The organism is Paracoccus sp. NIOT.M2S5SZ12 (genome assembly GCF_057748165.1).
In genome coordinates this window covers 221,208-276,480 of the sequence record NZ_JBYLFR010000002.1, presented here as the reverse complement: position 1 = coordinate 276,480, position 55,273 = coordinate 221,208, and the positions used below count along the sequence as shown (strand labels likewise).

Sequence of the window (55,273 nt, the reverse complement as noted above, 5' to 3'; positions counted from 1 at the left end):
GTGCCCGACATCGCCTCGAACCCCGCGCGCGAGTTCATCGTGGGCATGATCACGCTGGAGGACGGGCGCATCCTGCGCAAGATCGACCTGGCGCAGCTTCTGCCCGCAGCCCACGGGGTCGACGCGTGAGAGCCGCCGCAGCCACCCCCATGGCCGCCGCGACGGGCCCCGTCCTGACGGACGCGCAGTTCCGCAAGATCGCCGCGATCGTCCATGAGGACAGTGGCATCATCCTGTCGGAATCCAAGCGCAGCCTGCTGATGGCACGGCTGAACCGGCGGCTGCGCGCCCTGTCCCTGGGCGATTACGGCGCCTATTGCGACCGGCTGGAGGGTCCCGACGGGCCGCACGAACGCCGGCACCTGCTGTCGGCGATCACGACGAACGTCACGGCCTTCTTTCGCGAGGGCCACCACTTCGACAACCTCGCGCGCGAGGTCCTGCCGCCCCTGGCGCCGCTGGCACGCGCGGGTCGGCGGCTGCGGCTGTGGTCGGCGGCCTCCTCCTCCGGAGAGGAGCCCTATTCCATGGCGGTGACGCTGCTGGACGCGATCCCGGATGCCGCACGCCACGACGTGCTGATCCTGGCGACCGACATCGACCCCGAGATGGTCGCACGCTCGCGCCAGGGCCGCTTCAGCGCCGAGGCGCTGTCGCCCGTGCCCGCCGCGCAGGCGCGGAAATACTTCCAGCCCTGCGCGACGGGCTTCGAGGCCCGCCCCGAGGTCCGCCAGATCATGCGCTTCGACGAGCTGAACCTGCATGGCGACTGGCCCTTCTCGGGCAAGTTCGACGTGATCTTCTGCCGCAACACGGCGATCTACTTCGACGCGGCCGCCCGCCAGCGCCTGTGGCTGCGCTTCGCGCAGGTCATGGTCGAGGGGGGAACGCTGTTCATCGGCCATTCCGAGCGTCTGGACGGACCCGCCGCGGCCCTGTTCCAGCCGACGGGGACCACCCAATACCGGCGCAACGCAACGCCGGCGCCTGCCAGAACGTGAAAGGGACATCATGGCACTCAAATCGCACCTTCATGTGATGGTCGTCGACGATATGACCATCAGCCGCTCGCTGATCGAGCAGGCGCTGGACTGGGCCGGACTGGTCAACGTCCAGTACGAGGCCGATGGCGCGGCCGCGTTCCGGCGCCTGGCGGCGGCACCGGTGCATCTGGTGATCTCGGATTACAACATGCCCGGCATGGACGGTCTTAGCCTGCTGGAGGCGCTGCGCCAGAACCCCAGCACGCAGCGCATCGGCTTCATCCTGATCACCGGCACCGCGACCCGCGAGATGATCGAGCGCGGGCAGCGGGCGGGCATGAACAATTTCATCGCCAAGCCCTTCACCAAGGAGGCCCTGCTGCGCTGCATCGAATCGGTGACGGGCAAGCTGCAATGACGGTGGACCCCGACACGCTGCGCGCGGCCCTGGACCGCGCGGCCGCCGAGGCGCAGCGGATCGCCGAGGGGCTGACCCGGATCGACGCGGCCCTTGGCGCGCTGGTGCAGGAGAGCGACGCGGCGGCCCGGTCGCTGCAGGCGGCCGACCTGCTGCGCCAGGAGGTCGAGGGCCTGTCCCGCTTTCTGGCGGCGCTGGCCGCGCAGGCCGATCCGGGCGTGCGCTGCGACACGGCGGGGGTGTTGTCAGAGCTTGCGCTTAATGCCCAGGCCGGCCGGCTCGGCGCGGTGGCATGGATGCCAGAGGCGGAGATGTCCGATGATCTCTGGGGTCTGCCTCAGGCGGCGGTGGCGGTTCGATGACCGCCGCCAGACATATGTTGACTTAAACAGTAAACAATAATAGGCCGGACGCGCCAGCATCTGCCAGCCCCGAGACGACCCGGCCCACGTGGCCGCCGATCCCCGAGGCTGCGATGATGTCGACCGATCCGATCCTGACCTTCCGGCCCAAGGCCGCCGCGCTGCCATGGTCCGACCCCGCTGCACCCGGCGACCCGCAGGCCGCGGCCGATCTTGCCAGCCTGCGTGCGCTGCTGATCTGCCGGATGCGGGAAATGGGCGGCGGGCGCGATCTGGTCCCGGTCGGCGGCGGCTGGATCCAGATCATCGCGCAAGGGCCGCTGGCCAGCGGGCTTCCGCGGCTGTCGCGCCTGATCCGCCATGGTCCCGACGGTGCCGAGGACATCGACCCCGCCACCGCCCTGTCGCTGATCACAGAACGGCTGGAGCGGGATCACGGCCCCACCGGCGCGGCGGTGGCCCGGCGCGTCCGCGCCAGCCGCCAGCGGATCGCGACGATCCTCGCACAGCGCGTGGCCCAGCCCGCCGCGGACCCGGATTTCCTGACCGCCGAACAGGCGCTGCTGACCGGGCACTGGATGCATCCCTGCCCCAAGGCCCTGTCCGGCATGACCCTGCCCGAGGAACGCGCGATGACGCCCGACTGGTGCGGCGCGCTCCGCTTGGTCGCGCTGTCGGTCGAAGAGCGGCTGCTTCGCGCCACGGATGCCGTGCGGGTGGCCGATCTGCCCGGCATGGGCATCGACCCCGGACCGGGACGCGCGCTGCTGCCCGCGCATCCGCTGACCTGGGACCGCGCGCGCCACGATCCCCGCATCGCCGCGCTGATCGAACGGGGGGCCATCCGGTCGCTTGGTCCGGTCGGGCCGGGCTGGTGGGCGACCTCCTCGGTGCGCACGCTCTGGCGCGGCGACAGCCCGTGGCAGGTCAAGGTGTCGCTGCCGGTCACCATCACGAACTCGCAGCGCGTGAACAAGCGTCACGAACTGCTGGCCGGGGCGGCCATGGCGGCGCGCATCGGGGCGCTGAACGGCCGGCACGGTCCCATGCGGCTGATCGACGATCCGCATTGGCTGTCGCTGGATCTGCCCGGCGCGGAATCCGGGCTGGAGGTGATCCTGCGCCGCAATCCGTGGCGGGGCGCCCGCGGCGGCCGAGTCATGCAGGTCGCGGGTCTGGTGACCGAGCCGCTGCCCGGACGGGCGTCGCTTCTGGCGCAGGTGATGGCGGGCCTCGACCCCGCCGCATGGTTCGACGCCTATCTGGACTGCGCGGTGGCGCCGGTCCTCAGGCTCTATGACGCGACGGGCATCGCGGTCGAGGCGCATCAGCAGAACGCGCTGCTGGACCTGTCGCGGGGCCTGCCGACGCGCTGCGACATCCGCGACAATCAAGGCTTCTACGTGGCCGAGGACATGGCCGACGACACGCTGCGCGCCATTCCCCAGCTGGTCTATCCGCGCCCCGAGGCCGAGGACGCGCTGAGCTATGCGCTGATTGTGAACCAGGTGTTCTCGGTCATCCACCGCATGGCGCTGGACGGGTTGATGCCCGAGGATCGGGCGATGGCCCGGCTCGCCGCGCATCTGGCGGCCCTCACGCGCCTGCCCGGCCATGGCGGCGCGCTGGCGCGGCGCTGGCTGACGGAGCCGCATCTGGCGGCCAAGGGCAACCTGCTGACGCAGCTGGGCGGCGTGGACGAGCTGCTGATCCCCGGCGAGCGCGCGCCGATGATCCGCGTGCCGAACCCGCTGCCCGCCGCCCGTCACGCCGGGAGCCTGTCGCATGTCGCCTGAGGATCGCGCCCTGCGCCAGACGGTCGAGGCGCTGGCCTTCGAGCGCATCCTGACCCCCGCTCCCGGCGGCTGGACCCTGGGCGGTCTGACGATCCGCGCGCCCCACCGCCTGCAGGCCACGGGCCGACCGCGGCTGCTGGGCCGGCCCTGCGACGCGGCAGGCCGCCCGCTGCGCATCGCGACCTTGGCCCGGGCGCTGGCCGAAACCGGGCACGACCCCACGCCGCTGGTCGCGGCCGTCCAGCGCAGCGCGCATTTCCTGCGCGCGGCGGGTCCGGTGCGCCCCGACCGCCTGTCCCTGACCGGGCTGGCGCTGGAGGCCGCGCTGATCGAGGGGCACCCCTATCACCCCGGCTTCAAGGCGCGCATCGGTTTCGACGATGCCGACAACCGCGCCTTCGGACCGGAGGCCGGGCAGCCGATCCGCCCCGTCTGGCTGCGCGTCGATCCGGCGCTGCTGCGGCGCGCAGGCATCGACGTGGCGCAGGGCTGGGCGCCCGCGGGGGCGGTCCCGGTCCATCCTTGGCAATGGCGCGACCTGTGCCGCGACGCGCGGATGCAGGCACTGATCGGGGCGGGGCGCATCGCGCCGCTGGCCGTGGACGGCCCGGCGATGCAGGCCACCGCGTCGCTGCGCACGCTGGCCGCACGGGACGGGGGCGATCACCTGAAGCTGTCCCTGGGCGTGGGCGTCACCTCATCGGTCCGCGATCTGGTGCCGTGGTCGGTGGCGGTGGCGCCCGCGATCTCGGACTGGCTGGCCGGCGTGGTGGCGGGCGATCCGGCGCTGGCGGGCTTGCGCATCCTGCGCGAACATGGCGCGGTCATCGTGGCCGAGGAGCTGCTGGCGGGCCGCCTTGCCGCGATCCGGCGCAGCCCGCCGCCCGACGCGGCCGTGCCGCTGTCGGCACTGTCGCTGTCGGACCCCGACGGCCAGGCGCTGATCGCGCCCTGGCTGGCCCGGCACGGCACGCGGGCCTGGGTCGCGCAGCTTATGGCGATGCTGCGGCCGGTCTGGCGGCTGATGACCCATCACGGCATCGCGCTGGAGGCGCACGGCCAGAACCTGCTGATCACTCATGATGACGGCTGGCCCACCGGCCTGATCGCGCGGGATTTCAGCGAAAGCCTGGAATATATCGATGCCTGCTTGTCAGGTCCGCCGCCCGACCTGACGGCGGTCGATCCGCGCCTGGCGGATGCGCCCCTGGGCAGCCGTCACGCCATGCCGCATCCGACCGACCTGCGCGATCTGGTGACCGACTGCCTGGTCATCCATGTCCTGTCGGATCTGGCCCATCTGCTGCACGACCGCGGCCACCTGCCCGAGCCCGCCTTCTGGCAGCTGTGCCGCGCCGCCTGGCCCGCTGCGCCGCATCTGGCGACCGATGCCGCGACCCTGCCCGCCGAAAGCCTGGCGCTGCGCCTTCTGGGCGGGTCGGGCAGTCACAACGTTCCCAATCCGCTGAAAGACCCCGAAATGACGCATCATTTCCGCCTGAACGACCGGCTGGTCGATCCCATGTCCGACGCCTGGCCCGACCTGCTGGCGGGCCGCGACCCGGAGCGGACGCGCATTGCCCTGCTGCTGGGCGACCGCGCCGCCTGTCTGGCGCAGATCCTGCGGCTGCGTGCGGCGGGCGCCTCCTGCCACCCGATCCACCCCGAGACCCCGCCGGACCAGGCCCGCGCGCTGGCGCTCAGGGCGGGCTGCGATCTGTGGCTGACCGATGCGGGGCTGGAGGATCTGGGCCAGACCGCGCCCCATGCGCCAGGCGGTGTGCTGATCCAGACCAGCTCCGGCACGACCGGCGCGCCCAAGATCATCGCCCGCAGCTGGGCCGCCATCCAGACCGAGATCGACGCCTACATCCGCGCCTTCCCCCAGGCCGACGGGATGGTGCCGGTGATCGCCGCGCCGGTCACCCATTCCTACGGCCTGATCGCCGGGGTGCTGGTCGGACAGGCGCGGGGCCGGGTGCCGGTGGTGCTGGACCATGCCAATCCGCGCGCGATCCTGCGGCAGCTGGAGGGCGTGGCGGAACCGCTGCTTTATGCCGCGCCGCCGCTGCTGCATGTGCTGGCGCGGCTGGCCGGGCCGGGCGGGCTGAAGGCCGCGGTGATGTCCTCGGGCACCGTCCTGCCGCAGCCGTGGTTCGATGCGATCCGGGGTGCGGCGCGGCACATGTTCCAGCAATACGGCTGTTCCGAGGCCGGGTGCCTGGCCATCGCGCCCGACCCCTCCTGCCCGGAGGACATGGGCGCGCCGCTGCCCCATGTCCGGCTGCGCGCGGGCCGGGACGCCCCTGCGCCGGTCACGGTCGACGGCAGCCCGCCCGTCGCCACCGGCGATCTGGGCGTGATCGACGACCGCGGCCACCTGATCTTCGCGGGCCGCGCGGCGGAGGTGATCGATGTCGCGGGACTGAACGTCTATCCCGCCCAGATCGAGGCCGCGGCCCTGTCCCTGCCCGGCATCACCGATGCCGTGGCCTTCGCCATCCCCGACCCCGCCGCGCATCAGCGCCCGGCGCTGGCCTATGCGGGCGACGTCCCGGAGGCCGTGCTGGACGCGCATCTGACAGCGAGCCTCTCCGCGCGCCAGCGCCCGCTGCGCCTGATCCGCCTGCCCGCCCTGCCGCGCGGCGCCAACGGCAAGATCGCCCGCCGCGACCTGGCCGCCACCCTGCTGAGCGAGACCGCATCATGACCGAACCCCGCCCCATCCCCGATCCCGACGCCCTGCAGGACCGCATCCGCGCCATCCTGGCCGGACCCATGGCCTGCCCGCGCATGGCGGCCTTTCACGCGGGCGCGCGCCTTGGTCCCGACCTGGGGCTGGATTCGGTCGGCCTGATGACGCTGATGCTGCATCTGGAGGAGGCGGGCGTGCCCATGACCGAGGACACGTTCGACCGCGCCCCCGGCATGACCGTGCGCGACCTGGCGCTGGCCCTGGCCGGCGCCACCCCCGCGCCGGAGGAGCCCGTGGACATCAAGGTCCATTGCGTCGTCAGCTGCCTGTGCCAGGCGCTGAAGGATCACGGCGGCATCGATCACCGGCCGATGTATCTGGGCCTCTGGGACGGGCAGGTGGTCGTGGACGACCGCATGCGCCTGTCCTATCACGCGGCGGGGATCGACCACGGCTTCTATCTGGACTGGGCCGAACGCCTGTTCGGGCTGCGCGTCGCGCGCTGGTACGACCCCGCGGCGCCGAAATCCGCGAACCTAGACCGGCTGCACGCGCTGCTGGCCGACTGGCGGCCCGGCCGCTACGTCATGCCGATGATCGACATGGCGCTGTTGCCGCAGCGCGACAACAAGTTTGCCCAGGACGTCTTTCCCCATTACGCGCTGCTGGAGCCGACCGCCGATCCGGCGCAATGGCTGATGCGCGACCCGGATTTCCGTTGGGAGGGCGTGCTGCCTGCCGCCGACCTGCGCCGGGCCTTCCTGCGCGACACGGTGGCGGGCGGCTTCGCCTTCGCCGCCGAAGGCCTGCATCCGGCGACGGACCAGGCGATCGCCGCGATGCATCGCGCCACCTTCGACGCGCAGGCCGTCCCGCTGATCGACGCGCTGCGCCGCATCCTGCAAGCCCATGCCGGCCCCCTGCCCCGCGCCGATCTGGAACCCGCGCTGCGGGAACTGCCGGTCATCGCGATCCGGAAATACGCCTATGAGCATGCTCTGGCCATCTTCGGAGAGATCGAGGGCCGCGACCACGACGCCTTTGAGGAATGCTGCGACCGGATCGCGGCCCTGCATGCCGGGCTGAACGGCGTCCACCGCCGCGCCGTGGCCTTCGCACGCGAGGGCGACGCGGGCGACCTGCTGACCGCGCTGGCCGATCTGGACCGGCTGACCGCGCTGGAGCGGGGCATCAAGGCCACGCTGGCGCATTGGTTCGACCGCTGGCAGGAGGACCGCGCATGAGGATCAACGCCTGTTCCGTGGCCTTCCGGCACCTGTCGGTGACCGCCGCCGATCTGGCCCGCTATGTCGCGCGCGAGGGGTTCGACGGGCTGGAGATCTGGGCGCCCCATGCCCGCGCGCTGGCCGACAACTGGTGCGCCCTGCCCATGCGGGCGCCGGTGCCGATGCTGGCGGGCTATCTGCCCCTGGGCCTGCCCGGTTTCGACCCCGACGAGGCCCGCGCGCTGCTGGACCTGACGCGGCGATGGGGGGCCGCGCGGCTGCGGCTGTTCGCGGGCGGCACGGCCAGTGCGGCGACCCCGCCCGCCGCGCAGCGCGCGATCCGCGACGATCTGGCGCGCGTGGCCGACATGGCGGCGGCGTGCGGCCTGTCGGTCGCGATCGAGACCCATCCCGGCACCCTGGCCGATGGGGTCGAGGCGACGCTGGACCTGCTCCGCGCGCTGGACCATCCGGCCGTCGTCGTGAATTTCGACGCGCTGCATGTCTGGGAATCGGGCGCCGATCCCGTGGAGGCCTTCGCGCGGCTGGCGCCCTGGGTGCGGCACCTGCACCTAAAATCGGTGACCGGGCGGGACCGGCTGTCGGTCTTTGCGCCCGACAACATCCACGATCCGCAGGGCGACCGGCGGGGCATCTGTCCGCTGCTGGAGGGGGCGCCGGACTGGCGGCCGCTGCTGGCAGCGCTGCCCGCCGACATGCCCGCGTCGCTGGAATGGTTCGGGCCAAAGCCCGCCGCAACCATGGCCGCCGACCTGCGCGCGCTATGCGCCTTGGGGGCCGGCGCCCGGGCGGCCTGAGCGGGTCGCGTGAGGGGGGCCGCGCAATGGCCCCCTTTTCATCGGCACTCATATCCCTATGCTGACGCCCCAAGGACAGGACAAGGTGGGACCATGGCGCGCTCGGGACTCGATTACGGCGGGATGATGCATCGGGCGATGCAGGGGCTGATCGCCGAGGTGCTGCGCCAGGTGGCCCGCGAGGGGCTGCCGGGCGATCATCATATCTTCATCACCTTCGACACCCGCGACGACGGCGTCGAGATGGCCCAGTGGCTGCGCGACCGCTATCCCGAGGAGATGACCATCGTCATCCAGCACTGGTTCGACAACCTGACCATCGCGGACGACCATTTCACCATCACGCTGAACTTCGGCAACCAGCCCGAGCCGCTGAAGATCCCCTTCGACGCGCTGCGCACCTTCGTGGACCCCTCGGTCGAGTTCGGCCTGCGCTTCGAGACGCAGGAGGGCGACGACGAGGAGGACGAGGACGAGGAGGACGAGGACGAGGAGGCCGACGCCGAGTATCAGCTGGACGCCGAGGATGACGGCGACGACACGCCCCCCTCGGGCGGCGGAGAGGTCGTGCGCCTGGACCGCTGGCGCAAGTGACGATGCAGGCGCTGCGCGGGCTGTGCGCCTTTCCGATCACCCCCGCCGATGCGGAGGGCCGCATCGTCGAGGCCGACCTGCGCCGCATCCTGTCGCGCATCGTCCGCGCCCAGGTCGATTCGATCGGCCTTCTGGGCAGCACCGGCAACTATGCCTATCTGCCCCTGGACGAACGCCGCCGCGCGCTGGAGATCACGCTGGACGCGGTCGGGGGCCGGGTGCCGGTCATCGTCGGAGTGGGCGCGCTGCGCACAGGTGACGCCGAGGCGCTTGCGCGTCATGCGCGCGAGGCCGGAGCGCAGGGGCTGCTTCTGGCGCCGATGACGTATCAGCCGCTAACCCCCGACGAGATCGTGATCCATTTCGCCCGCGTGGCCGAGGCGGGCGGCCTGCCGCTGGTGATCTATAACAACCCGACGACGACGCGGGTGACGATGGACGTGGCGCTGCTGGCGCGGCTGGCGGCGCTGCCGCATGTGGCGGGGGTCAAGATGCCCCTGCCCGCCGCCGACGCCTTCGAGGCCGAGATCGCGACCCTGCGCGACGCCCTGCCGCCGGGCTTCGTGATCGGATACAGCGGTGACTGGGTCTGCAGCCGCGCGCTGATGGCGCGGGCCGACACCTGGTTCAGCGTGGCGGCGGGCCTCTGGCCCGACACGACGCTGACCCTGTCCTGCGCCGCAAGCGCGGGCGACGCCGCCAGCACCCGCCAGGCCGAGGAGCGGTTCCAGCCCCTGTGGGACCTGTTCCGCCGCCACGGCAGCCTGCGCGTCATCCACACGGCCGCGCGTCTGATGGACCTGACCGAGACCGACCCCCAGCCCCCCGTCCTGCCCCTGCCCGACAGCGAATTGCCGGCCCTGCGCGCGGCGATCCGGGCGATGGAGCGCTGATGTTAGCGACGGTATGCCGTCGCATGCGAATTGCGCCCGGGGCGCCGACCCGCTAAACCCGCCACGAAACCGTGAGGGAGCGACCCGATGACCAAGACCCGCACCGAAACCGACAGCTTCGGCCCGCTGGAGGTTGACGCCTCGAAATACTGGGGCGCGCAGACGCAGCGTTCGATCATCAACTTCCCCATCGGGTGGGAGCGTCAGCCGGTCCCGATCATCCGGGCGCTTGGCGCGATCAAGCTGGCCGCCGCGCGGGTGAACCGCGCCAATGGCGACCTGCCCGCCGACCTGGCAGACGCGATGGAGCAGGCCGCGACCGAGGTGTTCCAAGGCAAGTTCGACGACAACTTCCCGCTGGTCGTCTGGCAGACCGGCTCGGGCACGCAGTCGAACATGAACGCCAACGAGGTCATCTCGAACCGCGCGATCGAGATCATGGGCGGCGAGATGGGCTCGAAGAAGCCCGTCCACCCGAACGATCACTGCAACATGGGCCAGTCGTCGAACGACACCTTCCCGACCGCCATGCATGTGGCCATCGGCATGCTGGCCCGCGACGTGCTGCTGCCGGGTCTGGAGAAGCTGGCCGGGGCGCTGGAGGCCAAGTCGGACGAGTTCAAGGACATCATCAAGATCGGCCGCACCCATACCCAGGATGCGACGCCCCTGACGCTCGGCCAGGAATTCGGCGGCTATGCCCATCAGGTCCGCAAGGGGATCGAGCGCGTCCGCGCCTGCCTGCCCGACATCTACGAGCTGGCGCAGGGCGGCACGGCCGTCGGCACCGGTCTGAACACCAAGGTGGGCTGGGACACGGCGATTGCCGCCGAGATCGCCCGCATCACCGACCTGCCCTTCGTCACCGCGCCCAACAAGTTCGAGGCTCTGGCCGCCCATGACGCGATGGTCATGTTCTCGGGTGCGCTGAAGACGGTCGCGGGCAGCCTGTTCAAGATCGCCAACGACATGCGTCTGCTGGGTTCCGGCCCGCGTTCGGGTCTGGGCGAGCTGATCCTGCCCGAGAACGAGCCGGGATCGTCGATCATGCCGGGCAAGGTGAACCCGACCCAGGCCGAGGCGCTGACCATGGTCTGTGCGCATGTCATGGGCAATGACGCGGCCGTCGGTTTCGCCGGAAGCCAGGGCCATTTCGAGCTGAACGTCTACAACCCGATGATGTCCTACAACGTGCTGCAGTCGATGCAGCTGCTGGGCGACGCGGCCTCCAGCTTCACCGACAACATGGTTGTGGGCACCCAGGCCAACGTGAAGCGCATCGACCAGCTGATGCGCGAATCGCTGATGCTGGTGACGGCGCTGGCGCCCACCATCGGCTATGACAACGCCACCAAGGTCGCCAAGACCGCGCACAGGAACGGCACCACGCTGCGCGAGGAGGCCATCGCGCTCGGCTTCGTCGACGGAGAGACCTTCGACCGCGTCGTGCGCCCCGAGGACATGATCAGCCCCAAGGGCTGACGCCCCCTTGACCCGACCCTGCCGGGGCGCGCTATGATCGGCGCGCCCCGTTCTCGTGCCGGACCCATGACCCGCATCATCAACCTGCGCCAGGCGCGCAAATCCCGCGCCCGCGACGCCAAGCGCGCCCAGGGCGACGCCAATGCCGCCCTGCATGGCGAGGCCAAGCCCCTGCGCGAAGCGCGACAGGCCGAACGCGACCGCGCCGAACGCGTGCTGGACGCGCATCGCCGCGACGACGACCCTAAGGCATGATCGACCTGCCGCCCATGACGCCGCCGGTGAAGCGGTCGGTGTCGATCGACGGGCACCGCACATCGGTCTCGCTGGAGGAGGCGTTCTGGAAGGCGCTCGGCGCGCAGGCGGCCGCGCGCGGCCTGACCCGCGCGGCATTGATCGGCCAGATCGACCATGCCCGCCCGCCCGGCATCGGTTTGGCCACGGCGCTGCGGCTCTTCGTGCTGGCCCATGCCTGAGACGCGCCCCCGCGACGCCTATCCGGTCTTTCAGACCCTGCCGACGCGCTGGCGCGACAACGACCAGTACGGCCATGTCTACAACGCCACCTATCTGGAGCTGTTCGACGAGGCGATGACCATGACCCTGGCGCCGCAGGGATTCCTGGCCCCCGACGCCCCGCCGCTGGTGGTGGTCGAGAACGGCTGCCGCTATCTCTCCGAGGTCTCCTGGCCCGCGATCCTGCGGATCGGCGTCGCGGTGACCCATCTGGGGCGCAGTTCGGTGCGCTTCGACATGGGCATGTTCGACGGCGAGGCCGACAGCCCCTCGGCCACGGCGCATTTCGTCACCGTCACCATCGACCGCGTCACGCGCCGCCCCGTCCCCATCGCGGAAGCGCGCCGCGCATTCCTGGAGACGCTGCGCTAGCGCAGGTCGGGCAGGACGTAATCCGCGAACCGCTCGCGCAGGGTCAGCTTGCTGATCTTGCCGGTGGCGGTCAGCGGCATCTCCTCGACATAGACGATGTCGTCGGGCAGCTGCCACGAGGCCAGATGCGGGCGCAGCACGGTGCAGACCTCCTCCAGCGTGGGCCGCGTCGCGCCGCGCGGCCTGACGACCAGCAGCGGGCGTTCGTCCCATTTCGGATGCGGCAGCGCGATCACCGCGCATTGCGCGACCTCCGGATGGGTCAGGGCCAGGTTCTCGACGTCGATGGAGCTGATCCACTCGCCGCCCGACTTGATCAGGTCCTTGGCGCGGTCGCGCAGCGTCAGCAGCCCGTCGGGCCGGATCGAGGCGATGTCGCCGGTGCCGAACCACCCCTCGGCGTCGATGGCCTTGGCGGTGGCGGCGGCATTGTCGTGATAGCCGGCCGCGACGGTGTTGCCGCGCACATACAACTCGCCCATGGCCTGCCCGTCATGGGGCTGACGCCGGCCGGCATCGTCAACGATCTTCATCTCGACGCCGAAGACCGGACGGCCCTGCCCCTGCTTCAGATCCATGCGCGCGTCAAAGGGCAGCGCGCGCTGGTCCGGGGTCAGCGATCCCTGGCTGCCCAGGGGCGAGGTCTCGGTCATGCCCCAGGCATGGTTCACGTCCACGCCCATCCGCTCGAAAGCCTCGGTCAGGCTGCGCGGCATCGCGCTGCCGCCGACGACGATGTGGCGCAGGGCCTCGGGCTTGGCGCCGCGGGCCTGGATTTCGGTCATCAGCCCCTGCCAGATCGTCGGCACGCCCCAGGCGCTCTCGACCCTCTCGGCCTGGCACAGGTCCCACAGGCTGGCCCCGTCCAGCGACGGGCCGGGCATGATCAGGCTGGCCCCCATCACCGGCGCGCTGAAGGGCAGGCCCCAGGCATTCACGTGAAACAGCGGGACGACCGGCATGATGCGCGGTTGCGCGCCCAGGTCGGGACCCAGCACCGCCGCCGTGGCCAGCGCGTGCAGCATGTTCGAGCGGTGCGAGTAGAGCACCCCCTTGGGATCGCCCGTGGTCCCGGAGGTGTAGCACAGGCCCGACGCGGTGGTTTCGGGAAACTCGGGCCACGGCCGGTCCGCAGCCCGCCCGGCCAGCAGGTCCTCATAGCACAGCGCATCCAGCGCGGTGTCGGGCATGTGCGCCGCGTCGGTCATCACGACATAGCGCATGGCAGGCAGCCGGTCGCGCAGCCTCTCCAGCAGCGGGACGAAGGTCAGGTCGGTGAACAGCAGCCGGTCGGCGGCGTGATGGGCGATGAAGACCATCTGTTCGGCCGACAGGCGCGGGTTGATCGTGTGGCAGACCGCGCCGATGGCCGGGACCGCGTGATAAATCTCCAGATGGCGGTGCCCGTTCCAGGCCAGCGTCGCCACGCGGTCGCCGGCACCGACGCCCATCTCCTCCAGCGCCAGGGACAGCTGGACCGCGCGGGCGCGGGTCTGGGCCCAGCCCTGGCGGTGCAGGTCGCCCTCGACCCGGCGCGACACGATCTCGGCCGCCGGAAAGTTCTGGGCCGCGTAGTCCAGAAGCCCGCTCTGCAGCAGCGGGCGGTTCATCATCATGCCGTCCATCGGGTGTCCTCCATCCTCGGCGGACATGATGGCCGGATCGGCGCGGGTTTCAAGCGCGCCCGCGCCTTCCGCCGCGTCAGCGCGCCGTCACATGGGTGGAGGTCAGGTCCAGAAGCACCGCGCCCTGCGCATCGGTCACCTCGGTCCGCACGATCGAGATGCGCCGCCCCCGCCGGACCCAGCACGAGGTCGCGGTCAGCACCCCGTCGCGCCGGTTGGTCAGCAGCTGCGCATTCAGCGTCACCGCGACGGGAAAGCTGTCCATGCCCTCCTGCGGCTGCTCTCCGCCCAGGACCAGATTGGTGGCGATGACATCGGCGAACCAGATCAGTGCGCCGGCATGGATCGTGCCGAAAGGATTGAGGATGCCTGAGGCGACGACCATCTCGCCGGTCGCCTCTTGGTCATTGACACCGGTGATCTCGAATTCGATCTGACCGGCCAGAGTGCGATACGACATGGCATGTCCTTGTCCTGTCTTGGCGGGACGCGCGATGCCCCCCGCCGGTTACGCGACCTGCCGCAGCGCGGGCCGCCTTGTCTGCCTCAACGGGGCAGCCGCGCGATCAGCGAGGACGTGTCCCACCGGCCGCCCCCCATCGCCTGCACGTCCTTGTAGAACTGGTCCACAAGGGCCGTGACCGGCAGCGCCGCGCCCAGCTCGTCCGCCGCGCGCAGGCAGATCGCCAGATCCTTGCGCATCCAGTCGACCGCGAAGCCGTAGTCGAAGGCGTCGCGATCCATCGTCTCGTGGCGATTCACCATCTGCCAGCTGCCTGCGGCACCTTGGCTGATGACCTCGACGACATCCGATACGTCCAGCCCCGCCTTGCGCGCGAAGGCCAGCGATTCGGACAATGCCTGAACCAACCCCGCGATGGCGATCTGGTTGCACATCTTGGTCATCTGTCCCGCGCCGGTCTCTCCCATCCGGCGGCAGATCTTGGCATAGGCGGCCATGACGGGCTCGGCGCGGTCGTAATCGGCCGGGCTGCCGCCGCACATGATCGACAGCTTGCCGCCCTCGGCACCCGCCTGCCCGCCGGACACGGGCGCGTCCACGAAGCCCAGGGACGCCTCCTGCGCCACCGCGGCCAGCTCGCGCGTGACTTGGGCCGAAACGGTCGTGTGATCGACCAGCACCGACCCCGCCGCCATGCCTGCGAAGGCGCCGTCCGGCCCGGTCAGCACCTGCCGCAGGTCGTCGTCATTGCCCACGCAGCACAGCACGATCTCGGCCCCCTGGGCGGCCTCGCGCGGGGTGGGGGCGTGACGGCCGCCATGTCGCGCGACCCAAGCCTCGGCCTTGGCCGGGCTGCGGTTGAAGACCGTGACCTCATGCTCGGCCGCGACCAGATGGCCCGCCATCGGAAAGCCCATCACGCCCAGACCCAGAAACGCCACCTTCGCCATTCAACTCTCCTCGGGATGTTCGCGGGGCGCGCGGGGGGTGCGTTGAACTGTCCGCGCGCCTGTCCTATGCAGCACACCACCATCCATGCGCAGCCGGGTCAACCCGTGCCGCGCCCCCGGCCAAGGACCTGCCCGACCATGCTGACCTTGTTTCGCTGGCTCTTGCGGCTGACCATCGGGCTGATCGTGCTGGCGGTGCTGTCGGTGGTGCTGGTCTGGTACTTCGCCGTGCGCTCGCTGCCCGACTATGCCGCAAGCCATGTGGTCAGCGGCATCGACGCCCCGGTCGAGATCGTCCGCTCGACCGAGAACGTGCCCCATATCTTCGGGCAGTCGGACCATGACGTGTTCTTCGCCCTGGGCCTCGCGCATGCGCAGGACCGGCTATTCCAGATGACCATGCTGCGCCGTGCGGCCCAGGGCCGTCTGGCCGAGGTGCAGGGTCCGGCCGCCCTGCCCTCGGACGCGCTGGCGCGCAGGCTGGGCCTTCAACGCGCGGCCCAGGCCTCGCTGGAGGTGCAGGACGCCGCCACGCGCGATGCTCTTCAGGCCTATGCCGACGGCGTGAACCAGTGGATCGAGATCGTCAATGACGGCGCGATGGGACGCGGGGCGCCGGAATTCTTCCTGTTCCCCGATGTCATCACATTCTGGCAGCCCGCCGATTCGCTGGCCATCCTGAAGCTGCTGGCCGCCGCCAGCACCGATTCCGCCACCGATGAGATCCTGCGCGCGCGGTTGGCGTTGGCCTGGCCCCCGGCGGGGATGCAGGTCGCCCGGCATGCGGGGGTGCCCGCCACGCTGCCGGCCTATCCGGACCTCTTTCCCGGCGCGCGCCTCGGGACGCCCGAACGCCGGCTTGACGGTGCGCCGCCGGCCGATGCGGGGCTGTTCCTGGCGCCGGGCCAGGCCATCGGCGGCAATGCCTTCGGCGCCGAACCGGACCGCACGGCGGCGGGCGCGGCGCTGTTGGCCAACGACCTGCATGTGGGGCTGACGGTGCCGTCGCTGTTCTATCTGGCCCGGCTGGAGCTGGCCAGCGGGGGCGTCATCGGCGCGACCGTGCCGGGCATGCCGCTGGTCCTGTCGGGGCGCAACCAGTCGCTGTCCTGGGCGGTGACGCCGCTGGATCTGGACGTGGCCGACATCGCGATCGAGGAGGTCCAGCCCGGCAATCCCGACCGCTATCGCGGACCCCAGGGCTGGACCGCCTTCCAGACCCGGACCGAGGTGATCCGCGTGCTGGACGCCCCTGCCCGCACCATCACCCTGCGCGAGACGCTGAACGGACCTGTCGTGCCGGGCCTGGACCCCGGCCTTCAGGACGTGACGCCCATCGGCCATGTCCCGGCGCTGCGCTGGACGGGCCTGTCGCGGCAGGACGGCACCATGTCGGCGCTGATGGGGCTGATGCGCGCGCGCGATCCAGCGCAGGCGGGGCGTGCCCTGCGCGGCGTAGTGGCGCCTGCCCTGGACGTCACGCTGGCCGAAGGCGGGCGCGTCACGCATATGGCCGCAGGGGCCGCGCCGCAGCGCCGGCCCGACCATCCGACCGGCGGCGCCCTGCCCGCGCCGGGCTGGCTGGAGACGACCGCCTGGCAGGGCGCGACCGCCCTGGCCGATGGCGGGCAGCCGCCCGAGGACGGGCTGTCCTTCTCGACCGACGAACAGGGGGCCGACGGGCTGCGCCGCAGCCGCCTCGCGCGGCTCTTGGGCGACCGCGAGGTCCATTCGCGCGACAGCTTCGTCGCCGCACAGCTGGACGTGGTCAGCCCGGCCGCGCGTGCGCTGCTGCCGCTGGTGGGGGCCGATCTGTGGTTCACCGGCGATCCGGCCGCACCCGGCACGCCGGAGCGTCAGCGTCAAGATGCGCTAACGCTTCTGGCCGAATGGGACGGCGCCATGAACGAGCATCTGCCCGAGCCGCTGATCTATGCCGCCTGGATGGCCGCGCTGCAGGACCGGCTGATCCGGGACGAGTTGGGCCCGCTGGCCGACGACATTCGCCAGCTGCGCCCGCTGTTCATCGACGCGGTGTTCCGCAACCGCGACGGCGCCGCCGCCTGGTGCGACATCGTCCAGAGCGCCGCGACCGAGGATTGCGCCACCATCGCCCGGCAGGCGCTGGACCGCGCGATCCTGGACCTGACCGCGCGCTTTGGCCCCGACGTGACCAGCTGGCGGTGGGGCGACGCGCATGAGGCCGAACACCGCCATCCCGGCCTGGGCGGCCTGCCCGCCCTGGGCTGGATCATGAACATCACGCAGTCGATCTCGGGCGGGGACTTCACCGTCGCGCGCAGCGGCCTGCTGGGCAGCACGGACGAGCCGTTCCAGGCCGTGACCGGCGCGGGCTTCCGCAGCGTGATCGACCTGGCCGATCCGGACAGCTCGGTCTTCATCATCTCGACCGGGCAGTCTGGCCACCCGCTGTCGCGGCATTACGACGATCTGGCGGGGCTGTGGCGGCGGGGCGAGTATGTCGGCATGTCGCTGGACCCCGGCCTCGCGCGCGCGGCGGCGACCGGCGTCACCCGCCTGACCCCGGCGAACTGACCCCCGGACATGCGAACGGGGGGCGCGATGCCCCCCGTCGGTCCGGCCCCCGGCCCCGATCAGAAGTGGATGGCGCGCCCATAGGCGTCCAGGACCGCCTCGTGCATCATCTCCGACAGGGTCGGATGTGGGAAGACCGTCTCCATCAGATCGGCTTCCGTCGTCTCCAACTGGCGGCCGATGACATAGCCCTGGATCAGCTCGGTCACCTCGGCGCCGACCATGTGCGCGCCGAGCAACTCGCCGGTCTTGGCGTCGAAGACGGTCTTGATCATGCCCTCGGGCTCGCCCAGGGCAATCGCCTTGCCGTTGCCGACGAAGGGAAAGCGGCCGACCTTGATGTCCAGCCCCTGCTCCTTGGCCTTGGCCTCGGTCAGGCCCACCGACGCCACCTGCGGGTGGCAATAGGTGCAGCCCGCGATGCTGCCCGGCTTGATGGGATGGGGATGCTTGCCGGCGATCAGCTCGGCCACCATCACGCCCTCATGGCTGGCCTTGTGCGCGAGCCAGGGCGCGCCCGCCAGATCGCCGATGGCATAGACGCCCTCGACCCCGGTGCGGCAATATTCGTCGGTGATGACATGGGTGCGGTCGATCTTGATCCCCGCCTCCTCCAGGCCCAGCCCCTCGGTATTGCCGACGATGCCCACGGCCGAGATCACCGTGTCGAACTCCTGCGTCTCGACCTTGCCGCCGACCTCGATATGGGCGGTGACGGTGTCGCCCTTGCGGTCGAGTTTCTTGACTGCGGCCTTTTCCATGATCGTCATGCCCTGCTTGACGAACTGCTTCTTGGCGAAGGCGCTGATCTCGGCATCCTCGACCGGCAGGACGCGGTCCATGACCTCGACCACGGTGGTCTTGGCGCCAAGCGTGTTGAAGAAGCTGGCGAATTCGATGCCGATGGCGCCCGACCCGATGACCAGCAGACGCTTGGGCATGTGCGGCGGCACCAGCGCGTGCTTGTAGTTCCAGACCAGCTTGCCGTCCGGCTCCAGCCCCGGCAGCTCGCGCGCCCGCGCGCCGGTGGCCAGGATGATCGACTTGGCGGTGACCTCCTCGGAGCCCTTGTCGGTCTTGACCGTGACGCGGCCTTTCCCGGCCAGCTTCGCCTCGCCCATGATGACGGTGACCTTGTTCTTCTTGAACAGATGGCCGATGCCGCCCGACAGCTGCTTGGCCACCCCGCGCGAGCGTTTCACCACCGCGTCCAGGTCATAGCCGATGCCGTCCGCTTTCAGCCCGAAATCCTTGGCGCGGTGCATCAGGTGATAGACCTCGGCCGAGCGCAGCATGGCCTTGGTCGGGATGCAGCCCCAGTTCAGGCAGATGCCGCCCAGATGCTCGCGCTCGATGCAGGCCACCTTGAGGCCCAGCTGCGCCGCCCGGATCGCGGCGACATAGCCGCCAGGTCCCGCACCGATCACCACCACGTCGAAATTCTGGGCCATCCGGTCCCCCGCTGATGAATTATAGTTCAGCGTTAAACCATTTGCCCCAAGGCGGCAAGCGGGCGGTCAGGCCGCGGGCTGGGGCTGCGGGTCGTCGGACTGCGCCTCCTCCAGCACCGCGTCCACGGCCAGGGGCGTCGCGTTCGGGGTGATGACGGCAAAGCTGCCCTGCTCGTCGGGCGTCAGCGCGCGGCGCTGCGTGGTGCGCCAGCCCGCATAGCCGGTCAACAGCGCCAGCAGCACGCCCATGTAGATCCAGTAGCCGTCCGGCCCGATTACGCCCATCATCCAGCCGGTGATGATCGGCCCGCCCATGCTGCCGATGCCGTAAATGAACAGCAGCCCCGCCGAGGCCGAGGCCATGTCGGACTGGTCCAGATAGTCGTTCGTGTAGGCCAGGAGCAGCGCATAGACCGGGTTCGCGACCCCGCCCATGATCGCCCCCGCCACGACCAGACCGAGGGTCCCCGGCTGCGCCGCGACCACCACCAGCCCGCAGAGGCCGCCGATGGCCGACATGCCCAGCACCAGCTTGCGCCGGTCATAGCGGTCCGAGATCCAGCCGATCGGGTATTGCAGCACCAGCCCGCCCGCATAGATCGCGGCCACGAACAGGCTGATCTGCGCCACCGACAGCCCGATCTGCGCCCCCCAGACCGACGACATGCCCGACAGGACCGAGAACACCCCCCCGATCAGGAAGATGCCCACGCAGCCCAGGGGCGAGGCGCGATAGAGCTTGGCGAAGGACATGCGCTGGATCGTCTGGAACTGCGGCGCGGGCTGCGCCGAGAGCAGGATCGGCGTGAAGGCCAGCGACACCAGCACCGAGGGGATGATGAACAGCATGTAGCCCGCCGGATCGCCCACGTTCAGCAGCGCCTGCGCCACCACGATGCCCAGAAGCTGCACGATCATGTACATCGACAGCGCCTGGCCGCGATTCTCGTTGGTGGAGCCGGCGTTCAGCCAGCTTTCGGCGGTGACATAGACCCCGCAGAAGCAGAACCCGATCAGAAAGCGCAGCACGGTCCAGCTGATCCAGTGCGGCTCGACCGCGAAGAGGATCAGCACCGCCGAGATCATCGATCCCAGGGCCGCGAAGACCCGCACATGGCCCACGTTCTTGATGAGGTCCGGCACCGTCAGGCTGCCCAGCAGGAACCCGCCGTAATAGCTTGCCATGACCACGGACATCTGGAAGGTCGGGATGCCCTCGATGCCGCCACGGATGCCCAGCAGCGTCCCCTGCATGCCGTTGCCGACCATCAGCAGCAGGATGCCCAGCAGCAGGGGCCATGTGGTGCGCAACACCGAAATCATCGCGGCTCTCGTCTTCTTTCAGGGGCGTGGGGACAGAACGCCCGACCTATGCCCGAAGCCCCCCCGATGCCAGCCGGAATCCGACCTCAGGGGATCAGCAGCGACGCGTCGCCATAGCTGAAGAAACGATAGCCGTCGCGGACCGCATGTCCATAGATCTGCCGGATCTTTTCCGCCCCCATCAGCGCCGAGACCAGCATCAGCAGCGTCGATTTCGGCAGGTGGAAGTTGGTCATCAGCCCGTCGGTCACGCGGAAATGATGGCCCGGATAGATGAAGATGTCGGTCGTGCCGCGGAAGGGCGCGATGCGTCCCGGCTCGGGGGCGGCCGATTCGATCAGGCGCAGCGCGGTCGTGCCCACCGGGATCACCCGGCGGCCCTCGGCCTTGGCGCGGTTGATCGCATCGGCCGCCTCGGCCGAGACCTCGCCCCATTCGGCATGCATGCGGTGGGTGGTCACGTCCTCGACCTTGACCGGCAGGAATGTGCCCGCGCCGACATGCAGGGTGACATGCACGAACTCGACCCCGCGCGCGGCCAGCGCCTCCAGCAGGGGCGCGTCGAAATGCAGGCTGGCCGTGGGGGCCGCCACCGCGCCCTGACGCGCGGCCCAGACCGTCTGGTAATCGTCGCGGTCCTGCTCGTCCGGCGCGCGCAGCGCCGCGATGTAGGGCGGCAGCGGCATGGCGCCGACCCGGTTCAGCGCCGCGTCGAAGGCCTCTCCGGTCGCGTCGAAGACCAGGCGCAGGCCGGTCTCGGACATCTCGGCCACCTTGGCAGACAGACTGTCGCCGAAACGGATCACCTCGCCCACGCGCAGCTTGCGCAGGGGCTTGGCCAGCGCCTGCCAGCCCTCGGCGGCGGGCTCCAGGAGCGTGATCTCGACCCGCGCGGTGGCCGGTCCCTGGGGGGTCTGGCGGGTGCGCGTGCCGGTCAGGCGGGCGGGAATGACCTTGGTGTCGTTCAGCACCAGCACGTCGCCCGGCCGCAGGATCTGCGGCAGATCGCCCACATGGCGGTCCGCGATGGTGCCGCCTTCGGCCAAGAGCAGCCTCGCGGCGCTGCGCGGACGCGCCGGGCGCGTGGCGATCAGCCCTTCGGGCAGGTCGAAATCGAAATCGGACAGCTTCATGGCGGCGTTTTGCGGCGCGTCCGGCGCCGCGTCAAGCATGCTGACGCCCAAGTGAAACAGTCGGGCTTTACATGCCTGACAGTTTTGCTAAGTCTGTGCCCGACAGGAGCCCGCCATGATCGTCTGCCACTGCACTCAGATCTCGGATCACGACATCCGTGCCGCCATCGACTGGATGCGCGCGGCCGATCCCGAGACGATCATCACGCCCGGCAAGATCTATCACGCTTTGGGAAAGCGCGCCGATTGCGGAGGCTGCATGCCGCTGTTTCTGGACACGATGCGCGCCTGCGATAAGCTGGGCGTCGCACCGCCGATTTTGCGGTCCGGAACAACCAGCTGGAAGGAGCCATCCCATGAAGGGCGACGCGAAGGTCATCGAGTATCTCAACGCCGCGCTGCGGTCTGAGCTGACGGCGGTCAGCCAGTACTGGCTGCATTACCGCCTGCAGGAGGATTGGGGCTTCGGCAAGATCGCCGCCAAGTCGCGCGAGGAATCCATCGAGGAGATGCACCACGCCGACCGCCTGATCGAGCGGATCATCTTCCTGGAGGGCCATCCGAACCTGCAGAGGCTGGACCCGCTGCGAATCGGCCAGACGCTGAAGGAGACGCTGGAAAGCGATCTGGCGGCCGAGCACGATGCCCGAACCCTCTACATCGAGGCGCGCGACTATTGCGACAAGGTCGGCGACTATGTCAGCAAGAACCTGTTCGAGCATCTGATCCAGGACGAGGAAGGCCATATCGACTTCCTGGAGACGCAACTGGACCTCTATGGCACGATCGGCGAGCAGAACTACGGCATGCTGAACGCCAACCCCGCCGACAAGGCCGAAAAGGACCAGGCGCTCTAGGCGCCCAGCCAGTCGTCCGCCAGGGCGGGCAGATCGTCGAAATGCTCCATCAGCCGGTCGGGCGCCAGCCGCCCGATCGCCCGGCCCTCGGGGCCGAAGGCCACCAGCGCCACGCGCACCCCGGCGGCGGCGGCCGTCTTGCGGTCGGTCTCGGTATCGCCCACCAGAAAGGACCGCGCGACCGTGCCGCCCGCGCCTTCGACGGCCGCCTGATAGGGCCGCGGATCGGGCTTGCGCACCGGCAGCGTGTCCGCCCCGATCATCGCGGCAAAGCGGTCGCGGATGCCCAGCTCGCGCAGCAGCGTCTCGGCCAGGGCCTCGGGCTTGTTGGTGCAGACCGCCAGGCGGTGCCCGGCCCCGGCCAGGCGGTCCAGCGCCGCCTCGACGCCGGGATAGAGCCGCGTATGCACCGCGATGGCCGCGCCGTAATGGTCCAGAAGGCGGTCGAAATCCTCATCCTCCGCGCCCGGCGGCAGCAGCCGGTCCGCGGGCATCCGCGCATAGCCCGCGCGCAGCATCGCCCGCCCGCCATGGAACGCGATCAGCGCGTCGTCCTGCGGGTGCAGCAGGTCGCCCAGGCCCCGCGCGCGGAAGCAGGCATTGGCCGCTGCCACCAGATCGCCCGACGTGTCCGCCAGCGTGCCGTCCAGATCGAAGACCACCGTCCCAGCCATGTGCCATCCCCCACGGAAATGTTCGGAAAACAAAGGTGACCGCGCGGGGCCTTTCCAGCACGTCCCACCCCGATTAGAACGCCGCAGAGAAAAAGCAAACAGGCGATGGGGATGGCGATGGCGGAAACGGGCGTGGCGGTCGTGGTGCTGGCGGCGGGACAGGGCAGCCGGATGCAGTCGGACCTGCCCAAGGTTCTGCACCGGCTTGGCGGGGTGCCGCTGGTCGGGCACGCGCTGCGCGCCGCGCGCGCGTTGGAGCCCGAACAGATCGTCGTCGTCACCGGCCACGGCGCCGATGCCGTCAGCCGCGCCGTCGCCCGGCTGGACCCGGAGGCCGCGACCGTCCTGCAGGCCGAGCAGCTGGGCACGGGCCACGCGGTCCGTCAGGCCATGCCCAGCCTGGAGGGCTTCGAGGGGCGGGTGATCGTGCTCTACGGCGACACGCCCTTCATCGGTCAGGACACGCTGGAGGCGCTGGTCGCGCATCCCGCCGATCTGGTCGTGCTGGGCTTCGAGGCCGAGGAGCCGGGCCGCTATGGCCGGCTGGTCGTCACCGATCGCGGGCTGGAGCGCATCGTCGAGTTCAAGGATGCCGACGCCGCCACGCGCCAGATCGCGCTGTGCAATTCGGGAGTCATGGCCCTGCAGGCCGACCTGCTGCGTCGCCTGATCGTGGATCTGGGCAACGACAATGCCTCGGGCGAGTACTACCTGACCGACCTGGTGGCCCTGGCCCGCGCCGAGGGGCGCCGCGCCGACGTGGTCCTCTGCGACGAGGCCGAGACGCTCGGCATCAACACCCGCACCGAACTGGCCGCGGCCGAGGCCGCCTTCCAGGCCCGCGCCCGCGCCGCGCTGATGGCGGACGGGGTGACCCTGACCGATCCGGGCAGCGCCTTCCTGGCGCTGGACACGGTGATCGGCCGCGATGCGGTGATCGGGCCGAACGTGGTCTTCGGTCCCGGCGTCACGGTGGAGTCGGGCGCCGAGATCCTGCCCTTCTGCCACTTGGAGGGCTGCCATGTCAGCGCCGGCGCGACCGTCGGCCCCTTCGCGCGCCTGCGCCCCGGCGCCGAGCTGGGCGGCGACGTGCATGTCGGCAACTTCGTCGAGATCAAGAACGCCGTCCTGGACGAGGGTGTGAAGGTCGGCCACCTGACCTATCTGGGCGACGCCCATGTGGGCGAGCACACGAATATCGGCGCGGGCACCATCACCTGCAACTATGACGGCGTGATGAAGCATCGCACCGTCATCGGCGCGCGCGCCTTCATCGGCAGCGACACCATGCTGGTGGCCCCGGTCACGGTGGGCGACGACGCGATGACCGGGTCGGGCAGCACCATCACCGAGAACGTGCCCGACGGCGCCCTGGCCATCGGTCGGGCCCGTCAGGTCACCAAACCCGGCCTGGCCGTCCGCCTGATGGCGGCGCTGCGCCTGAAGAAGAAGGCACGCTGATGTGCGGCATCATCGGGATTTTGGGTCGTCACGAGGTCTCTCCTCAGCTTGTGGATGCGCTGCGGCGGCTGGAATACCGGGGCTATGACAGCGCGGGGGTGGCGACGGTGGACGGATCGGGGCGGCTGAAGCGGCGGCGGGCGGTGGGCAAGCTGGTCAACCTGTCGGACCTCTTGGTCCATCAGCCGCTGACCGGCCATGCGGGCATCGGGCACACCCGGTGGGCCACGCATGGCGCCGCGACCGAGGTCAATGCCCATCCGCACCGCTCGGGGCCCGTCGCGGTCGTCCATAACGGCATCATCGAGAACTTCCGCGAGCTGCGCGCCGAGCTGGCAGGCTTGGGCATCACGCCCGAATCGCAGACCGACACCGAGACCGTCGCGCTGTTCACCGCCCATCACCTGGCCCAAGGTCTGACGCCGCTGGAGGCCGCGCGCGCGACCCTGGCCCGGCTGGAGGGCGCCTTCGCGCTGGCCTTCCTGTTCCAGGACCAGCCCGACCTGCTGATCGCCGCCCGCAAGGGCAGCCCGCTGGCCATCGGCCATGGCGACGGAGAGATGTTCATCGGCTCGGACGCGGTGGCGCTGGCGCCCTTCACCGACCGCATCACCTATCTGGAGGATGGCGATCACGCCGTGCTGACCCGCGCGGGCGTGCAAATCTGGGACGCGGACGGGCGGCAGGCCAGCCGCGCGACCGCCCGCATCGACGTGGGCGCGACCGTGATCGACCGCGCCGGCCACCGCCATTTCATGGCCAAGGAGATCGCCGAGCAGCCCGCCGTCATCGGCGACGTGCTGTCGCGCTACCTCAAGGACGACCGGATCGTGCTGCCCGACGGGCTGGACTTCGCGGACCTGGACCGGATCGTTCTGGTCGGCTGCGGCACCGCGCATCTGGCGGGCCATGTCGCGAAGTACTGGTTCGAGCAGCTGGCGGGCCTGCCCTGCGACATCGACGTGGCCTCCGAGTTCCGCTATCGCGAGCCGCCCTTGTCGGATCGCAGCCTGTTCGTGGCCGTCAGCCAGTCCGGAGAGACCGCCGACACGCTGGCCGCGCTGCATTACGCGCGGGGCCGCGTGGCGCGGACCGTGGGGCTGGTGAACGTGGGTACCTCGGCCATCGCGCGCGACGCGGACATGGCCCTGCCGACGCTGGCCGGGATCGAGGTCAGCGTGGCCTCCTCCAAGGCCTTCACCTGTCAGCTGGCGGTGCTGGCGGTGCTGGCGCTGAAGGCGGCGCAGGACCGGGGCCGGATCGACGCGGCGGGGCTGGCCGCGCATCTGCGCGACCTGCGCGCGATCCCGGCGCTGCTGTCTCAGGCGCTGGCGCTGTCGGATGCCTGCCGCGAGCAGGCCGACTGGCTGGCCCAGGCCCGCGACGTGCTGTATCTGGGCCGCGGCGCACTCTACCCCGTCGCGCTGGAGGGGGCGCTGAAGCTCAAGGAACTCAGCTACATCCACGCCGAGGGCTATGCCTCGGGAGAGCTGAAGCACGGCCCCATCGCGCTGATCGACGGCGACGTGCCGGTGGTGGTGCTGGCGCCGCATGACGCGCTGTTCGACAAGACGATCTCGAACATGCAGGAGGTGATGGCGCGCCACGGCCAGGTGCTGCTGATCTCGGATGCGGCGGGCATCGCCGCGGCAGGCGAGGGCATCACCGCCAGCCTCGCGCTGCCCTCCGGCGGGGGCGTGTTCCAGCCCATCCTCTACGCCATCCCCATGCAGTACCTCGCCTACCACACGGCCGTCGCGAAGGGCACAGACGTCGATCAGCCCAGAAATCTGGCAAAATCCGTCACCGTGGAGTGACGCGCCTCAATCGGCGGGGCTTTCGTCATGCAGGGCCCCGTCCACCGGCGGGGTCAGGCGGAACTCCGTGACCCGAACGGACAGACCGCCGCGTTCGGGGGAACAGGCCATCGGCCCCACCCCGATCGGACCTGCGGGACAGGGACAGACCCGCAGCAGCTGCCAGCGGTTCCGCGCATCCCGGGCCTGCAGAACCACCGCCGCGCCGATCCGCGTCACGCGCAGCCGCTGCGGCCCCGCCCTGCCCGGCAGCGGCATGGTGGACCAGTCCGACAGGCGCCGCGTCACCACCACCGACAGGTTCGCCACCCCGTCCGACTGCTCGATCCCCGCCTTGATCCAAGTGGCCGCATCCCGCCGCAGCAGGATGCCCGCCTGATCGTACAGCGCCTGGTACTCGGCATCAAAGGACAAATAGGCGGTGAAATCCCCCACCACGCGCCGCAGCAGCGCATGGCCGCTGTCCCGCCGGAACCCGTAGAGCGTGTCGCGCCAGAAATCGGTCCGCAACCCGGTCGCGAAGGCCAGACCCGCGCCATCCTGCGTCCAAGCCTCCGGAGGGTTCAGCCAGCGCGCGCCCTCAAGGCCGGTCATATCGCTCATGATGCCTCCATCGCCGTCGCGCAATGTCACCACGGGCCGCGACGCCGCGCAAGATCACAGCCGGCGGAAGGTCACGTAATGCGGCGGGCGCCCCTCGCGCAGGGCCTTCTGCTCATAGCGGGTGCTGATCCAGTCGTCCCAGGCCCGGTCCGTGTCGTCCACCACCGCAAACCCCGCGGGCGGGACCTCCTCGCGGCTCTGGCGGATATAGTCGGGGATGTCGCTGGCCACGCGGAAGATGCCGCCCGGCTGCATCACCCGCGCCAGGGGCAGCAGATGCTCGGGCGTGACGAAGCGGCGGCGGTGATGGCGCGCCTTGGGCCAGGGGTCGGGATACATCAGGAAGGCGCGCGCGATGCTGGCATCGGGCAGCACGTCCATCAGGTCGCGCGCATCGCCCGGATGCACGCTGACATTGGTGACGCCCGCGGCCCGGATCTTGCCCAGAAGCATGGCGACGCCGTTGATGAAGGGCTCGCAGCCGATGATGTTGATGTCGGGATAGGTGGCGGCCATGTGGACCATGTGCTCGCCCCCGCCGAAACCGACTTCCAGCCAGATCGGGCGGTCATTGCCGAAGATCGCCTGCGGGTCGATGGGCGTCCGGTCGGGATTGTCCTGAAGCGTGATCCCGCGCGGACGCAGCTCGCCCAGATCCTCGGAGAGATAGCCCTTCTGGCTCTGGCGCAGCGTCTTTCCGTGACGGCGGCCATAGAAGTTGCGGCGGGGCGGGTTCGGGTCGAAGCCGGATTCGGATGTATCGCTCATGATCCCGGCCATAGCCTCATGCGCGCCGTGGTGACAAGCCCCCGCGTCGCCATTGCGTCCCGCGATGGCCGGGGGGCTTCGCACCCCCCGGACCCCCTGCGATCAGGCTGTGCGCCCCACACGGTCCCGCGCGACATCGGGGGGTCCGGGGGGCTGGCCCCCCGGCCCGTCGCGGGACGCAGAACGGGCGCCGGTCAGTCGGCCATCAGGCGACTGATGCTGACGGTGACCTCGGGCTTCTTGCCGATCTCCTCCATCGCCATCTGGCGGGTGATCTTGCGGATCGCCTCGTCCATCTTTCCGTCGTCGCGCACGGTGCGGGCATCGGCGCGCTCCAGGAACTCGGACAGCTCGGCCTCGATCTGGCGGACCAGATCGCCGCCTGAGCGGGTCCGCGTCGACAGGCCCATCAGCTCGACCCAGGCATCGGGCAGGACGTTGTCATCCTCGTCCACGATCACGCTGACCATGGCATGGCCGTTCAGCGCCATGCGGATGCGGTCGCGCACGACCCCGTCCATCGCGCCGATCAGCTGGTTGCCGTCCAGGTACAGGCGCCCCGTCTCGACCTGATCGCAGACCTTGGGACGGTCGCCCGTCAGGTCCAGCATCGTGCCGTTGGTCACGATCTCGGCGATCATGCCCTTGGCGCGGGCCAGCATCACATGCTCGCGCAGATGCAGGTGCTCACCATGCATGGGGATCACGACCTTGGGCTTCAGCAGGTCATGCATCGCCTCGATGTCGGGCCGGTTCGCGTGACCCGAAACGTGGTAGAGCCCGTCATCGGCGTCCCAGACCTCGACCCCGGCCTCGCTCAGCGCGTTCATGATGCGGCCGACCGACTTCTCGTTGCCGGGGATGGTCTTGGAGCTGAAGAGGAAGCTGTCCCCCTCCTTCAGCGACAGGCCTAGATAGCGGCCGCGCGACAACTGCGCGCTGGCAGCGCGACGCTCTCCCTGGCTGCCGGTGACCAGCAGCAGGACCTTGTTGCGGGGCAGCTTGGCGGCCTCCTCGGGCCCGATCGTCTCGGGGAAATCCTTGAAGATGCCGCTGTCGAAGCCGACGCTGACCATGCGCCGCATCGCGCGGCCCAGCAGGCAGACCTTGCGCCCCGAAGCGCGGGCCGCGTCCGCCAGCGTCTTCAGGCGAGCGATATTGCTGGCGAAGGTGGTGGCCACGACCAGGTTCGGCTGCGCCATGACCCATTCCAGGATCGGGGTCGCCAGAACCGCCTCGGACCGGCCGGGATGTGTCGAGAAGATGTTCGTGCTGTCACAGGCCAGGACCTTGACGCCCTTGCCCTCTGCCGCGATCTGCGACAGGCCGACCGGGTCGAAGGCATCGCCCACGACCGGGGTCACGTCCATCTTGAAGTCGCCCGTATGCACGACGCGACCCGCAGGCGTGTCAATGATCAACGCGCTGCTTTCCGGGATCGAGTGGCTGATCGGCACGAACTGCACGCCGAAGGGGCCGACATTGGTCACGGCCGGGCGCGCCTCGGTGATGTTGACCACCTCGGTCGGCAGGCCGTGCTCCTCCATCTTCAGGCGCACCAGCGTCCCGGTGAAGCGGCGCGCATAGATCGGCACGTCCAGCCGCTTCCACAGATGCGCGATGGCACCGATATGGTCCTCGTGGCCGTGGGTGACGAAGATCGCCTCCAGCCGGTGGCGGTTCTTCTCCAGCCAGGTCAGGTCGGGCATGATCAGGTCGATCCCCGGGCTGCCCTCCATGTCGCCGAAGGTCACGCCCAGGTCCACCAGGATCAGCCGCTCCTTGCCGGGCAGGCCGTATCCATAGACATAGGCGTTCATGCCAATTTCGCCCGCTCCGCCGAGCGGCAGATAGATCAGGCGTTCAGCCATTTCCCATCTCCTTGTTAAAGTCGTGAATGAGCCGAAGCCCGTGCATCGTCAGATCGTCTTCAATTGCGTCGAACAGGTCGAACCCCTGGTCGAACAATGGCGCAAGCCCGCCAGTGGCTATCACTTTCATGGGTCGGTCGCGCTCGGCGCGGATCTTGTCCACGATACCGTCGACCAGCCCCACATATCCCCAGAACACGCCTGACTGGATACATGCAACCGTATTCGTGCCGATGACCGTCGCAGGCATGGTCACATCCACATGCGGCAGCGACGCCGCCCCCATGTGCAGCGCCTCCAGCGACAGGTTCACACCGGGCGAGATGACGCCCCCGATATAGGCGCCGTCCACATCCACCACGTCGAAGGTGGTGGCCGTGCCGAAATCAACCACGATCAGGTCAGGCCCGTGCCGTTCATAGGCGCCGACCGTATTGACCAGCCGGTCGGGTCCCACGGTTGTCCCCGCATCGACCCGCGGCGGCACCGGCAGCAGGCAGTCAGGCTTGCCCACCACCAGCGGCCGCGTGTCGAAATAGCGGTTGCACAGCACCCGCAGGTTGAAGACCACCCGCGGCGCCGTGGCGCTGATGATGCAGGCGTCGATCTGCAGCTCGAACTTCTGGACGGCGATCAGCGTGGACAGCCAGACGTAATATTCGTCCGCCGTGCGGCGATGATCGGTGCGGATGCGCCAATGCGAGAGGAACCGCGTGCCGTCCCAGATCGAGAAGACCGTGTTCGTGTTGCCGGTGTCGATGCAGAGCAGCATGGATGCTATCCCCCGAAGAAGATGTCGGCCGCCGGGATGGCCTGACGGCCCCGCGGCCCGGTCAGGATCAGGGCGCCGGTCTCGTCGATGCCGTCGAAGCGGCCGATGGTCTCGGTCGTGCCGGTGCGGGCGGTGATCGTCTCGCCCAGCCTCGCGGCCCGCGCCAGCCAGGCCGCGCGGATCGGCGCGAAGCCATAGGCCGCCATCTGCCGGATGCCCTCGTCCATGCGGCGCGTCAGCGCGTCCAGCATGTCGTCCTGACCGACAATCAGGCCTGTCTCTCCGGCCAGGCTGACCGGACGCAGCGCGCCTGCCTCCACCTGAGACACGTCGGGCGCCGCCATCAGGTTGATGCCGATGCCGATGGCCAGGACCGCCACCTGCCCGCCCGCGCCGCTGCTCTCCAGCAGGATGCCCGACAGCTTCCCGCCGTTCAGCAGCACGTCATTGGGCCATTTCAGCGACAGGTTCAGCGTCGGCCCGCAGAGATCATGCAGCGCCTGATGAACGGCCAGCGCCGCCACGAAGGACAGCCGCGCCGCATCGGACGCCGCCCCCTGCGGGCGCAGCACCAGCGTGGCTGCGAAGTTGCCCTGCGGATCGGTCCAGGCGCGCCCGCGCCTGCCGCGCCCGGCCTGCTGCTGGCGCGCCATGATCCAGGCTGGCCCCGTCAGCGACGGGGCCAGCCGGAAGGCTTCAAGATTGGTGCTGTCCACGCGGTCCAGGACGTGGCGCGCCACGCCCTGCGGCCATGAGACGGGCGCGTCAGTCACCCGCGACCGTGGCTTCGCCGACCAGGGACTGCGCGGCGACAGCTGCGGCATCGTCCATGCCCAGCAGGGTGATCGAGCCCAGCAGAAGCGCGAAGGCCGGCACCAGCAGCGAGGCATACTGCACCCCGCCCATGCGGCTGGTCACGCCCTCGGTCTCGGCGCCGAAATACATGTAGAACACGATGCGCAGATAGTAGAACGCGCCGATCACCGAGGCGATGACGCCCGCAACCGCCAGCCAGGCCATGCCGCCATCGACTGCGGCGGTCAGCACGCCGTATTTCGCCCAGAAACCGACCAGCGGCGGGACGCCCGCCAGGCTGAACATCAGCAGCAGGACCGCCATGGCCTTCAGCGGCTCGGCGCTGGCGAAGCGGTTCAGGCTCTCCAGGTCGGTGACCGGGCGGCCGTCGCGCTCCAGCGACATGATGAAGGCGAAGCTGCCCACGTTCATCACCGCATAGATCGCCATGTAGATCAGCATGGCCTGCACGCCGTATGCGGTGCCGGCCGCCAGACCCACCAGGGCAAAGCCCATATGCGCGATGGAGGAATAGGCCATCAGGCGCTTGATGTTGCGCTGACCGATGCCCGCGATCGAGCCGAGGAACATCGACATGACCGCCAGCGCCGCGATGATCTGGCCCCAATCGGCGGGGACGTTGCCGAAGGCATCGAACATCAGACGCGCGATCAGCGCCATGGCGGCGACCTTGGGCGCGGTGGCGAGGAAGGCCGTCACGGGAGAGGGCGAGCCTTCGTAGACATCGGGCGTCCACATGTGGAAGGGCACGGCAGAGACCTTGAAGGCCAGGCCGACCAGCAGGAAGACCAGACCGAAGAGGAGGCCCATGGGCAGGCTGCCCGCCTGCACCGCCTGCATCACGCCCGCGAAGCTGGTGGTGCCCGAGAAGCCGTAGACCAGCGAGGTGCCGTAGAGCAGCAGGCCCGAGCTGAGCGCACCCAGCACGAAATACTTCAGGCCGGCCTCGGAGGACTTCACGCTCTCGCGGCGCATCGCGGCCACGACGTAGAGCGCCAGCGACTGCAGCTCCAGCCCCATGTAGAGGGTCAGCAGATCGCCCGAGGAGACCATCATCGACATGCCGACCGAGGCCAGCACGATCAGGATCGGGTATTCGAACCGCATCAGGTTGTGGCGGTTCATGTATTCCGCGCTCATCGCGAGGACGGCGGCGGCGGAGAGCAGGATCGTCACCTTGGCAAAGCGGCCGAAGGCGTCGTCGGTGAACATGCCGAAGAAGGCGCTCTGCTGCGGGCGGTCCGACAGGCCGGTATAGGCCGCGACCGCCAGCAGCACCGCGACCGTCGTCCACAGGATCGGCACCGCGATGCGGTCCTTGCCCAGATAGGCCCCCGCCATCAGCGCGGCCAGCGCATAGACCGCCAGAAGCAGCTCGGGCAGAATCGTGGAGATATCCAAACCGGTCATCGTGCGTTCCTCAGTGGCTGACGGCGGGGCTGACGGCGGCCGAGGCCATGTCGTCCGCCGCTGCCTCGGCGGGCAGCGCGTCGTTGTAATTCACCAGAAGCGCCTCGACGGCAGGTCCGGTGATGTCGGTCACCAGGCGCGGATAGACGCCCAGGATCAGGGTCATGGCGATCAGCGGGGCAAAGATCCAGCGCTCGCGCGGGGTCATGTCGGTGATCGTGCGCAGGCTCTCCTTGATCAGTGCGCCCATGGTCACGCGGCGATAGAGCCAGAGCGCATAGGCCGCCGACAGGATCACCCCGGTCGCGGCCACGAAGGCCACCCAGGTGTTGGCGCGGAACGTCCCCAGCAGGGTCAGGAACTCGCCCACGAAGCCCGAGGTGCCGGGCAGGCCTACATTGGCCATGGTGAAGAACATGAAGACCAGCGCATAGACCGGCATCCGGTTCACCAGCCCGCCATAGGCGTCGATCTCGCGCGTGTGCATGCGGTCGTAGATGACGCCCACGCAGAGGAACAGCGCCCCCGAGATGAAGCCGTGCGACAGCATCTGGAAGATCGCCCCGTCCAGGCCCTGCTGGTTCGCGGCGAAGATGCCCATGGTCACGTAGCCCATGTGCGCGACCGAGGAATAGGCGATCAGCTTCTTCATGTCGGACTGCGCCAGCGCCACCAGCGAGGTGTAGACGATGGCGATGGCCGACATCCACAGGACCAGCGGCTGCAGCAGGTCGGCCGCGACCGGGAACATCGGCAGGCTGAAGCGGATGAAGCCGTAGCCGCCCATCTTCAGCAGCACCGCGGCCAGCACGACGGACCCCGCGGTCGGGGCCTGGACGTGCGCGTCGGGCAGCCACGTATGGACGGGCCACATCGGCATCTTGACCGCGAAGCTGGCGAAGAAGGCCAGGAACAGCAGCGTCTGCATGCCGCCGACGACGGTCAGGCCCATCAGGCCGAAGGTCTCGGACGGGAAGTCGAAGGCCAGGAGCTGCGCGATGTCGGTGGTGCCCGCCGTGCGCGCCATGGCGATCATCGCGACCAGCATCAGCACCGAGCCGATGAAGGTGTAGAGGAAGAACTTGAACGACGCATAGATGCGGTTCTTGCCCCCCCAGATGCCGATGATCAGGAACATCGGGATCAGACCGGCCTCGAAGAACAGGTAGAAGAGGATCAGGTCAAGCGCCGCGAAGACGCCGATCATCAGCCCCTCCAGCACCAGGAAGGCGATCATGTATTCCTTGACCCGCACCGACACGTCCCAGCAGGACAGGATGGTCAGCGGCATCAGGAAGGTCGTCAGCAGGATGAACAGGATCGAGATCCCGTCCACGCCCATCTTGTAGCGCAGACCCATGATCCAGGCGTGATCCTCGACGAACTGGAAGCCCGTGTTCGAGGGATCGAAGCCCGCCAGCAGGAACAGCGAGATCAGGAAGGTCGCGCCGGTCGCGATGAGCGCCAGCCATTTCGCGTTCTTCTGCGATGCCGCGTCGTCGCCGCGCAGGAACACCGCCAGGATCCCCGCCGCCACGATCGGCAGGAAGGTGATGATCGAAAGAAGGTTCGTCATGTCAGTGCGCGCCCCGCATCATCACCCAGATCAGCAAGCCCACGATGCCCAAAACCATCGCGAAGGCGTAATGGAACAGATAGCCCGACTGCACCCGTCCGGCGAACCGGGTCAGGCGCGGGATGATTCCCAAAGCCAGGCCGTTGATGGCGCCGTCGATAACGGCTCCGTCACCGCCCGTCCACAGCTTGGCGCCGATCCAGCGTGCCGGACGCACGAAGACCGCGTCATAGACCTGGTCGAAATACCACTTGTTCAGCAGGAACTGATAGAGTCCCCGCTGCTGCGCGGCCAGCTGGGCTGGCAGCTCCGGACGGCGGATGTACATCAGCCAGGCCAGGGCGAAGCCGATCAGCATCGCCACGAAGGGCGAGACCTTGACCCATTTCGGAACGTAATGGGCCTCGTGCATGACATGGTTGTCGGGCCGCATGTAGATGGCGCCGGGCGTGACGGTGAAGGAGGCGACATCCGCAGCCTCGGCATGGGCCCCGCCCTCGGCGGCGGGGGCCGCGGCGGCCTCCGGTTCGGCCGGGGCCTCGGTGGTCGCATGGGCGACCTCGGTGCCGTGGCCGGCCTCCTCGTGCTGGGCCGCCTCGATGCCGAAGAACCGGGCGACGCCCTCCTCCTCGAAGAAGCTGTTGTACCAGATCATGCCCGCGAAGATCGAACCGAAGGCCAGCACCACCAGCGGCGCGGTCATCACGCGCGGGCTCTCATGCGCATGGTCATGCGCATGATGGTCGCCGCGGGGCTTGCCGTAGAAGGTCAGGAACATCAGCCGCCAGGAATAGAAGCTGGTCATCAGCGCCGCGATCACCAGCATCCAGAAGGCATAGGTGCTGCCGACATAGGCGCTCTCGATCACGGCATCCTTGGACAGGAAGCCCGCGAAGCCGATATGGGTCAGCGGGATGCCGACGCCGGTGATGGCCAGCGTGCCGATCATCATCGCCGCGAAGGTCAGCGGGATCTTCTTGCGCAGCCCGCCATAGTTCCGCATGTCCTGTTCGTGGTGCATCGCGTGGATCACCGAACCCGCGCCCAGGAACAGCATCGCCTTGAAGAAGGCATGGGTCAGCAGGTGGAACATGGCGACCGAATAGACGCCGACGCCCGCCGCCACGAACATGTAGCCCAGCTGCGAACAGGTCGAATAGGCGATGACGCGCTTGATGTCGTTCTGCACCAGACCGACGGTCGCCGCGAAGAAGGCCGTGGTCGCGCCGACATAGACGATCAGCATCTTCGCCTCGGGGGCGAACTCGTAGAGCGGCGACATGCGGCAGACCAGGAACACGCCCGCGGTAACCATGGTCGCCGCGTGGATCAGGGCCGAGACCGGAGTCGGGCCTTCCATCGCGTCGGGCAGCCAGGTGTGCAGGAACAGCTGCGCCGACTTGCCCATCGCGCCGATGAACAGCAGGATCGCCAGCACGTTGGCCGCGTTCCAGTCGCGCCACAGGAAGGTCATCTCGGTCTGGGCCAGCATCGGCACCTGGGCGAAGATCTGGTCGAACTGGATCGACCCGGTCATCCACCACAGGCCGAAGATGCCCAGCAGGAAGCCGAAATCGCCGACGCGGTTGACAATGAAGGCCTTCATCGCGGCCGCGCCCGCCGACTGCTTCTTGAAGTAGAAGCCGATCAGCAGATAGGAGGCGACGCCCACGCCCTCCCATCCGAAGAACATCTGCAGCAGGTTGTCGGAGGTCACCAGCATCAGCATGGAGAAGGTGAAGAACGACAGATAGGCGAAGAAGCGCGCTCGATAGGGCTCGTCATCGCCGAAGTTCTCGTCATGCGCCATGTAGCCGAAGCTGTAGAGGTGCACGAGCGCCGAGACCGAGTTGATCACGATCAGCATGATCGCGGTCAGCCGGTCCAGCCGGATCGCCCATTCCGAGGTGAAGTCGCCCGACACGATCCAGTCCAGGACGGGCAGGCTCTGCGGCTCGCCCAGGGTCAGGAACACGACCCAGGACAGGGCGGCGGCGGCGAACAGGATGGCGGTGGTCAGGATCTGCGCGCCGCGCTCTCCGATCAGCCGCCAGCCGAAGCCCGCGATCAGCGCGCCCAGAAGGGGCGCGAACAGGATGAATTGCGCCATGACCGCTTACCCCTTCATCACGTTGACGTCGTCGACCGCGATCGTGCCGCGGTTGCGGAAGAACACGACCAGGATGGCCAGGCCGATGGCCGCCTCGGCGGCGGCGACGGTCAGGATGAACATCGTGAAGATCTGCCCGCCCAGATCGCCCAGATGTGCCGAAAAGGCCACGAAGTTGATGTTGACCGCCAGCAGCATAAGCTCGATCGACATCAGGATGACGATGACGTTCTTGCGGTTCACGAAGATGCCGAAGATTCCGGCGACGAACAGTATCGCCCCCACGACAAGGTAATGTGTCAATCCGATCATCGTTACAGTCCCTCCGGGCACGCTCACCCGTTGATATTCCTTGGGCGGGCGGGGCTCAGAGCCCCTGCCCCGGCTTGACGTCGCGCAGCTGCATGGCCTTGGCCGGATCGCGGTGCATCTGGCGGATCACGTCCTGACGCTTGATGTCGCGGCGGTGACGCATGGTCAGGGTGATCGCGCCGATCATCGCGACCAGCAGGATCAGGCCCGACAGCTGGAACGGCAGGATGTAGCGGTCATAGAGCACCAGGCCGATGGCATTGGTGTTCTGCGCCTCCGCCGCCATCGGCACCGCGCGCAGCGTGGCCGACTGGTCGCTGCTTTCCCACGCGCCATAGGCGATGGCCAGCTGCGCCAGCAGCACGATGGCGATCAGCCCCGCCAGCGGCAGATAGCGGGCGAATTCGCCCTTCAGCTGGGCGAAGTCGACATCCAGCATCATCACCACGAACAGGAACAGCACCGCCACGGCGCCGACATAGACGATGATCAGCAGCATCGCCACGAATTCCGCGCCCAGCAGCACGAACAGGCCCGCCGCCGAGATGAAGGCCAGGATCAGCCACAGCACCGAATGCACGGGGTTGCGCGACAGTACCACCATGAAGCCAGCCGTGCAGACCGAAATGGCGAAGAGATAAAAGGCGAAGGTCATCATGACTGGGGGTTCCCCTCGGATTCGGTGAATACGCCCTGAGCGATCTCCAGCGCCTTCTGCATCGCCGGAAGGCCGCCGAACATGCCCATCTGATAGATCACCTCGGCGATCTCGCGCGGGGTGGCCCCGGCCTCGATCGCGTGGCGGATGGTCAGGCGCAGCTGCGGCTCGGCCAAGGCGCCCTGGACGGTCATCGCGGCGATGGTGACCAGCAGGCGCGTGCGCGCATCCAGACCGTCGCGGTTGAAGGTCTTGCCGAACCACATCTCCAGCATGTCCGCAGGCATGGTCGGGAACATCTTCTCGAACGCCTTGACGTCGAAATGCTCCAGCGCGGGGTTGAAGGTCCGCGCCATCTCCTGTCCCTGGGCCAGCATCTGCTGGAACATCTTGGTGAAGGGATCGGTCATCGGTAGGGCGCGTCCATCGCCAGGTTGCGGGCGATCTGGGCCTCCCACCGGGCGCCGTTGTCCAGAAGCTTCTCCTTGTCGTAGAACAGCTCCTCGCGGGTCTCGGTGGCGTATTCGAAGTTCGGCCCCTCGACGATCGCGTCGACCGGGCAGGCCTCTTGGCAGAAGCCGCAATAGATGCACTTGGTCATGTCGATGTCATAGCGCGTCGTGCGGCGCGAGCCGTCGTCGCGGGGTTCGGCATCGATGGTGATCGCCTGCGCGGGGCAGACCGCCTCGCAAAGCTTGCACGCGATGCAGCGTTCCTCGCCGTTGGGATAGCGGCGCAGCGCATGCTCGCCCCGGAAGCGCGGCGAAAGCGGGCCCTTCTCATGGGGATAGTTGATGGTGGGCTTGGGCGCGAAGAAGTAGCGCATGCCCAGGCCGAAGCCTTTGATGAAATCCACCATCAGGAAGTACTTGGTGGCGCGGACGACGTCGAAAGCCATCTTTTACACTCCTGCCCAACGGGCCCAGAAGGTCCCGAAGACTTCGAATTTCGCAAGGAAAGCCACGATCACGACCCAGGCCAGCGACAGCGGCAGGAACACCTTCCAGCCGATCCGCATCAGCTGGTCGTAGCGGTACCGCGGCACGATGGCCTTCACCATGGCGAACATGAAGAACCAGAAGACCATCTTCAGGAACATCCAGATTGCCCCGTCCGGCAGACCCGGGATCGGCGACAGCCAGCCGCCGAAGAACAGCACGCTGATCAGGGCGCACATCAGCCACATGGCGATGTATTCGCCGGCCATGAACAAAAGGTAAGGGGTCGAGGAATATTCGGTCATGAAGCCCGCGACCAGTTCGGATTCCGCTTCCGGAAGGTCGAAGGGCGGGCGGTTGGTCTCGGCCAGGGCCGAGACGAAGAACAGCACGACCATCGGCAGGTGCGGCAGCCAGAACCAGGACAGGAGCCCCGCGCCGCGCTGCGCCTCGACGATGGCGGTCAGGTTCATGGAGCCGGCCGAGATGATCACGCCGATGATGATCAGGCCCAGGCTGACCTCGTAGGAGATCATCTGCGCGGCCGAGCGTAGCGAGCCCAGGAACGGGAACTTCGAGTTCGAGGCCCAGCCCCCCATGATCACCCCATAGACCTCCAGCGAGGAGACCGCGAAGATGAACAGGATGCCCACGTTGATGTCGGCCATGACCCAGCCCGGCGCGAAGGGAATCGCCACGAAGGCCAGAAGTGCCAGCATCATCGACAGGAAGGGCGCCAGGAAGAACACGAACTTGTCCGCGCCCGCCGGGACGACGATCTCCTTGACGACGAATTTCAGCGCGTCGGCGAAGGTCTGCAGGATGCCCCAGGGTCCGACCACGTTCGGGCCGCGCCGCATCTGCACCGCCGCCCAGATCTTGCGGTCGCCATAGACCATGTAGACCAGCGACAGCATCACGAAGATGATCAGCGCCAGACCCTGCGCCAGCAGGATCAGCGCGATGCCCCAGGAGGATGCCCAAAAATCAGCCATGATGCCAGTCCCTCTGCCTTACGCCGCTGGAATGCCGCGTGCGCTGCATTCGCGCAAGGTCTCTTCCGTTTCCATCACCCGCAACCCCATCGGCTTGCTGTCCGACAGCAGGAAGGCCGATCCGATCAGCAGCTTGCCGTCGCGTTCGGCCTGAAGCGTCCGGATGTGCCGCCCGTAGGGGTTGCCATTGTCGCGTGCCCAACCGGCCAATGCGCAGGTGGCATACGAGAACGCGATATCGGCGTCCACCCCCCGTTGCAGATTGGCGGTCACCTCGACCAGATCGGCCCCCGCGCCGCTGTTCAGCGGCTCGACCTTCACGGCCAGGAACACCTGCGGGTCGATCTCGGTCCCTGGGGCCAGAACCGGCAGCGCGGGCTGGGTCCGGGCCGCAAAGGCCTCCAGCGCCTCCTGCTGCGCGGTCTTGCGCGGCGGCAGGTCGGCCGCGACCAGCCCCGCGAAATCCAGGTCCAGATTCGCGTTCAGCGCCGCCAAGTCGGCCTCGGTCACCGCGAAGGCGTCGCGGCCCCCGGCGCTGTCCAGGTCCATCGTGGTGACGCTGCCGTCCTCCTCGAGGATCAGGATCTCGCCCGATTGGGTCGAGATGCGCGCCCGGCTCAGCCCCTCGCGGCCGGCGACCAGCGTGGTGACCTCGGCCGGCTTGGCGCGGGGACGGGCATCGGCGCCGTCGCGGCCCTCGGTCCCGCAGGCCGAAACAAGCAGCGCGGCGCCGACCAGGGCGGCCGCCGCGCGGGCGTTGTGCCGGGGCGCGCCCACGGCCCTACTCCGCCGCCAGCGCGGTCGCGCCGCGGGCCGCCGCCATGCGCGACAGCTCGCCCATCAGCGGAGAGCTGCGCGCGATCGGGTTGGTCAGGTAGAAATCGCGGACCGGGTTCACGAAGCCCGCCTGCCCCAGATCGCGGCGCGGCAGGGGCTGCCAGTCGCTCTCGACGATCTGGTCGACCTGGCCCAGATGCGGCACCGCCTCGACCAGCGCGCGGCGCAGCTGCGCCAGGCTGTCCCAGGGCAGGGTCCGGCCCAGTTCGGCCGACAGGGCGCGCAGGATCGCCCAGTTCTCCTTGGCCTCGCCCGGCGCGAAATTGGCGCGCATGGCCAACTGCGGACGCCCTTCGGTGTTCACGAAAAGGCCCATCTCCTCGGTATAGCAGGCGGCAGGCAGGATGATGTCGGCGCGATGCGCGCCGCGGTCGCCGTGGCTGCCCTGATAGATCACGACCGGACCGGCCGCGATCTCGACCTCGTCCGCGCCCAGGTTGAAGATCACCTGCGCACCGTCGATGGCCGCGCTCAGCCCGCCTTCGGTGACCGCGCCCACATCCATGGCGCCCACGCGTCCGGCCGCCGTGTGCAGCACCAGAAGACGCGCACCGGTCGCCTCGGCCAGGGCCTGGGCCGCGGCCAGCACGGCGGCGCCGTCGGCCTCGCGCAGCGCGCCCTGACCCAGGATGATCAGGCCGGGAGCCTCCTGCGGCTCGGCCTTGTCCAGCAGCGCCGTCAGCGCGGCGCGGTCGGTGCCCGCGTGCTCATAGTCATAGGTCAGATCAACCGCCTGCCCCACCAGCGTGATCCGCGCGCCGCGCGCCCAGGCCTTGCGGAGGCGCGCGTTCAGCACGGCCGCCTCGTCGCGGGGATTGGTGCCGATCAGCAGGATCGAGGCGGCATGGTCGATATCCTCGATCGCGGCATTGCCGACATAGCCGCTGCGGTTGCCGGCGGGCAGATGCGCGCCGTCGGTGCGGCATTCGACCGAACCGCCCAGGCCCTCGATCAGGGTCTTGAGGCTGAAGGCCGCCTCGACCGAGGCCAGATCGCCGACCAGGCCCGCGACCTTGCCGCCCTCCATCGCGCGGGCGGCGGCCGTCAGCGCCTCGGGCCAGGTGGCCGGGCGCAGGCGGCCGTTCTCGCGCAGATAGGGCGTGTCCAGGCGCTGGCGGCGCAGCCCGTCCCAAACGAAACGGGTCTTGTCGCTGATCCACTCCTCGTTCACCGCGTCATGGTTGCGCGGCAGGATGCGCATGACTTCGCGCCCCTTGGTGTCCACGCGGATCGCGCTGCCGAGCGCGTCCATCACGTCGATGGTCTCGGTCTTGGTCAGCTCCCACGGGCGGGCGGTGAAGGCATAGGGTTTCGACACCAGCGCCCCCACCGGGCAGAGGTCGATGATGTTGCCCTGAAGGTTCGAGGCCAGCGTCTCGTTCAGATAGGAGGTGATCTCGCTGTCCTCGCCGCGGCCGGTCTGGCCCATCTGCGTGATGCCCGCGACCTCGGTCGTGAAGCGCACGCAGCGGGTGCAGCTGATGCAGCGCGTCATGTGCGTCTCGACCAGCGGGCCCAGGTTCAGCTCCTCGGAGGCGCGCTTGGGCTCGCGATAGCGGCTGAAGTCGACGCCATAGGCCATCGCCTGGTCCTGCAGGTCGCATTCGCCGCCCTGGTCGCAGATCGGGCAGTCCAGCGGATGGTTGATCAGCAGGAACTCCATCACGCCCTCGCGGGCCTTCTTGACCATCGGGCTGTTGGTGCGGATCTCGGAGGGCGCGCCCTCGGGCCCCGGACGCAGGTCCTTGACCTGCATCGCGCAGCTGGCGGCGGGCTTGGGCGGTCCGCCCACGACCTCGACCAGGCACATCCGGCAGTTGCCCGCGATGGAAAGGCGTTCGTGATAGCAGAAACGCGGGATCTCGATCCCGGCCTGTTCGCAGGCCTGGATCAGGGTCAGGTTGGGATCGACCTGGATGTCCTTGCCGTCGATCCTGATGGTGCGCAGTTCTGCCATGACTGACTTCCTTATCTGGCGTTCAGCAGCGATCCGGCGATCGTCTGCCGCGCGATTTCGTCCCGCCCGAGGCGGCAAAAGGTTTCCGGCTGCCCGTTCACGACGCCGTTTCCGACCATGTAGCGGTCGGCCTCGGCATAGATGCGTCGGCGTTCCTCGCGGCTGTCGAGGAACGCCTCGATCTCGGCCTCGCTGTAGCCCTGCTCCAGCGCGTAGCGCTTCAGTGCGCGGGCCTCGGCAAAGGCGCGGATCAGGCGGGCGTCGATGCTGGGACAGCCGCGGCGCAGCATGTCGGCCACGCGGGCCTGCACCAGCCGGTCGTTGATATAGGCATTCTGGTTCAGCGGCTCGCGCGCGACGGCCGGGACCGAGAACAGGGCCAGCGCAAGCGCGGCCAAAAAGGAGCGTTTCATGGCAGAATCCTTTCGGTGATCATGCGTTCCCACATAATCACCGTCGCAGGCCGCTGCCCGACACGAGCGCGTGCGCGCCGCGTGATATGCCGCCCCGATCCTCACTCGGCCGCCAGGGCGCCCATGCGCCCGGTCTTCTTGGCCTTCAGCCGGTCCTCGATCTCGCCGCGGAAGTTGCGGATCAGGCCCTGGATCGGCCAGGCGGCCGCGTCGCCCAGGGCGCAGATCGTGTGGCCCTCGACCTGCTTGGTCACGTCCAGCAGCATGTCGATCTCCTCGACCTCCGCCTCGCCCGAGACCAGGCGCGCCATCACGCGCATCATCCAGCCGGTGCCCTCGCGACAGGGCGTGCACTGCCCGCAGCTCTCATGCTTGAAGAAGGCCGACAGGCGCCAGATCGCCTTGATGATGTCGGTGGACTGATCCATCACGATCATGCAGCCCGTGCCGAAGGACGACCGCAGTTCGCGCATGCCGTCGTAATCCATGATGGCGTTCTCGCACTGCTCGGCCGTCAGGACCGGGCAGGAGGCGCCGCCGGGGATCACCGCCTTGAGGTTCTTCCAGCCGCCGCGCACGCCGCCGCCATGCTTCTCGATCAGCTCCTTCATGCTGATCGACATGGCCTCCTCGACCACGCAGGGGGCGTTCAGGTGGCCGGTCAGGCCGAACAGCTTGACGCCCGCATTGTTCGGGCGGCCGAAGCCCGCGAACCATTCCGCCCCGCGGCGGAGGATCGTCGGCACGACGGCGATGGATTCGACGTTGTTCACCGTGGTGGGGCAACCGTAAAGGCCCGCGCCCGCCGGAAACGGCGGCTTCATGCGCGGCATGCCCTTCTTGCCCTCCAGGCTCTCCAGCAGGGCCGTTTCCTCGCCGCAGATATAGGCGCCCGCGCCGTGATGCAGGTAGAGGTCGAAATCCCAGCCCGAACCGGCCGCATTCGCACCCAGCAGCCCCGCGTCATAGCATTCGTCGATGGCGGCCTGCAGGGCCTCCTTCTCGCGGATGTATTCGCCGCGCAGGTAGATGTAGCAGACATGCGCGTTCATCGCGAAGCTGGCGATCAGCGCACCCTCGATCAGGGTGTGCGGATCATGGCGCATGATCTCGCGGTCCTTGCAGGTCGCGGGCTCGGATTCGTCGGCGTTGATCACCAGATAGCTGGGCCGCCCGTCCGATTCCTTGGGCATGAAGGACCATTTCAGGCCGGTCGGAAAGCCCGCGCCCCCGCGCCCGCGCAGGCCCGAGGCCTTGACCTGCTCGATGATTTTATCGCGGCCGCGCCCGATGATCTCGCCGGTGCCATCCCAATGGCCGCGCTTCTTGGCGCCCGCCAGGCTCCGGTCGCCCATGCCGTAGAGGTTGGTGAAAATGCGATCCTGGTCTTTCAGCATCCGTAAGGTCCTCTCATCCCGGCGTCACGCATTCCTGCGCCGCCAGATACGCCAGGTCACGATCAGCGACCAGACAAAAGCGCCGATGGCGGCAAGGTCGGCCAGAAAGGCCCACTCCGCCGCCCAGTCATAATTGCCCCCGATCGCCTGGATGGCGAGCCAGCCCAGCATGGTCACCGCGATCACGATCGCGACCAGCCGCATCTGGCGGGCGTCCTGCGCAGGATCGGCCATCAGACCCCCTCCTGCCGGGCGGCGGTCAGGGCCTTGGCCTGACCGACCCAGTCATCGTTGCGGATGCGCGCCGCACCCCGGCCGATCCGCGCGGCCATGGCGTCGATCTGCGCATCGTCCCAGGCCGCGATCTGCGCCAGCCGGGTCACCCCGGCCTCGTGCAGCGCCTGCTCGACCTTCACGCCGATCCCCTTGATGCCGCGCAGGCTCTCGGGCGCCTCGACGGGCTTGCGGCCATAGATCGTGCGCGCCGGGTCGGGCAGCTCCCGGGCCACCACGGGCGGCACCGCATCGCCCGACGGGGCGATGGTCGGGGCGGCCCGCGGCACGGGGACCGGCTCGCTGACCGCTGCGGCGGGCGCAGCCTCGGGCGCAGGCGCCCAATGCGCCCCGTCCATGGCCGCCGGGCCTCCGTCGATCAGCCAACTGACCATGCCCGCAAGGATCGCCCCTGCCAAGACCGCCAGAACCAGCGCCGCCAGCCAGCCGGTGCTGCCGAACAGGCCCTGGCCCAGGAAGACCAGCAGCGCCGCGACGGCTCCGGTGGTTTTGCTGGCGGGTGTCATGCGGGGCGTCCTTTCGTGGCGGTGGCGGGCGGTGGCGGCTTAGTCGCGGTCCTTGTCGTCGGCCTTGACATCGGCCGGTTCGCGCTTGGAGACGGGGCGGGCGGCCGAGCTGGCCTACGCCTCCTGCTCGGTCACGCCGGTGGCGTCGGCAGGCGCGCCATCCGAAGGGCGCGGCTCGCGCTCGGGCGCGCTGTCGATGCCGGTCTGGTCATCGGCCGCGGCCTCGGGCTTGCGGCGCCACTTGGTCAGGATCGGCACCTCGGTCCCGTCGATGCGCTTCAGCGTCTCGCCGATATCGGTGGCCAGCTGGACGCTCGCGTTGCGGCCCTCCTGCCCCTTCAGCTCCGTCAGGCTGGTCAGCCCGCTGGCCGGCTCCGAGGCGAAGCGCCCCGACTGCGAGCCGGGCACCGGGACCTCGCCCGCGGACATGCGGTCGATCAGCGCCTCCAGGCTCTCGGGCGTCAGGTCCTCATAGTAGTCCTTGCCGATCTGGGCCATCGGCGCATTGGCGCAGGCGCCCAGGCACTCGACCTCCTCCCAGCTGAACTTGCCGTCGGCCGACAGGGTGTGCGGGGTGGGCGCGATCTTGCGCTTGCAGACGGCGACCAGGTCCTCGGCCCCGCAGATCATGCAGGTCGTGGTGCCGCAGATCTGGATATTGGCCACGGTCCCAACGGGTTGCAGCTGGAACATGAAGTAGAACGTCGCCACTTCCAGCGCCCGGATATAGGGCATGCTCAAGAGCGCCGCGCAATATTCGATGGCGGGCCGGCTCAGCCAGCCCTCCTGCTCCTGGGCGCGCCACAGGACCGGGATGATCGCCGATTGCTGGCGACCTTCCGGGTATTTGGTGATCTGCGCCTGCGCCCATTCCAGGTTCGCAGGCGTGAATTCGAAACTGTCCGGCTGGACGGGGTGCAGACGGCGCAGCATCAGCGGTCAACCTCTCCGAAGACGATATCCTGGGTGGCGATCAGGGCCGGGACGTCGGCCAGCAGATGGCCCTTGGACATCCAGTCCATGGATTGAAGGTGCAGGAAGCCCGGCGCGCGCAGCTTGGCGCGATAGGGCTTGTTGGTGCCGTCGCTGACCAGATAGACGCCGAACTCGCCCTTGGGCGCCTCGACGGCGGCATAGACCTCTCCGGCCGGGACGCGGAAGCCCTCGGTGTAGAGCTTGAAATGGTGGATCAGGCTTTCCATGTCGCGCTTCATGTCGCCGCGCTTGGGCGGCGTCAGCTTGCCGCGCGCCAGCACGTCGCCCGGGCCCTCGGCCCGCAGCTTCTGCACCGCCTGGCGCATGATGGAGGTCGATTCGCGCATCTCCTGCATGCGGCACAGGAAGCGGTCGTAGCAGTCGCCGTTGGTGCCGACCGGGATCTTGAAGTCGAACTCGTCATAGCACTCGTAGGGCTGCGCGCGGCGCAGGTCCCAGGCCAGGCCCGACCCGCGCACCATCACGCCCGAGAAGCCCCAGTCCAGCGCGTCCTGCTCGGTCACGATACCGATATCGACCAGGCGCTGCTTGAAGATGCGGTTCTCGGTCAGCAGCGTGTCCAGATCGTCCAGCACCTGCGGGAACTGGTCGCACCAGGCCTCGATGTCGTCCAGCAGGTCGGGCGGCAGGTCCTGGTGGACGCCGCCCGGCCGGAAATAGGCCGCGTGCAGACGCGCGCCGCAGGCCCGTTCATAGAAGATCATCAGCTGCTCGCGCGCCTCGAAGCCCCAGAGCGGCGGCGTCAGCGCGCCCACGTCCAGCGCGCCCGTGGTCAGGCCCAGCAGGTGGTTCAGGATGCGGCCGATCTCGCAATACAGGACCCGGATCAGGCTGGCGCGGCGCGGCACGACCGTGCCGGTCAGGCGCTCGATCGCCAGGCACCAGGCATGCTCCTGGTTCATCGGGCTGACATAGTCCAGCCGGTCGAAATAGGGCAGGTTCTGCAGATAGGTGCGGCTCTCCATCAGCTTCTCGGTCCCGCGATGCAGCAGACCGATATGCGGGTCGGCACGCTCCACGACCTCGCCGTCCAGCTCCAGCACCATGCGCAGAACGCCATGCGCGGCAGGGTGTTGCGGGCCGAAGTTGATGTTGAAGTTGCGGATGCGCTGCTCGCCGGTCAGGCGGTCCTCGCTGCCGTCGTCATACTGGTTGATGCGGATGTCGCCGTCCATCATTTCGCGGCCCCCTTCTCGTCGCCGGGCAGGGCGTATTGCACGCCTTCCCAAGGCGACAGGAAATCGAATTGGCGGTATTCCTGCACCAGGCTGACCGGTTCGTAGACGACACGCTTCTCGGCGTCGTCATAGCGGACCTCGACATAGCCGGTGGTCGGGAAGTCCTTGCGCAGCGGATGCCCCGAGAAGCCGTAATCCGTCAGGATGCGGCGCATGTCCGGATGGCCCGTGAACAGGATGCCGAACATATCGAAGATCTCGCGCTCGAACCAGTTCGCGGCGGGATAGATGCCGGTCAGCGTCGGCAGCATCTCGTCCTCGCGGATCGCGACCTTCACGCGGATGCGCTGGTTCTGGTACATCGACAGCAGGTGCCAGACCACGTCGAAGCGCTGCTGGCGCGAGGGATAGTCCACCGCGGTGATGTCCACCAGCGTCGAGAAGCGGCAGCTGGTGTCGCTGCGCAGGAAGTCCAGCAGGTCCAGGATGCCGCTGGCCGTCGCAGTGACGGTCAGCTCGCCGAAGGCGATCTCGGTGCCCACGACCTCGTTGGCGCGGCGCAGGGTGATGTGCTCGGCCAGCTGGTGCAGGGCGTCGGTGTCGGTCTGGGTCGCCATGATCACCTCACCAGCGTGCCGGTGCGCCGGATGCGGCGCTGGAGTTGCAGGATGCCGTAGAGCAGCGCCTCGGCGGTCGGCGGGCAGCCGGGGACGTAGATGTCCACGGGCACGATCCGATCGCAGCCGCGCACGACGGAATAGCTGTAGTGATAGTAGCCGCCGCCATTGGCGCAGCTGCCCATGCTGATCACGTAGCGCGGTTCCGGCATCTGGTCATAGACCTTGCGCAGCGCCGGGGCCATCTTGTTGGTCAGCGTGCCCGCCACGATCATCAGGTCCGACTGGCGCGGAGAGGCGCGCGGCGCGGTGCCGAAGCGTTCCAGGTCATAGCGCGGCATGGATGTCTGCATCATCTCGACCGCGCAGCAGGCCAGGCCGAAGGTCATCCAGTGCAGCGAGCCGTTGCGCGCCCAGTTGATGATGTCCTCGGTCGTGGTCAGCAGGAAGCCCTTGTCCTGCAGCTCCGCGTTCAGGGCCTTGGTCGCGTATTCGCGATCGGGTCCGGCGGTGTTCGCCCCTGCCATCACGCCCATTCCAGCGCTCCTTTCTTCCACTCGTAGGCAAAGCCCACGGTCAGCACGCCCAGGAACACCATCATCGACCAGAAGGCGGTCTCGCTGATCGCCTGGAAGCTGACCGCCCAGGGGAACAGGAACGCGACCTCGAGGTCGAAGATGATGAACAGGATCGACACCAGATAGAATCGCACGTCGAACTTCATGCGCGCGTCGTCGAACGGGTTGAAGCCCGACTCGTAGGCACTGACCTTTTCCGGGTCGGGATTGCGCACCGCGATGACGAATGCGGAAAGCAGCAAGATCAGCGCCAGCGCCGAGGCCATCGCCGCGAAGACGAGGATGGGCAGATAGTCCTGCGTAATGTTTTGCACGGGTGACGATCCCCTTGTCGGTCGCGGGGATCATGGCTTGCCCCGCGACGGGTTGGCTGGGTGCGGTTTAGACCCGCCGCCGTCCGGGGTCAATTGCCCGGCGCGCGCGAAAGCGCGGCGATTTGTTGCAACCGCCCGTCCGGCGGGCATCCTGCGTCCGGCTTAGTCGCGGATCTCGGTCGCGTCCACCCCCCAGATGGCGGTCTTGGGCACCCAGCCCCGCTGTCCGCCGCCCGACACCCGGCACCAGTCGGGCTCGCATTCGTTCAGCCGCAGGATCGCCCCCGCCTCGGCGCGCGCGACGATGTCGGCATCCGGGTTAGGCCGGGTCCGCAGCTCCAGCATGTCCTGGGTCACCAGCGCAGTCCGCACGCCCGACAGCAGCGCGTAATGCACCCAGCCCCCGGCCCCGTCCTTGTCCTCGACCCGGCGCCAATGGCCGAACTCGGCCACCACCCTGAGCGGCATGCCCGCGTGGCGGAAGACCCAATCGATGCGGTGCGACAAGCTGGGACCGCGCCGGGCGTTGCCCTCGTTGCCCTTGAGGCTGACATAGCGCGGCAGCGGCAGGTTGGTGACCGGCCCCCGCATCTCGGCCTGGCCCTGACCGGTGGCGGCCTCCGGGGCGGCCTGGGCCGAAACCGGCGCGGGCGCCTGTCCGACCATCATCGCGACCGCAAGGGCCAACCCTGCGCCTGTCCTGCCAAGCCATGCCGTCATGCGCCGTCCGTTCCTGTCCTGCCGCGGGACGCGCGGGCGCCCCTCTGGGGTCTTGTGCCTGCCCCTCAACGCGGGCAGTTTGCCAAAAGCATCCGCGGAAGAAAAGGGCGTGCCGACACGGCCCGACCGACAAGACCGTGACTGCGACAGGACCGTGACCGAGACACAGTGAGGTGACCATGCCCGCCAGCCCCGCCTCCCGCAGCAAACTGCGCGTCGCCGTGACCCGCCGCCTTCCCGAGGCGGTCGAGACGCGGATGTCAGAACTGTTCGACGTGGCCCTGCGCGAGGACGACCGCCGCCTGAGCCAGGACGAGATCGTGGCGCTGATGCAGAACGCCGACGTGCTGGTGCCGACCGTCACCGACCAGATCACCGCCGCCATGCTGGCCCGCGCGGGCGAGCGGCTGAAGCTGATCGCCAATTTCGGCGCGGGCATCGACCATGTCGACGTGATGTCGGCCCGCCAGCGGGGCGTGCTGGTCAGCAACACCCCCGGCGTCGTGACCGAGGACACCGCCGACATGACGCTGGCGCTGATCCTGGCCGTGACCCGCCGCATCCCCGAGGGCCTGGCCGAGATGCAGGCCGGGCGCTGGCAGGGCTGGTCCCCCACGGCGCATCTGGGCGGGCGCGTGGGCGGGCGCAGACTTGGCATCCTGGGCATGGGCTGCATCGGCCAGGCGGTCGCGCGCCGCGCCAATGCCTTCGGCATGCAGGTCCATTACCACAACCGCCGCCGCCTGCGCCCCGAGATCGAGGAGGCCTTGGGCGCCACTTGGTGGGAGAGCCTGGATCAGATGCTGGCGCGCATGGACATCGTCAGCGTGAACGCGCCGCACACGCCGTCTACGTTCCACCTGCTGAACGCGCGGCGGCTGAAGCTGATGAAGCCGTCGGCGGTGGTCGTGAACACCTCGCGCGGCGAGGTCATCGACGAGAACGCCTTGACCCGCATGCTGCGCGCCGGAGAGATCGCGGGTGCGGGCCTGGACGTCTTCGAGCATGGCCACGAGATCAACCCCCGCCTCCGCGAGCTGCCCAACGTCGTCCTGCTGCCGCATATGGGCAGCGCGACCGTCGAGGGCCGTGCCGAGATGGGCGAGAAGGTCATCATCAACATCAAGACCTTCGCCGACGGGCACCGCCCGCCCGATCTGGTCGTGCCGGCGATGCTGTGATGGCGATGCAGTGGGCCGTGTCGGCCCTGTTCTTCGTGAACGGCCTGCTGGTGGGCAGCTGGGCGCCGAAGATCCCGGTGCTGATGGAACGTCTCGGCATCACCGAGGCCAGCGCCGGGGTGATCGTGCTGGGCCTGGGCCTGGGCTCGCTCTGCGTGATGCCGCTGTTCGGGGCGATGGTCGCGCGGGCCGGATCGGCGCGCGCGGTGCGGCTGGCCGCGTGGCTGGCGGCGCCGTCTATGATCTGGATCTCGCTGGCGCCGACCTACTGGACGGTCGCGGCGGCGGTGGTGCTGTTCGGGGGCATGGTCGGCGGCATGGACGTGGCGATGAACGCGAACGCGGTCGCCGTGGAACGCGCGCGCGGCCGGGCGATCATGTCGTCCTGCCACGGATTCTGGAGCCTCGGCGCCTTTGCCGGGGCCGCCGCCGGGGGCTGGCTGATCCAGCGCATGGGCGAGATGGCCCATGCCCTGTCCATCACCGCGGCCTTTGCGCTGGTGCTGCTCTGGGCGCTGCCGCGGCTGCTGCAGGACGCCCCCGAGGCCGGCGCGCCCAAGGCGCCGCTGCGCCTGCCGCGCAGCCCCCTGCCCTGGCTGATCGGCGTGATGGCCCTGGCCGCGATGATCCCCGAAGGCGCGATCCTGGACTGGGCCGCCGTCTATCTGCAGCGCGAGATGGGAGCGTCGCTGTCGGTCGCGGGCCTGGGCTTTGCGGCCTGCGCGGGCACGATGGCCGCGATGCGCTTTGCGGGCGACGGGCTGCGGCGGCGCTTCGGCGCGGTCGCGACGCTGCGCGCCAGTTCGGCCGTGGCCATGGCGGGGCTGCTGCTGGCGGGACTGTCCTCCAGCCCCGCGCCGGCCATCGCGGGCTTCGCGCTGGCCGGCATCGGCATCGCGAACATGGTGCCCATCGCGTTTTCGGCGGCGGGGAACGTGCCTGGGCTGGCGGCGGGCATGGGCCTGTCGGTGGTCACGATGATGGGCTATTCCGGCATCCTGCTGGCGCCCGGCAGCATCGGCTTTCTGGCCGAACGGTTCAGCCTGGGCACGATCTATCTGGCGCTGGCCGGGCTCTTGCTGATCCCGCTGGCGCTGTCGCCTCTGGCCCGCACCGCCGATTTCGAACCGCGCGACCTCTGAGCGCGCCCGCGCTCAGCGGTAGAGCTCGGCCTCGGCCGGAAAGCTGCGGTCGCGGACGGCAGCGGCATAGGCGGCGATGGCCTGATCCGCCTGCCCGCCCAGCTCGCCGAAGCGGCGCACGAAGCGCGGCACCCGGCCCGACAGGCCCAGCATATCGTCCAGCACCAGGATCTGCCCGTCGCAGCGCGCGCTGGCCCCGATGCCGATGGTCGGCACCGCCACCGCATCGGTGATCTGGTCGGCCAGGGCCTCCATCACGCCCTCGACCACGACACTGAAGGCGCCCGCCTCCGCCACGGCACGGGCGTCCGCGACGAAGGCGGGCCAGGTCGCGGGGTCGCGGCCCTGGGTCTTGAACCCGCCCATGGTGTTCGTGGCCTGGGGCGTCAGCCCGACATGCGCCATGACCGGGATGCCGCGGTCGGCCAGAAAGCGTATCGTGGGGGCCATGCGGACCCCGCCCTCCAGCTTGACGGCCCCGGCGCCGGTCTCGGCCATCACGCGGGCGGCGTTGCGGAAGGCCTGCTCGGGGCTTTCTTCGTAACTGCCGAAGGGCATGTCGATCACGACCATGGCGCGGGCCGATCCGCGCATGACGGCCTGGCCGTGCAGGATCATCATCTCCAGCGTGACCCCGATGGTCGAGGGCAGGCCATGGACCACCATCCCCAGGCTGTCGCCCACCAGGATCACGTCGGCATGGGGGTCGACCATCGCGGCCATGGGCGCGGTATAGGCGGTCAGCGCGACGATGGGCATCTGCCCCTTGGCGGCGGCGATCTGCGGGACGGTGATGCGGCGGACGGCGGCGTGGACGGACATGGAAAACCCCTTACGGATGGGCGGTGCGCTGGTCGATCAGCAGCACGTCGCCAAAGCGGACGGCCAGCAGGATCGCGACCGGACCGCCCACGACGGCGATGCGCGACAGGTCGCGGGCGTCGCGGATGTCGATGGAGCGGATATCGGCCCGCGGTTCGGAGGAAAGGATCGTGCGGATCTGGCGGCGGATCAGGCTGACCGGCGTGCCCATGTGGACCGATGCCGCGGCATGGTCCAGCGCGCGGGCCAGGACCGGGGCCGCGGCGCGGTCCTGGGGCGTCAGGCGCTGGTTGCGCGACGACATGGCCAGCCCGTCATCCTCGCGCACCGTCGGCACGGGCAGGATGGTCACGGGCATGTCCAGGTCCTCCACCATGCGCGTGATCAGGGTCAGCTGCTGATAATCCTTCTCGCCGAAGGCGGCGGCCTGGGGTTGGACGATGTTGAACAGCTTGGTCACCACCGTCGCCACGCCGCGGAAATGGCCCGGGCGCAGTCGGCCCATCAGGATGCCGCCCAGGGGGCTGACCTGCACATGGGTCTGCGCGCCGGGCCGCCAGATGTCGGAGGCCTGCGGCAGGAACACCGCGTCGCAGCCCGCGCCCCGCAGCAGGTCCTGGTCCTGCGCCTCCTGCCGGGGATACTTGTCCAGGTCCTCGTTCGGGCCGAACTGCGTGGGGTTCACGAAGATCGACGTGACCACCCGGCCGCCCCCCTGCCCGTCCAGCCAGTCGCGGGCCCGCGCGACCAGCGTCAGGTGGCCCTGATGCAGCGCGCCCATGGTCGGCACCAACGCGAGACGGCCCGCGTCGCGGCGCCAGGTGCGCATGGCCTCGATACTGCGGCAGATCTCCATGCTGGCCCCCCTTCTGGCGTGGCCGGCACCCTAGTCGCGGGGGCCGGTCGGGGCAAGGCCATGTCGTTTTTCGCCCGCAGAGGTCGGGGGCCTTTGACGCGGCGTTTCCGCGATGGGGCATGACTTGGGCGAAACGGGACAACAGGAGAGCGCGATGACGTCGCATGTGAAGGTTCTGGTCGTGGGCGGGGGCGCGGTCGGATGCGGCATCGCCTATCACCTGGCGAAGGCCGGGTGGGACACCCTGCTGGTCGAGCGCGACGAGCTGACCGCCGGATCGACCTGGCACGCGGCGGGGCTGCTGCCCCTGTTCAACATGGGCTATGCGACCAGCCATATCCACGACTATTCGGTCAAGCTCTATGCGGGCCTGGAGGCCGAGACGGGCCTGAACGCGGGCTTCACCCGCTGCGGCAACCTGCGCATGGCGCAGACGGATGCGCGGATGGACGAATACATGCTCTATTCCGCCACCGCCGAGACGATCGGGATCGAGCATCAGTTCCTGACCCCCGCTCAGATCAAGGAGCGCTGGCCGCTGGTCCGCACCGAGGATCTGAAGGGCGCGCTGTTCCACCCGACCGACGGATACATCAACCCCGCCGACGTGACGCAGGCCATGGCCAAGGGCGCGCGGATGGCGGGCTGCAGGATCGAGCGCAAGATCCAGGTGAACGCCTATCGCTGGACCGGCAGCGAATGGGTCGTGACGGTCGAGAAGATGGTCGACCGCGGCGGCAACCTGATCCCCTCCGGAGAGGTCTATGACATCCATGCCGAGCATGTCGTGACCGCGACCGGCAACCATGCGCAGCGCACGGCCAAGCTGCTGGGCATCAAGATCCCCGCCATCCCGGTCGAGCATCAGTTCATCGTGACCGAGCCGGACCCCGCCCTGATGCGCTGGCGCGCCGAGGGCAACCCCGAGCATCCGGTGCTGCGCGACGCCGACGCCAAGTGGTATGTCCGCGAGGAGCGCGGCGGCTGGATTCTAGGCCCCTATGAGAAGGGCGCGCCCGCGCGCTTCGAATACGGCGTGCCGGACAGCTTCCGCGCCGATCTGTTCCCCCTGGACCTGGAGCGGATCGAGGAGGAGTACATGGCGATGATCCACCGCATTCCGACCTCGGAGACGGTGGGTCTGAAGGACGATTTCAACGGCCCGATCTGCTATACGCCCGACGGCAACCCGTTGGTCGGCCCCGCGCCGGGCCTGCGCAACATGTGGCTGGCCGAGGGGTTCAGCTTCGGCATCACCGCCGCGGGCGGCGTGGGCCATTACCTGACGCAGATGATGACCGAGGGCGAGGCCGAGATCGACATGGCGTCGCTGGACCCGCGCCGCTTCGGGTCGTGGATGACCACCGAATACGCCGCCCGCAAGAACGAGGAGGCCTATGACCACGTCTTCATCCTGCACCATCCCGACGAGGAGCGGCCGGCCTGCCGTCCGCTGCGCACCTCGCCCGCCTATGACCGGCAGGCCGCGCATGGCGCGCAGTTCGGGCAGGTGAACGGGTGGGAACGCCCGAACTACTACGGCCCCGAGGGCTTCGACGACCATGACAGCCGCAGCTTCCGTCGCGGCGGCTGGTGGCCCTATGCCAAGGCCGAGGCCGAGGCCGTGCGCCAGACGGCGGGCCTGGTCGACGCGACAGCCTTTGCCAAGCACACCGTCACCGGGCCGGGTGCGACGGCCTTCCTGGACTGGCTGACCACCAACAAGCTGCCCAAGGTGGGGCGGATCAACCAGACCTATGCGCTGACCGATGCCGGCACGGTGCGGACCGAATACACCATCGTGCGGCGCGGGGATCAGGACTACTACCTGGTCAGCGCCGGGGCCTGGGCCGATTACGACCGCGACAACCTGCTGAAATCGGCCGAGGATTTCATGGCGGCGGGCGGCGCCCATGTCCATGTGCAGGACGTGACCACGCAATGGGGCGTCTTTGCGCTGGCGGGTCCCGAAAGCCGCGCGATCCTGGCCCGTCTGATCCGCGATGCGGAGTCCGAGACCGCCCTGTCGAACAAGCGCTTTCCGTGGCTGTCGATGCGCAATATCGAGCTGGGGATGGTGCCGGTCATGGCGATCCGCGTCGCCTATACCGGCGAGCTGGGATGGGAGCTGCACCACCCGATCGAGATGCAGAACCACCTGTTCGACCGGC

At 69.0% G+C, this 55,273-nt stretch carries 55 protein-coding genes and 1 pseudogene (2 of these 56 only partly in view); 22 read left to right on the top strand and 34 right to left on the bottom strand.

The annotated features are described in order from the left end of the window. The 14 genes from AC2SGK_RS03160 to AC2SGK_RS03095 form a co-directional block, all read left to right on the top strand. Positions 1–129, top strand: the final stretch of a protein-coding gene (locus tag AC2SGK_RS03160) for a chemotaxis protein CheW (RefSeq protein WP_411837098.1). The gene continues 342 nt to the left of window position 1, outside the view; 129 of the gene's 471 nt are visible here — the last part of the coding sequence; its start codon lies beyond the left edge, outside the window; its stop codon occupies positions 127–129. After that, entirely contained in the window at positions 126–1,001 is an 876-nt protein-coding gene (locus AC2SGK_RS03155) for a CheR family methyltransferase (protein ID WP_488322134.1), read from the top strand. Before AC2SGK_RS03160 ends, AC2SGK_RS03155 begins: the two co-directional genes overlap by 4 nt. 10 nt (positions 1,002–1,011) lie before the next feature. Next, complete coding sequence (locus tag AC2SGK_RS03150; RefSeq protein WP_488322133.1) at positions 1,012–1,401, top strand: response regulator; 390 nt, start codon at positions 1,012–1,014, stop codon at positions 1,399–1,401. Next, on the top strand, positions 1,398–1,763 hold the full coding sequence (locus tag AC2SGK_RS03145) for a hypothetical protein (protein ID WP_488322132.1): 366 nt from the start codon (positions 1,398–1,400) through the stop codon (positions 1,761–1,763). Before AC2SGK_RS03150 ends, AC2SGK_RS03145 begins: the two co-directional genes overlap by 4 nt. Positions 1,764–1,879: 116 nt before the next feature. Beyond that, complete coding sequence (locus AC2SGK_RS03140) at positions 1,880–3,559, top strand: IucA/IucC family protein (RefSeq protein ID WP_488322131.1); 1,680 nt, start codon at positions 1,880–1,882, stop codon at positions 3,557–3,559. After that, positions 3,549–6,269 carry an IucA/IucC family protein gene (locus AC2SGK_RS03135; RefSeq protein ID WP_488322130.1) on the top strand — a complete coding sequence of 907 codons (2,721 nt, stop codon included), beginning with the start codon at positions 3,549–3,551 and terminating at the stop codon, positions 6,267–6,269. The genes AC2SGK_RS03140 and AC2SGK_RS03135 overlap by 11 nt, the downstream gene beginning before the upstream one ends. Continuing rightward, positions 6,266–7,498, top strand: coding sequence for a DUF6005 family protein (locus AC2SGK_RS03130; protein ID WP_488322129.1), 1,233 nt, complete (start codon positions 6,266–6,268; stop codon positions 7,496–7,498). Before AC2SGK_RS03135 ends, AC2SGK_RS03130 begins: the two co-directional genes overlap by 4 nt. Then, positions 7,495–8,298 (top strand): sugar phosphate isomerase/epimerase family protein, encoded by an 804-nt coding sequence (locus AC2SGK_RS03125; RefSeq protein ID WP_488322128.1) that lies wholly within the window; start codon positions 7,495–7,497, stop codon positions 8,296–8,298. The genes AC2SGK_RS03130 and AC2SGK_RS03125 overlap by 4 nt, the downstream gene beginning before the upstream one ends. Positions 8,299–8,391: 93 nt before the next feature. Beyond that, the gene (locus tag AC2SGK_RS03120) at positions 8,392–8,892 is read left to right on the top strand and encodes an SspB family protein (RefSeq protein WP_488322127.1); all 501 of its coding nucleotides are present in this window, start codon (positions 8,392–8,394) and stop codon (positions 8,890–8,892) included. A gap of 2 nt (positions 8,893–8,894) precedes the next feature. Then, a complete protein-coding gene (locus tag AC2SGK_RS03115) occupies positions 8,895–9,785 on the top strand; it encodes a dihydrodipicolinate synthase family protein (protein WP_488322204.1) in 891 nt (296 codons plus the stop codon). A gap of 87 nt (positions 9,786–9,872) precedes the next feature. Continuing rightward, positions 9,873–11,267 carry a class II fumarate hydratase gene (gene fumC / locus AC2SGK_RS03110; protein ID WP_488322126.1) on the top strand — a complete coding sequence of 465 codons (1,395 nt, stop codon included), beginning with the start codon at positions 9,873–9,875 and terminating at the stop codon, positions 11,265–11,267. A gap of 66 nt (positions 11,268–11,333) precedes the next feature. Continuing rightward, complete coding sequence (locus AC2SGK_RS03105) at positions 11,334–11,522, top strand: DUF4169 family protein (protein WP_488322125.1); 189 nt, start codon at positions 11,334–11,336, stop codon at positions 11,520–11,522. 14 nt (positions 11,523–11,536) lie between these two features. Beyond that, positions 11,537–11,743, top strand: coding sequence for a ribbon-helix-helix domain-containing protein (locus AC2SGK_RS03100; protein ID WP_488322124.1), 207 nt, complete (start codon positions 11,537–11,539; stop codon positions 11,741–11,743). Continuing rightward, a complete protein-coding gene (locus AC2SGK_RS03095) occupies positions 11,736–12,155 on the top strand; it encodes an acyl-CoA thioesterase (protein WP_488322123.1) in 420 nt (139 codons plus the stop codon). The genes AC2SGK_RS03100 and AC2SGK_RS03095 overlap by 8 nt, the downstream gene beginning before the upstream one ends. Here the strand turns inward: AC2SGK_RS03095 and AC2SGK_RS03090 are convergent. The 3 genes from AC2SGK_RS03090 to AC2SGK_RS03080 form a co-directional block, all read right to left on the bottom strand. Then, positions 12,152–13,780, bottom strand: coding sequence for a long-chain fatty acid--CoA ligase (locus AC2SGK_RS03090; RefSeq protein WP_488322122.1), 1,629 nt, complete (start codon positions 13,778–13,780; stop codon positions 12,152–12,154). The two genes, AC2SGK_RS03095 and AC2SGK_RS03090, sit on opposite strands and share 4 nt — an antisense overlap. 76 nt (positions 13,781–13,856) lie before the next feature. After that, positions 13,857–14,240, bottom strand: coding sequence for a PaaI family thioesterase (locus AC2SGK_RS03085; protein WP_488322121.1), 384 nt, complete (start codon positions 14,238–14,240; stop codon positions 13,857–13,859). Between the two features lie 86 nt (positions 14,241–14,326). After that, positions 14,327–15,193 (bottom strand): NAD(P)-dependent oxidoreductase, encoded by an 867-nt coding sequence (locus AC2SGK_RS03080; RefSeq protein WP_488322120.1) that lies wholly within the window; start codon positions 15,191–15,193, stop codon positions 14,327–14,329. A 138-nt stretch (positions 15,194–15,331) separates the two neighbouring features. Between AC2SGK_RS03080 and AC2SGK_RS03075 the strand changes: the two genes are divergently transcribed. Then, on the top strand, positions 15,332–17,749 hold the full coding sequence (locus tag AC2SGK_RS03075; protein WP_488322119.1) for a penicillin acylase family protein: 2,418 nt from the start codon (positions 15,332–15,334) through the stop codon (positions 17,747–17,749). Positions 17,750–17,808: 59 nt separating this feature from the next. On the opposite strand, the gene lpdA is transcribed toward AC2SGK_RS03075, so the two are convergent. From lpdA to queA, 3 genes are all read right to left on the bottom strand, one after another. Beyond that, positions 17,809–19,200 (bottom strand): dihydrolipoyl dehydrogenase, encoded by a 1,392-nt coding sequence (gene lpdA, locus AC2SGK_RS03070; protein ID WP_488322118.1) that lies wholly within the window; start codon positions 19,198–19,200, stop codon positions 17,809–17,811. Positions 19,201–19,266: 66 nt separating this feature from the next. Continuing rightward, positions 19,267–20,523: an MFS transporter gene (locus tag AC2SGK_RS03065; RefSeq protein ID WP_488322117.1), complete on the bottom strand. Its 1,257-nt coding sequence runs from the start codon at positions 20,521–20,523 to the stop codon at positions 19,267–19,269. Between the two features lie 86 nt (positions 20,524–20,609). After that, the gene (queA, locus tag AC2SGK_RS03060) at positions 20,610–21,656 is read right to left on the bottom strand and encodes a tRNA preQ1(34) S-adenosylmethionine ribosyltransferase-isomerase QueA (RefSeq protein WP_488322203.1); all 1,047 of its coding nucleotides are present in this window, start codon (positions 21,654–21,656) and stop codon (positions 20,610–20,612) included. Between the two features lie 115 nt (positions 21,657–21,771). On the opposite strand from queA, the gene AC2SGK_RS03055 reads away from it, so the two are divergent. Together AC2SGK_RS03055 and bfr are read left to right on the top strand one after the other, a co-directional pair. Next, positions 21,772–22,065 (top strand): (2Fe-2S)-binding protein, encoded by a 294-nt coding sequence (locus AC2SGK_RS03055; RefSeq protein ID WP_488322116.1) that lies wholly within the window; start codon positions 21,772–21,774, stop codon positions 22,063–22,065. After that, complete coding sequence (bfr, locus tag AC2SGK_RS03050; protein WP_411837120.1) at positions 22,013–22,513, top strand: bacterioferritin; 501 nt, start codon at positions 22,013–22,015, stop codon at positions 22,511–22,513. Before AC2SGK_RS03055 ends, bfr begins: the two co-directional genes overlap by 53 nt. Here bfr and AC2SGK_RS03045 read toward each other — a convergent pair. Beyond that, positions 22,510–23,187 (bottom strand): HAD-IA family hydrolase, encoded by a 678-nt coding sequence (locus tag AC2SGK_RS03045; protein WP_488322115.1) that lies wholly within the window; start codon positions 23,185–23,187, stop codon positions 22,510–22,512. The genes bfr and AC2SGK_RS03045 overlap by 4 nt on opposite strands. Before the next feature lie 117 nt (positions 23,188–23,304). Here AC2SGK_RS03045 and glmU point away from each other — a divergent pair, with 117 nt between their 5' ends. After that, positions 23,305–24,648, top strand: a complete 1,344-nt coding sequence (gene glmU / locus AC2SGK_RS03040; protein WP_488322202.1) for a bifunctional UDP-N-acetylglucosamine diphosphorylase/glucosamine-1-phosphate N-acetyltransferase GlmU — start codon at positions 23,305–23,307, stop codon at positions 24,646–24,648. Next, on the top strand, positions 24,648–26,465 hold the full coding sequence (gene glmS, locus AC2SGK_RS03035) for a glutamine--fructose-6-phosphate transaminase (isomerizing) (RefSeq protein WP_488322114.1): 1,818 nt from the start codon (positions 24,648–24,650) through the stop codon (positions 26,463–26,465). The genes glmU and glmS overlap by 1 nt, the downstream gene beginning before the upstream one ends. Before the next feature lie 6 nt (positions 26,466–26,471). On the opposite strand, the gene AC2SGK_RS03030 is transcribed toward glmS, so the two are convergent. From AC2SGK_RS03030 to AC2SGK_RS02910, 25 genes and pseudogenes are all read right to left on the bottom strand, one after another. After that, positions 26,472–27,068: a DUF1349 domain-containing protein gene (locus AC2SGK_RS03030; RefSeq protein WP_488322113.1), complete on the bottom strand. Its 597-nt coding sequence runs from the start codon at positions 27,066–27,068 to the stop codon at positions 26,472–26,474. Between the two features lie 54 nt (positions 27,069–27,122). Further along, a complete protein-coding gene (gene trmB, locus AC2SGK_RS03025) occupies positions 27,123–27,836 on the bottom strand; it encodes a tRNA (guanosine(46)-N7)-methyltransferase TrmB (RefSeq protein WP_488322112.1) in 714 nt (237 codons plus the stop codon). 194 nt (positions 27,837–28,030) lie between these two features. Beyond that, entirely contained in the window at positions 28,031–29,707 is a 1,677-nt protein-coding gene (locus tag AC2SGK_RS03020; RefSeq protein ID WP_488322111.1) for a ribonuclease J, read from the bottom strand. Continuing rightward, positions 29,700–30,479, bottom strand: coding sequence for a type III pantothenate kinase (locus AC2SGK_RS03015; protein ID WP_488322110.1), 780 nt, complete (start codon positions 30,477–30,479; stop codon positions 29,700–29,702). The genes AC2SGK_RS03020 and AC2SGK_RS03015 overlap by 8 nt, the downstream gene beginning before the upstream one ends. Before the next feature lie 5 nt (positions 30,480–30,484). Beyond that, positions 30,485–31,252, bottom strand: coding sequence for a biotin--[acetyl-CoA-carboxylase] ligase (locus AC2SGK_RS03010; RefSeq protein ID WP_488322109.1), 768 nt, complete (start codon positions 31,250–31,252; stop codon positions 30,485–30,487). Continuing rightward, entirely contained in the window at positions 31,245–32,705 is a 1,461-nt protein-coding gene (gene nuoN, locus AC2SGK_RS03005) for an NADH-quinone oxidoreductase subunit NuoN (RefSeq protein ID WP_488322108.1), read from the bottom strand. Before nuoN ends, AC2SGK_RS03010 begins: the two co-directional genes overlap by 8 nt. A gap of 10 nt (positions 32,706–32,715) precedes the next feature. Beyond that, complete coding sequence (locus tag AC2SGK_RS03000) at positions 32,716–34,281, bottom strand: NADH-quinone oxidoreductase subunit M (RefSeq protein ID WP_488322107.1); 1,566 nt, start codon at positions 34,279–34,281, stop codon at positions 32,716–32,718. A gap of 1 nt (position 34,282) precedes the next feature. Then, on the bottom strand, positions 34,283–36,391 hold the full coding sequence (nuoL, locus tag AC2SGK_RS02995; RefSeq protein ID WP_488322106.1) for an NADH-quinone oxidoreductase subunit L: 2,109 nt from the start codon (positions 36,389–36,391) through the stop codon (positions 34,283–34,285). A gap of 6 nt (positions 36,392–36,397) precedes the next feature. Continuing rightward, positions 36,398–36,703, bottom strand: a complete 306-nt coding sequence (gene nuoK, locus AC2SGK_RS02990) for an NADH-quinone oxidoreductase subunit NuoK (RefSeq protein WP_411837129.1) — start codon at positions 36,701–36,703, stop codon at positions 36,398–36,400. Positions 36,704–36,758: 55 nt separating this feature from the next. After that, the gene (locus tag AC2SGK_RS02985) at positions 36,759–37,361 is read right to left on the bottom strand and encodes an NADH-quinone oxidoreductase subunit J (RefSeq protein ID WP_411837130.1); all 603 of its coding nucleotides are present in this window, start codon (positions 37,359–37,361) and stop codon (positions 36,759–36,761) included. Then, on the bottom strand, positions 37,358–37,771 hold the full coding sequence (locus AC2SGK_RS02980; protein ID WP_488322105.1) for a carboxymuconolactone decarboxylase family protein: 414 nt from the start codon (positions 37,769–37,771) through the stop codon (positions 37,358–37,360). Before AC2SGK_RS02980 ends, AC2SGK_RS02985 begins: the two co-directional genes overlap by 4 nt. Further along, positions 37,768–38,259 (bottom strand): NADH-quinone oxidoreductase subunit NuoI, encoded by a 492-nt coding sequence (nuoI, locus tag AC2SGK_RS02975; protein WP_148912082.1) that lies wholly within the window; start codon positions 38,257–38,259, stop codon positions 37,768–37,770. Before nuoI ends, AC2SGK_RS02980 begins: the two co-directional genes overlap by 4 nt. 3 nt (positions 38,260–38,262) lie before the next feature. Next, positions 38,263–39,294, bottom strand: coding sequence for an NADH-quinone oxidoreductase subunit NuoH (gene nuoH / locus AC2SGK_RS02970; RefSeq protein ID WP_488322104.1), 1,032 nt, complete (start codon positions 39,292–39,294; stop codon positions 38,263–38,265). A gap of 18 nt (positions 39,295–39,312) precedes the next feature. Beyond that, positions 39,313–40,071, bottom strand: a complete 759-nt coding sequence (locus AC2SGK_RS02965) for a hypothetical protein (RefSeq protein WP_488322103.1) — start codon at positions 40,069–40,071, stop codon at positions 39,313–39,315. A gap of 4 nt (positions 40,072–40,075) precedes the next feature. Beyond that, positions 40,076–42,088, bottom strand: a complete 2,013-nt coding sequence (gene nuoG / locus AC2SGK_RS02960; protein WP_488322102.1) for an NADH-quinone oxidoreductase subunit NuoG — start codon at positions 42,086–42,088, stop codon at positions 40,076–40,078. 11 nt (positions 42,089–42,099) lie between these two features. Further along, entirely contained in the window at positions 42,100–42,501 is a 402-nt protein-coding gene (locus AC2SGK_RS02955) for a DUF5333 domain-containing protein (protein WP_488322101.1), read from the bottom strand. Positions 42,502–42,602: 101 nt separating this feature from the next. Continuing rightward, positions 42,603–43,898 carry an NADH-quinone oxidoreductase subunit NuoF gene (gene nuoF / locus AC2SGK_RS02950; RefSeq protein WP_488322100.1) on the bottom strand — a complete coding sequence of 432 codons (1,296 nt, stop codon included), beginning with the start codon at positions 43,896–43,898 and terminating at the stop codon, positions 42,603–42,605. Positions 43,899–43,922: 24 nt separating this feature from the next. Beyond that, entirely contained in the window at positions 43,923–44,132 is a 210-nt protein-coding gene (locus AC2SGK_RS02945) for a DUF5337 domain-containing protein (RefSeq protein WP_411837136.1), read from the bottom strand. Beyond that, entirely contained in the window at positions 44,132–44,698 is a 567-nt protein-coding gene (locus AC2SGK_RS02940) for a hypothetical protein (RefSeq protein ID WP_488322099.1), read from the bottom strand. Before AC2SGK_RS02940 ends, AC2SGK_RS02945 begins: the two co-directional genes overlap by 1 nt. 117 nt (positions 44,699–44,815) lie before the next feature. Continuing rightward, positions 44,816–45,631, bottom strand: a pseudogene (nuoE, locus tag AC2SGK_RS02935) (NADH-quinone oxidoreductase subunit NuoE); the annotation flags it as partial. After that, positions 45,631–46,872, bottom strand: coding sequence for an NADH-quinone oxidoreductase subunit D (locus AC2SGK_RS02930; protein ID WP_488322098.1), 1,242 nt, complete (start codon positions 46,870–46,872; stop codon positions 45,631–45,633). The gene AC2SGK_RS02930 and the pseudogene nuoE, both read right to left, overlap by 1 nt. Further along, positions 46,869–47,489: an NADH-quinone oxidoreductase subunit C gene (locus tag AC2SGK_RS02925; protein ID WP_488322097.1), complete on the bottom strand. Its 621-nt coding sequence runs from the start codon at positions 47,487–47,489 to the stop codon at positions 46,869–46,871. The genes AC2SGK_RS02930 and AC2SGK_RS02925 overlap by 4 nt, the downstream gene beginning before the upstream one ends. A 2-nt stretch (positions 47,490–47,491) precedes the next feature. After that, on the bottom strand, positions 47,492–48,016 hold the full coding sequence (locus tag AC2SGK_RS02920) for a NuoB/complex I 20 kDa subunit family protein (protein WP_176695081.1): 525 nt from the start codon (positions 48,014–48,016) through the stop codon (positions 47,492–47,494). After that, positions 48,016–48,333, bottom strand: a complete 318-nt coding sequence (ndhC, locus tag AC2SGK_RS02915; protein ID WP_405406484.1) for an NADH-quinone oxidoreductase subunit A — start codon at positions 48,331–48,333, stop codon at positions 48,016–48,018. The genes AC2SGK_RS02920 and ndhC overlap by 1 nt, the downstream gene beginning before the upstream one ends. Before the next feature lie 210 nt (positions 48,334–48,543). Then, the gene (locus tag AC2SGK_RS02910) at positions 48,544–49,101 is read right to left on the bottom strand and encodes an SH3 domain-containing protein (protein WP_488322096.1); all 558 of its coding nucleotides are present in this window, start codon (positions 49,099–49,101) and stop codon (positions 48,544–48,546) included. 179 nt (positions 49,102–49,280) lie between these two features. Here AC2SGK_RS02910 and AC2SGK_RS02905 point away from each other — a divergent pair, with 179 nt between their 5' ends. Both AC2SGK_RS02905 and AC2SGK_RS02900 read left to right on the top strand, forming a co-directional pair. Continuing rightward, a complete protein-coding gene (locus tag AC2SGK_RS02905; RefSeq protein ID WP_488322095.1) occupies positions 49,281–50,282 on the top strand; it encodes a 2-hydroxyacid dehydrogenase in 1,002 nt (333 codons plus the stop codon). Beyond that, entirely contained in the window at positions 50,282–51,424 is a 1,143-nt protein-coding gene (locus AC2SGK_RS02900) for an MFS transporter (protein ID WP_488322094.1), read from the top strand. The genes AC2SGK_RS02905 and AC2SGK_RS02900 overlap by 1 nt, the downstream gene beginning before the upstream one ends. Positions 51,425–51,436: 12 nt before the next feature. Here the strand turns inward: AC2SGK_RS02900 and panB are convergent, their stop codons facing one another. Together panB and panC are read right to left on the bottom strand one after the other, a co-directional pair. Beyond that, complete coding sequence (gene panB / locus AC2SGK_RS02895; RefSeq protein ID WP_488322093.1) at positions 51,437–52,246, bottom strand: 3-methyl-2-oxobutanoate hydroxymethyltransferase; 810 nt, start codon at positions 52,244–52,246, stop codon at positions 51,437–51,439. A gap of 10 nt (positions 52,247–52,256) precedes the next feature. Continuing rightward, positions 52,257–53,102 carry a pantoate--beta-alanine ligase gene (panC, locus tag AC2SGK_RS02890; RefSeq protein WP_488322092.1) on the bottom strand — a complete coding sequence of 282 codons (846 nt, stop codon included), beginning with the start codon at positions 53,100–53,102 and terminating at the stop codon, positions 52,257–52,259. Between the two features lie 154 nt (positions 53,103–53,256). On the opposite strand from panC, the gene AC2SGK_RS02885 reads away from it, so the two are divergent. Next, a protein-coding gene (locus AC2SGK_RS02885; protein ID WP_488322091.1) for a GcvT family protein crosses the window boundary here: on the top strand, positions 53,257–55,273 show its 5' portion. The gene runs 476 nt beyond the window's last position; only the first 2,017 of its 2,493 coding nucleotides appear in the window; the start codon lies at positions 53,257–53,259; the stop codon falls past the right edge of the window.

Excerpts from the sequence above, each read along its gene's own strand:
- AC2SGK_RS02955 (WP_488322101.1), bottom strand. The coding sequence starts at position 42,501 with ATGAAACGCTCCTTTTTGGCCGCGCTTGCGCTGGCCCTGTTCTCGGTC.
- AC2SGK_RS02945 (WP_411837136.1), bottom strand. The coding sequence starts at position 44,132 with ATGGCCGATCCTGCGCAGGACGCCCGCCAGATGCGGCTGGTCGCGATC.
- AC2SGK_RS02980 (WP_488322105.1), bottom strand. The coding sequence starts at position 37,771 with ATGACCGATCCCTTCACCAAGATGTTCCAGCAGATGCTGGCCCAGGGA.
- AC2SGK_RS03100 (WP_488322124.1), top strand. The coding sequence starts at position 11,537 with ATGACGCCGCCGGTGAAGCGGTCGGTGTCGATCGACGGGCACCGCACA.
- AC2SGK_RS03135 (WP_488322130.1), top strand. The coding sequence starts at position 3,549 with ATGTCGCCTGAGGATCGCGCCCTGCGCCAGACGGTCGAGGCGCTGGCC.
- nuoN (WP_488322108.1), bottom strand. The coding sequence starts at position 32,705 with ATGACCGGTTTGGATATCTCCACGATTCTGCCCGAGCTGCTTCTGGCG.
- nuoI (WP_148912082.1), bottom strand. The coding sequence starts at position 38,259 with ATGGCTTTCGACGTCGTCCGCGCCACCAAGTACTTCCTGATGGTGGAT.
- AC2SGK_RS03065 (WP_488322117.1), bottom strand. The coding sequence starts at position 20,523 with ATGATTTCGGTGTTGCGCACCACATGGCCCCTGCTGCTGGGCATCCTG.
- queA (WP_488322203.1), bottom strand. The coding sequence starts at position 21,656 with ATGAAGCTGTCCGATTTCGATTTCGACCTGCCCGAAGGGCTGATCGCC.
- fumC (WP_488322126.1), top strand. The coding sequence starts at position 9,873 with ATGACCAAGACCCGCACCGAAACCGACAGCTTCGGCCCGCTGGAGGTT.
- AC2SGK_RS03120 (WP_488322127.1), top strand. The coding sequence starts at position 8,392 with ATGGCGCGCTCGGGACTCGATTACGGCGGGATGATGCATCGGGCGATG.
- AC2SGK_RS03055 (WP_488322116.1), top strand. The coding sequence starts at position 21,772 with ATGATCGTCTGCCACTGCACTCAGATCTCGGATCACGACATCCGTGCC.
- AC2SGK_RS03015 (WP_488322110.1), bottom strand. The coding sequence starts at position 30,479 with ATGCTGCTCTGCATCGACACCGGCAACACGAACACGGTCTTCTCGATC.
- nuoL (WP_488322106.1), bottom strand. The coding sequence starts at position 36,391 with ATGGCGCAATTCATCCTGTTCGCGCCCCTTCTGGGCGCGCTGATCGCG.
- AC2SGK_RS02905 (WP_488322095.1), top strand. The coding sequence starts at position 49,281 with ATGCCCGCCAGCCCCGCCTCCCGCAGCAAACTGCGCGTCGCCGTGACC.
- nuoH (WP_488322104.1), bottom strand. The coding sequence starts at position 39,294 with ATGGCTGATTTTTGGGCATCCTCCTGGGGCATCGCGCTGATCCTGCTG.
- AC2SGK_RS03000 (WP_488322107.1), bottom strand. The coding sequence starts at position 34,281 with ATGACGAACCTTCTTTCGATCATCACCTTCCTGCCGATCGTGGCGGCG.
- glmS (WP_488322114.1), top strand. The coding sequence starts at position 24,648 with ATGTGCGGCATCATCGGGATTTTGGGTCGTCACGAGGTCTCTCCTCAG.
- AC2SGK_RS03150 (WP_488322133.1), top strand. The coding sequence starts at position 1,012 with ATGGCACTCAAATCGCACCTTCATGTGATGGTCGTCGACGATATGACC.
- panB (WP_488322093.1), bottom strand. The coding sequence starts at position 52,246 with ATGTCCGTCCACGCCGCCGTCCGCCGCATCACCGTCCCGCAGATCGCC.
- AC2SGK_RS02985 (WP_411837130.1), bottom strand. The coding sequence starts at position 37,361 with ATGATGACCTTCGCCTTTTATCTCTTCGCCATTTCGGTCTGCACGGCT.
- AC2SGK_RS03145 (WP_488322132.1), top strand. The coding sequence starts at position 1,398 with ATGACGGTGGACCCCGACACGCTGCGCGCGGCCCTGGACCGCGCGGCC.
- nuoG (WP_488322102.1), bottom strand. The coding sequence starts at position 42,088 with ATGGCAGAACTGCGCACCATCAGGATCGACGGCAAGGACATCCAGGTC.
- AC2SGK_RS03130 (WP_488322129.1), top strand. The coding sequence starts at position 6,266 with ATGACCGAACCCCGCCCCATCCCCGATCCCGACGCCCTGCAGGACCGC.
- trmB (WP_488322112.1), bottom strand. The coding sequence starts at position 27,836 with ATGAGCGATACATCCGAATCCGGCTTCGACCCGAACCCGCCCCGCCGC.
- panC (WP_488322092.1), bottom strand. The coding sequence starts at position 53,102 with ATGGAGATCTGCCGCAGTATCGAGGCCATGCGCACCTGGCGCCGCGAC.
- AC2SGK_RS03105 (WP_488322125.1), top strand. The coding sequence starts at position 11,334 with ATGACCCGCATCATCAACCTGCGCCAGGCGCGCAAATCCCGCGCCCGC.
- AC2SGK_RS03095 (WP_488322123.1), top strand. The coding sequence starts at position 11,736 with ATGCCTGAGACGCGCCCCCGCGACGCCTATCCGGTCTTTCAGACCCTG.
- lpdA (WP_488322118.1), bottom strand. The coding sequence starts at position 19,200 with ATGGCCCAGAATTTCGACGTGGTGGTGATCGGTGCGGGACCTGGCGGC.
- AC2SGK_RS02925 (WP_488322097.1), bottom strand. The coding sequence starts at position 47,489 with ATGGCGACCCAGACCGACACCGACGCCCTGCACCAGCTGGCCGAGCAC.
- AC2SGK_RS03090 (WP_488322122.1), bottom strand. The coding sequence starts at position 13,780 with ATGGACGGCATGATGATGAACCGCCCGCTGCTGCAGAGCGGGCTTCTG.
- nuoK (WP_411837129.1), bottom strand. The coding sequence starts at position 36,703 with ATGATCGGATTGACACATTACCTTGTCGTGGGGGCGATACTGTTCGTC.
- AC2SGK_RS03140 (WP_488322131.1), top strand. The coding sequence starts at position 1,880 with ATGTCGACCGATCCGATCCTGACCTTCCGGCCCAAGGCCGCCGCGCTG.
- AC2SGK_RS03115 (WP_488322204.1), top strand. The coding sequence starts at position 8,895 with ATGCAGGCGCTGCGCGGGCTGTGCGCCTTTCCGATCACCCCCGCCGAT.
- AC2SGK_RS03030 (WP_488322113.1), bottom strand. The coding sequence starts at position 27,068 with ATGAGCGATATGACCGGCCTTGAGGGCGCGCGCTGGCTGAACCCTCCG.
- AC2SGK_RS03125 (WP_488322128.1), top strand. The coding sequence starts at position 7,495 with ATGAGGATCAACGCCTGTTCCGTGGCCTTCCGGCACCTGTCGGTGACC.
- AC2SGK_RS03075 (WP_488322119.1), top strand. The coding sequence starts at position 15,332 with ATGCTGACCTTGTTTCGCTGGCTCTTGCGGCTGACCATCGGGCTGATC.
- nuoF (WP_488322100.1), bottom strand. The coding sequence starts at position 43,898 with ATGCTGAAAGACCAGGATCGCATTTTCACCAACCTCTACGGCATGGGC.
- AC2SGK_RS02930 (WP_488322098.1), bottom strand. The coding sequence starts at position 46,872 with ATGATGGACGGCGACATCCGCATCAACCAGTATGACGACGGCAGCGAG.
- bfr (WP_411837120.1), top strand. The coding sequence starts at position 22,013 with ATGAAGGGCGACGCGAAGGTCATCGAGTATCTCAACGCCGCGCTGCGG.
- AC2SGK_RS02920 (WP_176695081.1), bottom strand. The coding sequence starts at position 48,016 with ATGGCAGGGGCGAACACCGCCGGACCCGATCGCGAATACGCGACCAAG.
- glmU (WP_488322202.1), top strand. The coding sequence starts at position 23,305 with ATGGCGGAAACGGGCGTGGCGGTCGTGGTGCTGGCGGCGGGACAGGGC.
- AC2SGK_RS02940 (WP_488322099.1), bottom strand. The coding sequence starts at position 44,698 with ATGACACCCGCCAGCAAAACCACCGGAGCCGTCGCGGCGCTGCTGGTC.
- AC2SGK_RS02910 (WP_488322096.1), bottom strand. The coding sequence starts at position 49,101 with ATGACGGCATGGCTTGGCAGGACAGGCGCAGGGTTGGCCCTTGCGGTC.
- AC2SGK_RS02900 (WP_488322094.1), top strand. The coding sequence starts at position 50,282 with ATGGCGATGCAGTGGGCCGTGTCGGCCCTGTTCTTCGTGAACGGCCTG.
- AC2SGK_RS03080 (WP_488322120.1), bottom strand. The coding sequence starts at position 15,193 with ATGGCGAAGGTGGCGTTTCTGGGTCTGGGCGTGATGGGCTTTCCGATG.
- AC2SGK_RS03020 (WP_488322111.1), bottom strand. The coding sequence starts at position 29,707 with ATGGCTGAACGCCTGATCTATCTGCCGCTCGGCGGAGCGGGCGAAATT.
- ndhC (WP_405406484.1), bottom strand. The coding sequence starts at position 48,333 with ATGGCCTCGGCGCTGGCGCTGATCTTGCTGCTTTCCGCATTCGTCATC.
- AC2SGK_RS03045 (WP_488322115.1), bottom strand. The coding sequence starts at position 23,187 with ATGGCTGGGACGGTGGTCTTCGATCTGGACGGCACGCTGGCGGACACG.
- AC2SGK_RS03085 (WP_488322121.1), bottom strand. The coding sequence starts at position 14,240 with ATGTCGTATCGCACTCTGGCCGGTCAGATCGAATTCGAGATCACCGGT.